Genomic DNA, 55,318 nt, shown 5'->3' on the forward strand with positions numbered 1-55,318 from the left:
AGGGGCGGGTCGCTTCAACATGACCCAGTGAATCAAAAACCCCCGGCCAAAGCCAGGGGTTTGTCAGCGGTCTGAGCGGGCCGACGGGCCCGCTTTCCGATCTCGCCGATGGTTGCAAGCTTCAGCGCTTGGAGAACTGGAAGGAGCGGCGGGCCTTGGCGCGGCCGTACTTCTTGCGCTCCACGACGCGGCTGTCGCGCGTCAGGAAGCCGCCCTTCTTCAACACTGCGCGCAGCTCCGGCTCATAGTGGGTGAGCGCCTTGGAGATGCCGTGGCGCACCGCGCCCGCCTGGCCCGACAGGCCGCCGCCGGTGACCGTGGCGACGATGTCGTACTGGCCGTTGCGGTTGGCCGCCACGATGGGCTGCTGCAGGATCATCTGCAGCACGGGGCGGGCGAAATACTGGTCGAACGCCTTGTCATTCACGGTGATCTTGCCCGTGCCGGGCTTCACCCACACGCGGGCGATGGCGTTCTTGCGCTTGCCGGTGGCGTAGGCGCGGCCATGGGCGTCGAGCTTCTGCACGAGCCGGGGTGCCTCGGCCTCGGGCGCTGCGGCCTGCGTGGCCTCGCCCAGCTCCTGGAGGGAATTGATTTCAGCCATATGCCTTGACCCTTACATTCTTCCTGCTCAGCGCCGCGACGTCGAGCTTCTCGGGATTCTGGGCGGCGTGGGGGTGCTCGGCACCCGTGTAGACGCGCAGATTCTTCATCTGGCGGCGGCCCAGCGGCCCGCGCGGGATCATCCGCTCCACCGCCTTCTCGATCACGCGCTCGGGAAAGCGCCCCTCGATGATCTGGCGCGCCGTGCGCTCCTTGATGCCGCCGGGGTGGCCCGTGTGCCAGTAATATTTCTTGTTGTTGTACTTCCTGCCGGTGAAGACCACCTTGTCGGCATTGATGATGATGACATTGTCGCCATCATCCACATGCGGGGTGAAGGTGGGCTTGTGCTTGCCGCGCAGGCGGTTGGCGACGATGGAGGCGAGGCGGCCGACGACGAGCCCTTCGGCGTCGATCAGGATCCACTTCTTCTCCACCTCCGCAGGCTTCTGCGAGAAGGTTTTCATGGTCGTTCCGTCCGTATCTTGCAGACCCGGCCCGCAGGCAGGGCGTTTCTTGTTGCTTGAACCGATGGCCCAAAGGCCCTCGAAAAATCGGGCGAATGCCGCAACCGGCGGGCTTATAGGAGGGGCGAGACGGCAAGTCAAGCACAATCGGAGGATTAACGCCCAGCAAAATACAGTAAAATCAATGCGTTGAAAAAACGGTATCATATTACCTCAAATTCGGAGGCCTTCGCGCGCCGCCGGAGCAAGCCGGGAGCGGCCATCCGTTTCACGGCTGATCTTCCGGCGGCACTGTGATAGGGGAGGGCAGACGGTGAAGGGAGAGAGACCATGGCCGAAGTCTCGGCAGAAACGCGCAGCCCGGCGAAAACCCTCGTGGAGAGCCATCTTGAAGGCGGCGTCCTGACGCTCACGCTTGCCAATCCGCCCGCCAACGCGCTGTCCATCGCCATGATGGAGGCTCTCAAGGGCGCGCTTGACAGGGCGCGCGAGGACGAGCGCGTGGCGGTGATCGTGCTTGGCGCCGCGGGTAAGGTGTTCTCGGCCGGTCACGACCTGAAGGAGATGACGGCCCACCGCGCCGATGCGGACCGCGGCAGGGCCTTCTTCGCCCGCACCATGGCGCTGTGCTCCTCCCTCATGCAGGCCATCGTGCGCCATCCGCGGCCGGTGATCGCGGCGGTGGACGGCGTGGCCACGGCCGCCGGCTGCCAGCTCGTGGCCTCCTGCGATCTGGCGGTGGCCAGCGAGAGGGCGCGCTTTGCCACGCCCGGCGTCAATATCGGGCTGTTCTGCTCCACGCCCATGGTGGCGCTGTCGCGCAACGTCGCGCGCAAGCACGCCATGGAGATGCTGCTCACCGGCGAGATGATCGACGCGCACACCGCGCTTTCCTTCGGCCTGGTCAACCGGGTGGTGGCGCCGCAGGCGCTGAATCGGACTGTCATGGATTTCGCGCAAACCATTGCGTCGAAATCGCCTTTGACGCTGAAGATCGGCAAGGAAGCCTTCTATGCCCAGGCGGAGATGGGGCTGGCCGAAGCCTATGAATATGCCGCCCGTGTGATGGTGGAGAACATGATGGCGCGCGACGCGGAAGAGGGCATCGGCGCCTTCATCGAGAAGCGCCAGCCGCAGTGGAGAGGTGAATGAACCACGACGCCTACGAAAATTCCTATATCTCCGGCATCCTCAACGCGGTGAAGTCGATCGCCATCGTCGGCGCATCGGCCAACGAGGTAAGGCCCAGCTTCTTTGTCACCAAATATCTGATCGACAAGGGTTACAGGGTCTTCCCCGTCAATCCCGGCCATGCCGGCAAGCCGATCGCGGGCGCCATGACCTATGCCTCGCTGGCCGACCTTCCCGAGCCCGTTGACATGGTGGACATCTTCCGCGCCTCCTCCGCCGTGCCCGCCATCACCGAGGAGATCCTCGCCATGGATCCCCTGCCGAAGGTGGTATGGATGCAGCTCACCGTGCGCGACGACGCCTCCGCCGCCAGGCTGGAGGAGAAGGGCATCAAGGTGGTGATGAACCGTTGCCCGAAGATCGAGTATGGCAGGCTTTCCGGGGAGATCGGCTGGAACGGCGTCAACAGTCGCGTCATCTCCTCGAAGAAGCCGCTCCTGCGCCAGGGCTTCCAGAGCTTCGGCATTCGCGCCAGGTAACGGCGGCGGCCGAAGCGGAGAATATTTCTCCTCAGTCCACCCGAAAACGGACAAATCTTCTTTGCCTCGCCGGCCCGCCTTTGTATGGATGGCGGGAAAGAGAACGGAGGAAACCCCATGACCGAGCGCACGCCCGGCTTCAACACGCTTGCCATCCACGCCGGCGCCCAGCCCGATCCTGCCACCGGCGCCCGCGCCACCCCCATCTATCAGACGACGTCCTATGTCTTCGACGATGTGGACCATGCCGCCTCGCTGTTCGGGCTCAAGGCTTTCGGCAACATCTACAGCCGCATCATGAACCCCACCCAGGCGGTGCTGGAGGAGCGCATCGCGGCGCTGGAGGGCGGCACGGCAGCGCTGGCCGCCGCCTCCGGCCATGGCGCGCAGCTCCTCGTCTTCCACACGCTCATGCAGCCGGGCTGCAACTTCATTGCCGCCAGGAAGCTCTATGGCGGCTCCATCAACCAGTTCGGCCACGCCTTCAGGAATTTCGACTGGCACGTGCGCTGGGCCGACCCGGAGGACATCGACAGCTTCGAAAGCCAGATCGACGAGAAGACCCGCGCCATCTTCGTGGAGAGCCTTGCCAATCCCGGCGGCACCTTTGTCGATCTGGAGGCCATCGCCGCGGTGGCCCGCCGCCACGGCCTGCCCTTCATCGTCGACAACACCATGGCCTCGCCCTATCTCCTGCGCCCCATCGAGCACGGTGCCGACATCGTCGTGCATTCGCTCACCAAGTTCCTGGGCGGGCACGGCAACTCCGTGGGCGGCGTGCTGGTCGACTGCGGCACTTTCGACTGGTCGAAATCCGGCAACTATCCCATGCTGTCCGAGCCGCGGCCCGAATATGGCGGCATGGTGCTGCACGAGACCTTCGGCAACTTCGCCTTCGCTATTGCCGCTCGCGTGCTGGGCCTGCGCGATTTCGGGCCGGCGATCTCGCCGTTCAACGCCTTCCTCATTCTCACCGGCATCGAGACGCTGGCGCTCAGGATGCAGCGTCACTGCGACAACGCGCTGAAGGTCGCCACCTGGCTCAAGGAGCAGCCGCAGGTGGCCTGGGTCTCCTATCCGGGCCTGCCCGACGACCCCAACCACGAGCTGATGCGCAAATACGCGCCGAAGGGGGCGGGTGCCGTCTTCACCTTCGGGCTCAAGGGCGGTTTCGAGGCCGGGGTGAAGGTGGTGGAAAGCGTGGAGCTGTTCTCCCATCTCGCCAATATCGGCGACACGCGCTCGCTCATCATCCATCCGGCGTCCACAACGCACCGCCAGCTCTCCGACGAGCAGAAGGTGGCTGCCGGCGCCGGCCCGGACGTCATCCGCCTGTCCGTCGGGCTGGAGGACGTGGACGACATCATCGCCGACCTGGAGCAGGCGCTCGCCGGCATCTGAGAGGCAAGGGGGCTCACCAGCGGCAGAGGAGCCGCTCGAGCCCGTGGAAGTGATAGGTGTCCCGGTAGCGGGGCGCCTCCGCAAGCCGCAGCGCGGGCAGCCGCGCGAAGAGCACGTCGAGTGCCACCTGCAGCTCCAGCCGGGCAAGCGGCGCGCCGATGCAGAAATGGATGCCGGCGCCGAAGGAGACATTCTTCTGGTCGCCGCGCGCCGGCAGAAAGGCGCGCGGCTGCTCGAAGGCCCGCGGATCGCAATTGGCCGCCCCCAGCATGAGGCCCACCGTCTCGCCGGGTTTCAGGCGCACGCCCTCGGCCACCTCCACCGCCTCATAGGCATGGCGGGTGAACATGTGCAGCGGCGGGTCGAAGCGCAGACACTCCTCCACCGTCGCCGCCGTCGCCTGCGGCGTCGAGAAGAAGCGGCGCGGATCGCCGCCCTGGGCGAGCAGGGTCGCAACGGCGTTGCCGAGCTGATGGACGGTGGCCTCGTGGCCGGCATTGAGCAGCAGGATGGTGGAGGAGACGAGCTCGTCCTCCGTCAGCCTGTCGCCGCTTTCCCGCGCCGCGACGAGCAGCGACAGAAGGTCGTCGCCCGGCCGGGCGCGACGCTCCGCCGCGCAGTCGCGGATGAAGGCGGCGAAGGCGCGCGCCGCCTCGTTGGCCGCCTCTTCCACCGCCCGGGTGCGCCCGTGCATGTACATGGCGACCATGCGGTGCGACCATTCGAGAAGCTGCGGGCCCATCTCCACCGGCACGCCCAGCATCTCGGCAATGATGGTGATGGGCACCGGCGTCGCATAGGCGGGCAGCAGATCGGCCTCGCCATCGGCCTCGAAGCCGTCGATGAGCCGGTGGCACAGCGCTGCGATGCGCGGGCGCAGCCGTTCCACCTGGCGCGAGACGAAGGCGCGGTTCACCAGCGTTCTCAGCCGCGTGTGGGCGGGCGGTTCGAGCTCCAGCATGGAGTTGGCCTCCACCGCTGCGAAGTCCTTCAGATGCGGCGCATCGTAGAGCGTGCCGCCCGCCGGTAGCTGCCGGCCCAGCCGGCGGTCGCGCAGGGCCCGGTTCACCTCCTCGAAGCCGGCAAGACACCACATCCCGTAGTCTTCCCAGTAGACGGCGCGCGCCGCCTCGTGGAGCCGGGCATAGGCGGCATAAGGATCCTGAACGAACGCCTCGGCATGCGGGTCGAGCCGCAGGTGCCGGTCGCGAAGGGAGAAGGAAGGGGTGTCGGCGATGCTCATGCGCCTGTCTTACCGCCGATCGCGCCCGGCGCAAGCGGCCGTTTCCCGGGCGGGAAAAACATGGCCTTGCACAGGCGGGAGCGGGCGTCCTATATCGGCATCAGTGGAAAAGGACGAATCTGTCGCACGCGCCGAGGAGCCGGCGCGCCTCGCAAAGAAGGTATCCCTGCATGTCGAATCCCGTCGAGACCGCGATGAACCTTGTGCCGATGGTCGTCGAACAGACGAACCGCGGCGAACGCGCCTACGACATCTTCTCGCGCCTCCTGAAGGAGCGCATCATCTTCATCACCGGGCCGATCGAGGACGGGATGGCTTCGCTCGTCTGCGCGCAGCTTCTCTTCCTCGAAGCGGAGAACCCGAAGAAGGAGATTGCGCTCTACATCAACTCGCCGGGTGGCATCGTCACCAGCGGCATGGCGATCTACGACACCATGCAGTTCATCCAGCCGCCGGTGTCCACCCTGTGCATCGGCCAGGCGGCCTCTATGGGCTCGCTGCTTCTGACGGCGGGCGCGGAGGGCATGCGTTTTGCCACGCCGAATGCGCGCATCATGGTTCACCAGCCCTCCGGCGGCTTTCAGGGCCAGGCGTCCGACATCGAGCGCCACGCCCAGGATATCATCAAGCTGAAGCGGCGCCTGAACGAGATCTATGTCAAGCACACCGGCCGTGATTACGAGACCATCGAGAAGACGCTCGACCGCGACCACTTCATGAATGCCGAGGAGGCGAAGGAGTTCGGGCTCATCGACAGGGTCATCTCCAGCCGCGAGCTCGTCGAGGGGCCGGGGGCCTCGTGAGGTGTCGGGCGCGGCGCGCCGGCTGCGAGTCGAAAATTAGCGGCATGCTGCGGCATTTCCGTCACATTTTCCTGTTCCCTAAGCGCTGGCAACCGCTTACGTTAAGCCTATGTTGAAGTTCGATCCCCTAGTTTTTGCTGGGGAATCTTGCCGTGCTTTCCGATTCGTGTTTCGCTCGGAAAGTGACAGGGGAGAAGATGCGGGGCAGGCTCGGGCTTTCCTTCCGGCATTGATCCCCTGCGGCAGACGGCCTCGCGAAGCGGCGCCGGTGGTACTGAAAGGACATGTGAGATGAGCAAGATCGGCAACAGCGGCGGCGATTCCAAGAACACGCTGTACTGCTCCTTCTGCGGCAAGAGCCAGCACGAGGTGCGCAAGCTGATCGCCGGACCGACCGTCTTCATCTGCGATGAATGTGTCGAGCTGTGCATGGACATCATCCGCGAGGAAAACAAGTCCTCGATGGTGAAGTCGCGCGAGGGCGTGCCGACCCCGCAGGACATCCTCAAGGTCCTTGACGATTATGTGATCGGCCAGGCCCATGCCAAGCGCGTGCTGTCGGTGGCCGTCCACAACCACTACAAGCGCCTGGCCCATGCCGGCAAGAACCAGGATGTGGAACTGGCCAAGTCGAACATCCTGCTGATCGGCCCGACCGGCTGCGGCAAGACGCTGCTTGCCCAGACGCTGGCGCGCATCATCGACGTGCCCTTCACCATGGCCGATGCGACGACGCTCACCGAGGCCGGCTATGTGGGCGAGGACGTTGAGAACATCATCCTGAAGCTGCTGCAGGCGGCCGACTACAATGTCGAACGCGCCCAGCGCGGCATCGTCTACATCGACGAGATCGACAAGATCTCGCGCAAGTCGGACAACCCCTCGATCACCCGCGACGTCTCGGGCGAGGGCGTGCAGCAGGCGCTTCTGAAGATCATGGAGGGAACGGTCGCCTCCGTGCCGCCGCAGGGCGGCAGGAAGCACCCCCAGCAGGAGTTCCTGCAGGTCGATACCTCCTCGATCCTGTTCATCTGCGGCGGCGCCTTCGCAGGGCTGGAGAGGATCATCTCCGACCGCGGGCGCAAGACCTCCATCGGCTTTTCCGCCAATGTTGCCTCGCCGGAGGATCGCCGTGCCGGCGAGCTTCTGCGCCAGGTGGAACCGGAGGACCTGTTGAAGTTCGGGCTCATTCCCGAGTTCGTGGGACGCCTGCCGGTGCTCGCCACGCTGGAGGACCTGGACGAGGAGGCGCTGGTGCGCATCCTCAGCGAGCCGAAGAACGCGCTCGTCAAGCAGTACAAGCGCCTGTTCGAGATGGAGAATGTGGAGCTCACCTTCCACGAGAACGCGCTGACGGCGATCGCCCGCAAGGCCATCGAGCGCAAGACGGGCGCGCGCGGCCTGCGCTCCATCATGGAGGCGATCCTGCTCGACACCATGTTCGAGCTGCCGGCGCTGGAAGGCGTTCAGGAGGTCGTGATCTCGGACGAGGTGGTGGCCGGCAATGCCCGCCCCCTCTACATCTATGCCGAGCGCGAGAAGGAGAAGGGCAGCGTCAGCGCGTGAGGAGAGGGCGTTTCCATGGGCTGAGAGGGCGCGGCGGAAAGGCCGCCTCCCGGCCCATGCGTGCCGTGCGGAAGACGCGCCGGCGCTCCACCCTTGATCTTCGGCGCGCGCACCTCCACCTATGGAGCGTGTGGCGGGTCCCGTCCCCCGCGTCGGCGTTGCAAGGCAAGCTCATCGTCGAGGGGACGGTGTCCCCGATGGCAAAAACTCCGCGGCAGGCACGTCGAGCGGCCGCGGGTGAAAAAGGCTGAGAAATGACAAACACCCCCAAGACTTCTGGTGAAATGCTGTTCCCGGTGCTGCCCCTGCGCGACATCGTGGTGTTTCCGCACATGATCGTGCCGCTTTTCGTGGGGCGCGAGAAGTCGATCAAGGCGCTGGAGGAGGTGATGGGTGCCGAGAAGCAGGTGCTTCTGGCCACCCAGATGAACGCCGCCGACGACGACCCGGAGCCCAGCGGCATCTACGATGTCGGCACGCTCGCCAATGTGCTGCAGCTTCTCAAGCTGCCCGACGGAACGGTCAAGGTGCTGGTGGAGGGGGCGGCGCGCGCCCGCATCACCGGGTTCACCGGGCGCGAGGACTTCCACGAGGCGCGCGCGGAGATTCTCGAAGCGCCGCAGGAGGACGAGGTTGAGATCGAGGCGCTGGCCCGTTCGGTGCTCGCCGACTTCGAGAACTATGTGAAGCTCAACAAGAAGATCTCGCCCGAGGTGGTGGGCGCGGCCAGCCAGATCGAGGACTATGCCAAGCTCGCCGATACGGTCGCCTCGCACCTGGCCATCAAGATTCCCGAGAAGCAGGAGATGCTGGCCACCCTGTCGGTGCGCGAGCGCCTGGAAAAGGCCATGGGCTTCATGGAGGCCGAGATCTCGGTTCTGCAGGTGGAAAAGCGCATCCGCTCGCGCGTCAAGCGCCAGATGGAGAAGACGCAGCGCGAGTACTACCTCAACGAGCAGATGAAGGCGATCCAGAAGGAGCTCGGCGAGGGCGAGGACGGCCGCAACGAGGTGGCCGAGCTCGAGGAGCGTATCAAGAAGACGCGGCTTTCCAAGGAAGCGCGCGAGAAGGCTCAGGCCGAACTCAAGAAGCTGCAGACCATGTCGCCCATGTCGGCGGAAGCCACGGTCGTGCGCAACTATCTCGACTGGCTGCTCTCCATCCCGTGGAAGAAGAATTCGAAGGTGCGTCACGACCTGGGCTTCGCCGAGGAAGTGCTGGACGCCGACCACTACGGCCTGGAGAAGGTCAAGGAGCGCATCGTCGAGTATCTTGCCGTCCAGTCGCGGCAGAAGAAGCTGAAGGGTCCCATCCTGTGCCTCGTCGGCCCTCCGGGCGTCGGCAAGACCTCGCTCGGCAAGTCGATCGCCCGTGCCACGGGCCGCGAGTTCGTGCGTATGGCGCTGGGTGGCGTGCGCGACGAGGCCGAGATTCGCGGCCATCGGCGCACCTATATCGGCTCCATGCCCGGCAAGGTGATCCAGTCGATGCGGAAGGCCGGCAAGTCGAACCCGCTGTTCCTGCTCGATGAGATCGACAAGATGGGCATGGATTTCCGCGGCGATCCCTCCTCGGCGCTTCTGGAGGTGCTGGACCCCGAGCAGAACGCCACCTTCATGGACCACTATCTGGAGGTGGAATACGACCTGTCGAGCGTCATGTTCGTGACGACGGCCAACACCCTCAACATCCCGCCGGCGCTGATGGACCGCATGGAGATCATCCGCATCGCCGGCTACACCGAGGACGAGAAGATCGAGATCGCCAAGCGGCATCTGTTGCCCAAGGCGGTGCGCGAGCATGCGCTCCAGCCCAAGGAATTCTCGGTCACCGACGGAGCGCTGCAGACCATCATCCGCACCTACACCCGTGAGGCGGGCGTGCGCAATCTGGAGCGCGAGCTGATGAAGCTGGCGCGCAAGGCGGTCACCGAGATCCTGAAGTCGGGCAAGAAGTCGGTGAAGGTGACGGAGAAGAACCTGGCCGACTATCTGGGCGTGCCGCGCTTCCGTTTCGGCCAGGCCGAGGGCGAGGACCAGGTGGGCGTCGTCACCGGCCTTGCCTGGACCGAGGTGGGCGGCGAGCTGCTGACCATCGAGGGTGTCATGATGCCCGGCAAGGGCAAGATGACGGTGACCGGCAACCTGCGCGACGTCATGAAGGAGTCGATCTCCGCAGCCGCCTCCTACGTGCGCAGCCGGGCCGTTGACTTCGGCATCGAACCGCCGATCTTCGACAAGAAGGACATCCACGTGCACGTGCCGGAAGGCGCCACGCCCAAGGATGGCCCCTCGGCCGGCATCGCCATGGTGACGGCGATCGTTTCCGTGATGACCGGCATTCCGGTGCGCAAGGACATCGCCATGACGGGCGAGATCACGCTGCGCGGCCGGGTGCTGCCCATCGGCGGGCTGAAGGAGAAGCTGCTGGCGGCCCTTCGCGGCGGCATCAAGAAGGTGCTCATCCCGGAGGAGAACGCCAAGGACCTGGCCGAGATCCCGGAAAACGTGAAGAGCGGTCTGGAGATCGTGCCGGTCAGCCGTGTCGGCGAGGTGCTGGAGCACGCGCTCACCCGCAAGCCGGAGCCCATCGAATGGGTGGAGCCGGTGGCCGCCGCCCAGAAGGTGGAGGTTCCCGGCGAGACGGGAAGCCAGACCGTCGCCCATTGAGGCGGCGCGCCGAACGGCGCGAACCGGGTTTTCGGCCCCGCTGCCGCGCCGGCAATGCAGCGCCGGCAGCGCGGGCGGAAACGCCACACACATCAGGGGCCGGCCTCTCGGGGCCGGCCCTTTGTCCAGAAAAGCGCGGAAAACCGGGGATTTTTCGCTTCTCCGGCTTATTTCCCGCTTGGTCGGCCCCCCACTTCTTCATAAACTGCCAACCCAGCCGGTTGAGTCGCTCTCCGGCCATAATAGAAAAGGGGTTTGTTGTTTATGAACAAGAACGAACTGGTATCCGCCGTTGCCGAGCAGGCCGGTCTTTCCAAGGGCGACGCCCAGTCGGCCGTCGACGCGGTTTTCTCCGTTATCACGGACGAGCTGAAGAAAGGCGGGGACGTTCGGCTTGTCGGTTTTGGCAATTTCAGCGTTTCGCGGCGCGAGGCCTCCACGGGCCGCAACCCGCAGACCGGCGCTCCGGTGGAGATCCCGGCGCGCAACGTGCCGAAATTCTCGGCAGGCAAGGGCCTGAAGGACGCGATCAACTGATCGACCGCGGTCAACCGCGGCCCCACACCGTCGGACAAAGGCCGGGCCTGCCCCGGCCTTTTCCTTTGGCGCCAACGCGCATCAGCCTCCCCAAACCTCCCAAATGGGAGTTGTGCCCGTACCCCACCCATTGATCAATAGCCCGAACGAAGCGGTCTTCGAAGGGAAGGCCGCGCAGGACAGGGGGAAGGCAACATGCGATCTCACAGGGTGTTTTTGACGGGCAGCGTGGCAATTGCGGCTCTCGGACTGGCCGGATGCGGCGGCAGCGGCTCGACGAGCGCCATCGTCGACGCGCTCTTTGCGGAGGATGTCGGTACGGCAGCCGAAGCGCTCGACGACGGAAAGACGCTGAAAGCCTATGATGGCAAGATGTCCTCGACGCTCCACCACGAGGACGTGCGCAGACACGATTCGGCAAAAGTCTCCATAAAGAAGAACGATGCCGGTGGCATCGACGTCACCGTAAACGGCAAAACGGAAAGCTATTCGTCAACCCACGTCTCGGATGACGGGTATGGGTTCGAAAGCGATGATGGTCACCGCAATATCTACACCTGGAGTGCGCCCAGTGCGCAGGATGCCGTCAACGGCACAGGTGGCTATCCCTATCATCAGATATGGGGATATCACTGGTGGGACCCGGAAAGCGACGATCCCGGCATGTTCGGTTTTGCCGTTGTGGGCACGGAGACAACGTCCGAGGTGGTGGCGGCCCGAACCGATAAGGCCACCTATTCGGGCACTGCCTTTATTCGCAGCTACGGTTCTGACGGGAGCGTCCATGATCGAACGGATATAAAGGGTGATCTGTCGTTGACCGCAGAGTTCGATGAAGGAAAGATTTCTGGCCTGGTGAACAATGTGGAAGGAAGAGAGCGCGTCAATGACGTGAATGGTCCTTGGACTGCGGTGACGGGCGGCGAAATTGCGCTGCAGGAAGCCGATATTTCCGGCCACGGCTACGAAGGCAAGATCGCCCCCAATGACACGTTCAACACGGCATTGGGTGTGACGGAAATCGACGGAACGTACCGGGGCAAGTTCTTCGGTCCTGATGCCGAGGAGACGGCCGGCGTCATCTCGGCCTCCGGTGTCGCGGATGGCGAGGACTTTATTGCGACAGGCTCCTTCAGCGCAGACGAGGACTGAGCGCCTTCGGCGCTGAGCTTTGGTCTTGAAGGGCGGGCGGGGTGTTGCCCCGTCCGCCGCCCTGCACTCTGGCCCTGGAAAACGCATGATTGTCTCCCTGCGCGGCGCGCTGGCGCTTTTCGTTGGTGCTGTCCTGTTCTGTGTCCCTGCACGGACGGAGCCGCAGGCCAGCGAGGCCGGGGGAGCAGTTCTGGTGCGCCTCGTCACGACAGGACACTATGACGAGGCGCGCCGGCTGCTGCGCCGGCAGGTTGCCGGACGCCCGGATGCCGCCCTTCACATCGCCCATCTGGAGGGTGTCATTAAGGTCCACGAGGAAGACCTTGCCGGTGCCATCGCGATTTTCAGGGCCATTCTGGCGGCCGAACCGGACTTCCTGCCCTCCCGCGTCGAGCTCGCGCGCACGCTTTTCCGCGCCGGCGATATGGAGGCCTCCACATATCACTTCGAGGCCATCGCCCGTGGCAGCGGCGACCCCGCGCTTCAGCGCTTCGCCGCCCGCTATCTCGAAAACATCGACAGTGCCCGCACCCATGGCTACTCTTTCTACGTGTCGCTCCTGCCGTCCACCAATGTGAACAAGGGAAGCGGCAAGCACACCTTCAAGGCAGGCGGGTTGGTCTTCACGATCGACGAGGAGTCCCGCGAAGCCAGCGGCATCGGCGCAGCCGTCGGTGCGGACGCCTTCAAGACCTTTCGTCTCGGCCCTTCCACCGCGGTGACGGCGAGCGCCGCCGTCAACGTCAAGAAATACAAGGACACGACGCGCTACGACGAGGCCAGCCTCGGGGGCAATCTCGCCCTGTCGCGCAGGATGGGCCGGGTGACGGCGGCGGTCGGTCCGACATTCGAGTATCGCTGGTCGGGGTGGGAGCCCTATCTGGTGCGTTACGGCCTTACTGCCGGGGCCCGCGTGCTTGTGGGGCAGCGCAACATGGTGGGCATCACGCTCACGGCTCTGCTGCAGGACTATGTGGATCGGGACTATCGGGACGGCAGCAGGGTTGCCGGCAATCTGAGCCTTCGCCGGCTGATGTCGCCGTCCCTGAGCTTCACCGCCGCCATCGGCTTCGACGCGGAGCGGACACACAGGCCCCATCTCGACCACAACGACCTTGTGGCGCGACTGCAGGTGGACAAGGAGTGGCGCGGCGGCCTGATGACTTCCCTTTTCACCTCCTATGAAAACCATCGCTATCTGGCGACGTTCCTCGCCACGGATTTTCGCCGCCGGGACGACAAGTTCTCCGTCGGCGTCAGCCTCGCTCATCGCCGCCTCTCCATTCAGGGCTTTGCACCCCAGATCACTTACGAATATTCGCGGCAGCGCTCCAACGTCGCCTTCTACGACTACCAGAGCCACGATGTCGGTCTCACGCTCACGCGCAAGTTCTGAAGCGGCAAGCGGAGGCGAAGAAAATCTTCAATGTGACTGGGACAAGGAGAGTACGGGAGAAGTCCAGCGCATCGGGTTGCTGACGCAGATCTGTATTCTTTCTGTTTAGACCGAGCATCGCGAAGAAAATCGTTGCACAATTCTCACGGGCTGCCCATACTGCGATTGAAACCGCAGGTAGGGGTGTCGGTGCTGACCGGCGAGGGGCTTTGGAACTCAATGAGAATCGGTTGATCCGCGCGATTGACGATTGCTACGAGGCGATCGTCGAGCCTGAGAAATGGCCCGATGCGCTGCAGTCCCTTGCCGGGGCTGCGGGCGCTGACTGCGCCATGTTCTATCCCAAGGACGTGAATCAGGATGCCTTGCGGGTTCCCTCGTCGCGCTCCTATGCAGAACTTCTCGAACATTATGTCCAGGGTGGCTGGTACCAGAACCACTACCGTGCCGAGCGCGGCTGGCCCCTGATGCGCTCGCGTCGCTTCGTTCTGGAGCAGCATCTGTCAACCGAGGAGGAGCGCAGGACGCTGCGCCACTACAACGAGCTTTATCTTCGCTGGGGCTATCCAGGCTTCATCGCCATTCCCTTCGCCATCGACGGGCATTCCTGGTGCCTGCCGATGCTGCGGGGACAGGACCGCGGCTTCTTCACCGAGGAGGAGGGCGCGCGGCTGGCGGTCTTCGCGCCGCATTTCCGCAGGATGATGCTGCTTACGGCGCGTTTCTCCTGGCAGCGGGCAGGCGGCGGGCTGGAATCTCTTGAAAAGATCGACAAGGCGGCCCTGGTGCTCGACTGGCAGGGGCGCGTTCGCGACCTCAACGCAAAGGCACGGGCGCTTCTGGCCAGGGCGGCCGACGCGTTGTTTCTGAATGGTGGAGGGCATCTGCATGCCGTTCAGCCCGACAGCGAAAACCGACTCCAGGCGCTGTTTGCGCTGCTGCAGAGCCGCGACAGGCGCGACCGCCGCCTGAAGGAGGCCCATCCCGTGCGCATGGAGCGGCCGGGCCACCGCCCGCTTCTCGTGGAGGCGGTGTCGTTGGAGGGGATGGTTCCCTTTCTTTCCGCAGCGCGGTCGCTTCTCCTGATCACCGATCTTGGGGAAAGGCCGGTGCCGGTCGCCCGCCAGCTTCGCGTCCTGCTGCAGCTCACCCCGGCGGAGGCGGAGCTGTGCGTCGAGCTTGCTTCGGGCAGGACATTGGCCGAGGCGGCCGAGCGCCTGCGCATCACCGCGGGCACGGCGCGCCAGCGCCTGAAGGACATCTTCCACAAGACCGGAACGCACAGGCAGTCCGAGCTGGTGGCGCTCCTGTTGCGGCTGCCCTCGGTGGGAGGAGCACCTGACCGTCCTGGCTGGGCCGCATCGGTGGCACGGGGAGGAACAAAGGATGGAACTTGGATGGAGGAATGATCCGGCCGCATTCCCGGCACCGCTGGCATCCGCGCTGGACCAGCTCTATTGCGCCGCTTTCGAGCCGGCACTTTGGCATGACGGCCTTGAGAGATTCTGCAAGGCGCTTGGCGCCTGTGCGGCGGTGACGTTCCCACGGATTGTGCCGGAGCACACCCTGTTTCTGCCCTATACGGAGGAGATGGGGGAATTCCTGCAGGCCTTTGTGAAGGAGGAGTGGCATAAGCGGGACCTGCGGGCTGAGCGGGGCTGGCCGCTGGTCGATGCCGGCTGTCCCGTGCTACTGGAACAGGACATCATCACCCCTGAAGATCATCGGCGGGAAGCGCTGTACCAAGACTTTTCCCTGCGTTACGGCCTGCTGTGGTGGGCCGGCATCACCTTCGAGTCGCTGGAGCGCCAATATGCGCTCGCGCTGTATCGCCGCGATGATGAAGAACCTTTCTGCGAGGACGATCGTCGCCTTTTTCTGCGTCTGCGAAGCAGCCTGTCGCGGGCGCTCACCATGGCCGAACAGGTGGCGACCTTGGCCGGACGCGGCGGCCTCGAAGCGCTGGAGTCCCTCGATCGGGGAGGCATTCTCGTCGATGCACGGGGCCGCGTGATTGCCTTGAACCGGCGGGCGGAGCGGCTGCTGGGCGATGTCATATCCGTTGTCCACGGCCGGCTTGCAGCCCGCAATCCTGAAGACGATCGGGCCTTGCAGATCCTGATCGGGCAGACATTGCTTCACGGACCGCGCGAAGAGGGTGGCGTGATCCTGCGCCGGATGCTGCGTCGCCCGGTCTGCGTGGATGCGCTGCCTGTTCCTGCCGACGCCGGCCCTCCATTTCTCTTCGGCAGGGCGCTTCTTGTGTTCATCGACCTTGAGGGCAGGCCGGTGCCGCGCGATCATGTCCTGATGCACCTTTTCAGGCTTACGCGGAGCGAGACCGCTTTGTGCGTCGAGCTTGCTTCGGGCAGGACATTGGCCAAGGCGGCCGAGCGCCTGCGCATCACCGCGGGCACGGCGCGCCAGCGCCTGAAGGACATCTTCCACAAGACTGGAACGCACAGGCAGTCCGAGCTGGTGGCGCTCCTGTCGCGGCTTCCGGGGTCCGATCGCAACGGGGCGGATTTCTGATGGCGGGCCTTTGAGCCGGACATCGGGAGCATGGCCGACCGGCTGCATCGGCGGGCAGCATCACCGCGCGCTGACTTCTCTATAAACGGCATGAGGCGCACATTGCGGGCAACACGGGAGGTGCCCATGCCTACGGAAAATGCCCTGCAGTTCAACGATCTGGCCGCCATGTACGAGGACATGGCCCAATGGCCTTTCCGCCGTGACATCGAGATTCCAAGCGTCATGGAGGTGTTGGGGGACGTGCGCGGAAAGGCCGTGCTCGACTTCGGTTGCGGTACCGGCATGTATGCCCGCTGGCTCAAGCAGCGCGGCGCCGGCAGGACCGTCGGCTACGACCCGACGGAGGGAATGCTGAACTATGCGCGCCGCCGGGCCGAGAAGGAGGGGTTCGACATCGCCTTCACCGCCCGGCTCGGGCCGGAGCTGGCCGGCCAGTTCGACATCGTGCTGTCCGTCTATGTGCTGCCCTATGCCTCCACATGGGCGGAGCTGCAGGCGATGTGCGGCGAGATGGTGGGCCTGCTGCGTCCCGGCGGGCGTCTGGTGGCGCTGCCCGTCCACCCGCGCTATGAGCCCGCGCCCGGTTACTACAGCCACTATGGATTTCGCCTGATTGCCGAGAATCCACAGGCGCCCTACCGCGATGGCGGGGCGATCAGGCTTGAGCTCGATCATGGAGGGTATCAGGGCGCGGTCACGGCCTGGTACTGGTCGGCGGAGACGCTGGAGAAGGCGCTGCGCGAAGCAGGACTGCGCACCGTCCACTGGCACGACCCCCACAGCCCGGCCCATCCCGACCCGCAGACGGCGCCCAAGGTGCTGCGCGCCTATCTCGAAAAGCCGCATGCAGCCATCGTGGAAGGCGAGCGGGGATAGGACCGATGGCCTTGGCCACGCACGGCGGTGTCGTCTCGCGCCCGCCCCATGCCGGCGGGCCGGAGCGGCTGGCATTCATCGACGAGCACGAGTGGGATGCGCTGGTCAGCGACGAAAACTTCTACAACAGCTACCGCTGGCTCGCCTCTCTCGACCTCGCCTTCGGTCCGGCCGAGGTGCTGACGGTGCGCGGATCCGGCGGGCTGCTGGCCGCCTGTCCCCTGAGCGAGGGGGATTCCTCATCGCCCATGTTTTCCCTGCCGCACCTCATGCAGGGCGTCGCCGGACCTTGGGGGGAGGATTTCCTGTGGCTGGGGGGCCGCCGCAACACGCACAACGAGCTCCCCTGTATCGCCGGCGCGTCGAGAAGGCAGGCGCTCCAGGCTTTGGGCGACAGCATCGTGCAGCACACGCGCCGCCGCGGCCTGGCCGGCTTCGTGATGCCCTATATGCCCTATCGGGCGGCGCTGGAGTTCGCCGAGGCCGTACAGGGCACCGTGGTCTTGCATTCTGCGCAGGCGGTGCGGCTCGTGCCGCCCGGCGGTCTGGCCGGCGCCATGGCGCAGTGGAACAGCCATGACCGGCACCAGTGCGCCAAGGAGATGGAGATGTTCCGGCAGTTCGGAAACCGCGTCGAATGGGTGCCGGCCGAAGCGCTGGACGACCAGCTTGCCGCCGATCTGATCGCCCAGACCCGGGCCCGCCACGGAAGCCGGCAGGGCCGCGCCTGGATGCTGAGGATATTGCATGCGCAGCGACGGGCAGGCGTGATGCGCTGCGGCGTCGCCGCGCTCGCCCGGCGCGCGGAAGGGGTCACGGCCCTCATCATCGTCTATCGTTTCGGCAGAGCGTTGCACATGCGCTATTTCGGGGCCGACTACGCCTATGAGGAGGACGACCGCAGATATTTCGTCCTTTGCTACTATGAGACGCTCGACTATGCGGCGGCTCAGGGACTGAAGGTGTTGCGGCTTTCGACCGATGCCCTGCGCGCCAAGGTCAACCGCGGCGCCAGGCTCGAGCCGCAGGCCCTTGTGGTGCGGTGCGTGGAACGGTCGCGCATCGCGCGGGCAGCCGTCCGCCGGCACAACCGCGCGTTTCTCGAACACTACCGCAAGACGTTCTCGGGGCACCTCGTCCCCGACTGGGACCTTCTGGAATCCGAAACGGCCTGATGGAGAGGAGAGGGAGAGATGCTGCATCTCGTCTATACGTTCCGCCCCACCGCCCACGCCCGCACCAACCTGCAGGCTTTCTGGCGCTGGATCGGCGAGCGGGAAGCCTGGTTCTATGACGGGCTCGACATGGCGCGCGATTCGCGCTGGTATGTGCGCACTATCGGCCAGGATGTACACGCGCTGGAGCACTTCATCGCCTTCGAGGACGAGGCTGCATGGGGTGCCTATCGCCGCGAGGTGGCCCGCCGCTCGCGGGATGCCGCCTGGGAGAGGCGGCGCGTCGAGCAGGATCTGTGGTGGGAGATCACGGAGGCGCGGCTGCTCAACGATGCGCCGGTGAAGCGGCCGACCGCGGGAGGGCACCATGGCTGATCTGCCGTCTTCTGCCCAGCGCGCCACGCTGCTGATGACGAGCGCCCGGTTCATCACCCTGGCCACGGCCGATACCGGCGGCCGCCCTTGGGCCTCCACCGTCAATTATGTGCTTCTCCGCACCGCACCGTTGCGGCTGGTCTGGTACTCGATGCGGCGGGCACAGCACTCGCGCAACATCGAGACAGGCTCCGAGGTCACCGGCTCGATCTTTCGCACCGATCTCGCCGCGGAACAGTCCCCCGTCGGCCTCGACGGACTGCAGCTCGCGGGCAGCGCCCGCGCCATTCCCGAGCCGGAGGCTGCCGGCGTGCACGCGGAATACTACCGGCGAAACTTCCCGGACGAGACGGTTCGCAGGCAATGGATGCTGCCGCTTGCCGAGTTCACGGATACCGGCCCACGCCGCTTCTACGAGCTGACGGTGGAGCGCCTCTGGCTGCTCGACCTCGCCCGCTGGCTGGAGGACAAGGTGGACGCCCGCCTGGAGATCGAAAACCCGCAAGCCCTCCTCACCCCCGCTCCATAACAGCCTCCTCCCGCGCAGCGGGCAGGGGCGGGTGCCCGACCTGAGACATAGGTGACGATTTGTACCGGAGATATGGGCAACACTTTTGGCTTTTGGCCGGAGGTGTTGATGCCGTGGAGAGAGTGCTCGGTGATGGATGAACGTCTACGCTTTGTGTCCCGCCTTCTGGAGGGAGAGGGCATGCTGGAGGGAGAGGGCATGAGATGGTGGGCGATGAGAGACTCGAACTCCCGACATCCTCGGTGTAAACGAGGCGCTCTACCAGCTGAGCTAATCGCCCGTGCCAAGGCCAGCCTTCGGACCCGTCCGTTTAGGCCCTTCGCCGTGCAATCGCAAGAAGAAATCGCCCGGCAGGGCTGCCACGCCCTGCGGACAGATTCCCCCCTCAAAGGTTTCTCAACCCGCTTGACAGGCACACGCGAAGCGCCTAAGTGACCGCCACGACACCGCCGCGGTGTCGTCCCAAGCGCGGGTGTAGCTCAGTTGGTTAGAGTGCCGGCCTGTCACGCCGGAGGTCGCGGGTTCGAGCCCCGTCACTCGCGCCATTTTCAATCCCTGGTTGAAAATGTGGAGATTTGCCGAAGCCGGCCGCGAAATGCGGCAGGGCCGGCAAGCGCCGTTGCGGCGTCTCGGCTGCCGCGTCACGCCGCGCGCGCGGCGGCAAGCTGCGGCGCAAGGCCGCCATTGGGCACCACCTCCACCTCCGCAAGCCCCAGCCAGCCTGCCATCTCGTGAAGTGCGGCCAGAAGCGCCTCCGCCGTATGCGCCGGTGCTGCCGCCTCCGCATGGGCGGCCTGCACGCGCAGGCGGCCGGCCTGCCGATCGGCCTTGAGGTCGACGCGGGTGACGATGCGCTCGCCAAGCAGGAAGGGCAGGACGTAGTAGCCGTGCACCCGTTTCTGCGCCGGTGTATAGATCTCGATCCGGTAGCGGAAGTCGAACAGCCGTTCGGCGCGCCCGCGCTCCCATACGAGCGGGTCGAAGGGGGCGAGCAGCGCCCGTGCGCGCACCCTGCGCGGCAGGCGCGCATCGCGGTGCAGATAGGCCTGCTGCGGCCAGCCCTCCACGCGCACGGGTTCGAGCACGCCTTCCTCCACAAGCTCGGCGATGCGCGGGTGGCAGTCGCCCGGCGGCAGGCGGAAATAGTCGCGCAGGTCGCGCGCCGTGGCAACGCCGAGGGCGCGCGCGGCAATCTCGACCAAGGCGCGCTGGGCATCTTCCGGCCGTGGGGTGGGGGTGGCCAGCACGGCCGGCGGCAGCACCCGTTCGGGCAGGTCGTAGAGCCGCTCGAAGCTGGGCCGGCGCGAATGGGTGGTGATGTGGCCCGCCCAGAACAGCCATTCCAGCGCATGCTTGACCTCGCTCCACGCCCACCAGCCGCTGGTGCCGGTGTGCCCGTCGATGTCGGAGGCGGCAAGCGGGCCGCGCCGTTCCACCTCGCCCAGCACCGTCTCGATGAAGGCGCGGCGCTCCCGCCCGAACGCGGCAAGCCGGCCATAGATGCCTTCGCCCGCCTCCGCGCGCGCCATGCGCCAGCGCAGCAGCGGCTGCGTCTCCACCGGCAGGAGCGATGCCTCGTGCGCCCAATACTCGAACAGGGCGCGCGGGCGGCGCCAGGCGGCCCGTTCCAGAAGGGCGGCGGGGTAGGGGCCGATGCGCGAGAAGAGCGGCATGTAGTGGGCCCGCGTGAGGACATTCACCGAGTCGATCTGGAACAGGCCGGTGCGCGAAAGCACCCGCGCCAGGTGGCGCCTGGTAATGGCGCCGCGCGGCGCGGGGTCTGCGAAGCCCTGCGCGGCAAGGGCAATTCGCCGCACCTGTCGCCGCGTCAGCTTCTCCCCCCGTGTCATCTGCATCCTCTCGGCGTCAACGCTGCCTGCCGGCGCCAAGGCTAGCGGCTCGGCCCGCCGCCTGCCACCCGTTTTGCTGCCGGCGGCCGTCCCTGCTGACAGATCGTTGGCAGAGGGGGTTCAAGCGGCGCTTCCCGGCGCTTAACTGATTGGAGGCCGCCCGGCCCTCCCGCAGTGCCTGGGGCCGGCGTGCCGGATCGGGGTTTGCCCTGTTTTTGCCAATGTTTGACTTGCTTCCCCTGACCGGCTGCGCTAACCCTCGCCGCGTTGCAGCATGGGCTTTGCCGCGCTGCGGGCCACGAGGTGCCGGCGGCCAGGCGACATGCCCCAGTACGGAGCCCCGCGCCGCGCGGGCAACGGAAAGTCGGACCATGAACGATCTCTTGAGTTCATATCTACCCATCGTCATCTTTCTGGCCGTGGCGCTCGGCGTCTGCCTTGCGCTGGTCGTTGCCCCCTTCATCCTGGCCTTCCGCAACCCCGACCCGGAGAAGCTGTCGGCCTATGAGTGCGGCTTCAACGCCTTCGACGATGCGCGCATGAAGTTCGATGTGCGCTTCTACCTGGTGGCCATCCTGTTCATCATCTTCGATCTCGAAGTGGCGTTCCTGTTCCCCTGGGCGGTGTCCTTCGGCGAGATCGGCTGGCTCGGCTTCTGGTCGATGATGGTGTTCCTGGGCGTGTTGACCATCGGCTTCATCTACGAATGGAAGAAGGGAGCGCTGGAATGGGATTGAACGACACCCTCGTCGCCCCCCAGCCCAAGGGGCTGATCGACCCGCGCACGGGCAATCCGGTGGGCCAGGACGACCCGTTCTATGGCGCGGTGAACGAAGAGCTGTCCGACAAGGGCTTCCTCGTCACCTCCTCCGAGGCGCTGATCACCTGGGCGCGCACCGGCTCGCTGATGTGGATGACCTTCGGGCTCGCCTGCTGCGCGGTAGAGATGATGCACGTCTCCATGCCGCGCTATGATGCCGAGCGTTTCGGCATCGCCCCGCGCGCCAGCCCGCGCCAGTCCGACGTCATGATCGTGGCCGGCACGCTCACCAACAAGATGGCGCCGGCGCTCAGGAAGGTCTACGACCAGATGCCCGAGCCGCGCTATGTCATCTCCATGGGCTCCTGCGCCAATGGCGGCGGCTATTACCACTATTCCTATTCGGTGGTGCGCGGGTGCGACCGCATCGTGCCGGTCGACATTTACGTGCCCGGCTGCCCGCCCACGGCCGAGGCCCTGCTTTACGGCATTCTTCTGCTGCAGAAGAAGATTCGCCGCGAAGGCACCATCGAGCGCTAGGAGGCAGGCGTGAGCGAAGCCCTGAAAGACCTTGCCGCCTACATCACCGAGAAGCTGGACGCGCAGATCCAGGACGCCATGGTGGCGCATGGCGAGCTGACGCTGTTCGTGGAGTCCGGCGACATCGTCGATGTGCTCACCTTCCTGCGCGACGACGTGCAGTGCCAGTTCTTCGCCTTCATCGACATTTCGGGCGTCGACTATCCGGCGCGCGAGAAGCGCTTCGATGTGGTCTACCACCTCCTGTCCCCGCGCCAGAACCAGCGCATTCGCGTCAAGGTGGCAACGGACGAGGACACGCCGGTGCCCTCGGTGGTGGAGGTGTTTCCGGCGGCCGAGTGGTACGAGCGCGAGGTCTACGACCTCTACGGCGTGCTGTTCACCGGCCACCCGGACCTGCGCCGCATCCTCACCGATTACGGCTTCGAGGGCCATCCGCTGAGAAAGGATTTTCCCCTCTCCGGCTTTGTCCAGGTGCGCTACGACGACGACGCCAAGCGGGTGATCTACGAGCCGGTGGACCTGCGCCAGGAGTTCCGCAACTTCGATTTCCTGTCGCCCTGGGAAGGAACGGAATACGTGCTGCCGGGCGATGAGAAGGCTGGAAAGAGCGAGTAGGGAATGGCGAATAGCGAATAGGGGCTTCGTGTTTGTCGGTCAGTTCATATCGGGATCTTCGGGTTTGGCAATTGGCCATGGACTTGGCAGTTGATTGCTACGAAATCACGCATTCCTTTCCGAAAGAAGAACTGTACGGCATGACGAGTCAGATAAGGCGGGCAGCCGCATCGGTGGCGGCCAATGTCGCGGAAGGACATGGCAGGGAAAACACGGGGTCTTTTGTTCAGTTTCTGCGCGTGTCGCAGGGGTCGCTCAAGGAGCTTGAGACCTATCTGCTGCTGGCATCGCGGCTTGAGTTGATTGATGAGGCGAGGACGCAGAACCTGCTGGGCGCAACGGAAGAGATCGGGAAGATGATCAGGTCAATGATCAGAAGGCTGCAGGAAAGGATGGCGTGATGCGCTGGTTCGCTATTCGCTATTCGCTATTCGCTATTCGCTTCTGCACCGAAAGGAAGGTGTCGCGTGCCTGAGACATCCGTCCGCAACTTCAACATCAACTTCGGCCCGCAGCATCCCGCGGCGCATGGCGTTTTGCGGCTCGTGCTCGAGCTTGACGGAGAGGTCGTGGAGCGCGTCGATCCGCATATCGGGCTTCTGCATCGCGGCACCGAGAAGCTGATCGAGCACAAGACCTATCTGCAGGCCGTGCCCTATTTCGACCGGCTCGACTATGTCGCGCCGATGAACCAGGAGCATGCCTTCGCGCTTGCCGTCGAGCGGCTTCTGGGCATCGAGGTGCCGATTCGCGGGCAGTTGATCCGCGTGCTTTATTCCGAGATCGGCCGCATCCTGAACCACCTGCTGAACATCACCACCCAGGCGTTGGACGTCGGCGCGCTCACCCCGCCGCTGTGGGGCTTCGAAGAGCGCGAGAAGCTGATGGTCTTCTACGAGCGCGCCTCCGGCTCGCGCATGCACGCGGCCTATTTCCGCCCCGGCGGCGTGCATCAGGACCTGCCGGAGAAGCTGGTGGAGGACATCGGCAAGTGGATCGACCCGTTCCTCAAGACGGTGGCCGATCTCGACGAGCTCCTGACCGAGAACCGCATCTTCAAGCAGCGCAATGTCGACATCGGCGTCGTCAAGCTGGAAGATGCCTGGGCATGGGGCTTTTCCGGCGTGATGGTGCGCGGCTCGGGCGCGGCGTGGGACCTGCGCAAGAGCCAGCCCTACGAGTGCTATCCGCAGCTCGATTTCGACATCCCGGTGGGCAAGAACGGCGACAATTACGACCGCTATCTCATCCGCATGGAGGAGATGCGTCAGTCGGCCAGGATTATGCGCCAGTGCGTGGAGCGCCTGCTGGGCGAGAACCGCAACGGCCCGGTTTCCAACACTTCGGCCAAGATCGTGCCGCCCAAGCGCGGCGAGATGAAGCGCTCCATGGAGGCGCTCATCCACCACTTCAAGCTCTACACCGAGGGCTATCACGTGCCGGCGGGCGAGGTGTATGCCGCTGTGGAGGCGCCCAAGGGCGAGTTCGGCGTCTATCTCGTCTCCGACGGCACCAACAAGCCCTACCGCTGCAAGCTGCGCGCGCCGGGCTTCGCCCATCTCCAGGCGATGGACTTCCTGTGCCGCGGTCACATGCTGGCAGACGTTGCCGCCGTGCTCGGCTCCCTCGACATCGTGTTTGGTGAGGTAGACAGATAATGTCAGTCCGCCGTCTCGCAGACGAAGCCGTCCAGCCCGCCTCCTTCGCCTTCTCGCGCGCCAACGAGGCGGAGGCAAAGCGCTGGATCAAGAAGTATCCCAAGGGGCGGCAGCATTCCGCGGTCATCCCGCTGCTCATGCTCGCGCAGGAGCAGGAGGGCTGGGTCACGCGGGCGGCCATCGAGCATGTGGCCCGCATGCTGGACATGCCGCTCATCCGCGTGCTTGAGGTGGCGACCTTCTACACCCAGTTCCAGCTCGCCCCGGTGGGCACGCGCGCCCATGTGCAGGTGTGCGGAACCACGCCGTGCATGTTGCGGGGGGCTGGCGAGCTCATCGAGGTCTGCAAGCGCAGGATCCATCCCGAGCCTTTCCATACCAATGAGGCGGGCACGCTGTCCTGGGAGGAGGTGGAGTGCCAGGGCGCCTGCGTGAACGCGCCCATGGTCATGATCTTCAAGGACACCTACGAGGATCTGACGCCCCAGCGCCTGGAAGAGATCATCGACGCCTTCGAGGCAGGCAAGGGCGACACCATCGAGCCTGGCCCGCAGATCGACCGCTTCACCTCCGCGCCGGCCTCCGGCCTCACCACGCTGACGGACGAAAGCGCCATCATCCGCTTCCCCGCACGCGGCAGGCAGCAGGCGGGCTCGGGCGCCCGGGCCGCCTCTTCCGGCAAGGCGGCCGCGCCGAAGGCCGCCGCATCGCCCGCCGCCGACGAGAAGAACAGGCCGCAGGGCATCGAGCGCCCGGAAAGGCCGGATGATCTGAAGCTCATTTCCGGCGTCGGCCCCAAGATCGAGGGCATCCTCAACGATCTGGGCATTTATACCTATGCACAGATCGCCAGGTGGAAGAAGGCGGAGCGCGAGTGGGTGGATACCTACCTGCGCTTCAAGGGTCGCATCGAGCGCGAGGACTGGGTGGCCCAGGCCAAGGCGCTCGCCAAGGGCGGCGTTGCCGAATACGAACGCGTCTTCGGCAAGAAGCCGCGCTGAGGAGACCGAACATGGCCGCAGTCACCAACGATCTGATCCATGAGGCGCTCAGGCCCATACGGGGGTGCTGGGGCAACATCGAGCGTGGGCTGGGCGCGGTGAACAACCGGCTGTTCCCGCTTTCGGCGCGCTTGCGCGGCCTTTCCCCGGAGACGGACGCGGCGCATACGGACATCGCCAACATCAACCATTCCTCGGGACGCATGGACGGGCGGATGAGCCGGATCGGGCGCCGCATCGACATTGTGGACGAAACAGCGGAGTAGGGCCGTGCTGTCGGACAAGGACCGCATTTTCACCAATATCTACGGCCATTTCGACCGGTCTCTGAAGGGGGCCATGGCGCGCGGCCATTGGGATGGCACCAAGGCGATCCTCGAGAAGGGCCGCGACTGGATCATCAACGAGATGAAGGCGTCGGGGCTGCGCGGGCGCGGCGGTGCCGGCTTCCCGACGGGGCTGAAGTGGTCCTTCATGCCCAAGGAAAGCGATGGGCGTCCGCATTATCTGGTCGTCAATGCGGACGAGTCGGAGCCTGGCACCTGCAAGGATCGCGACATCATGCGTCACGATCCGCACACGCTGATCGAAGGCTGCCTCGTGGCCGGCTTCGCCATGGGCGCGCACACGGCCTATATCTATGTGCGCGGCGAGTTCATCCGCGAGCGCGAGGCGCTGCAAAGGGCCATCGACGAGTGCTACGAGGCGGGCCTTCTGGGCAAGAACAACAAGCACGGCTGGGATATGGACGTCTTCGTCCATCACGGCGCCGGCGCCTATATCTGCGGCGAGGAGACGGCCCTCCTGGAAAGCCTGGAGGGCAAGAAGGGTCAGCCGCGGCTGAAGCCCCCATTCCCGGCCAATGTGGGTCTCTATGGCTGCCCGACCACGGTCAACAACGTGGAGTCGATCGCCGTGGCTCCCACCATCCTGCGCCGCGGCGCGGCCTGGTTTTCCTCCTTCGGGCGGGAGAACAACAAGGGCACCAAGCTCTTCTGCATCTCCGGCCATGTGGAAAACCCGTGCACGGTGGAAGAGGAGATGTCGATTCCCTTCCGCGAGCTGATCGAGCGCCATTGCGGCGGCATTCGCGGCGGCTGGGACAACCTGCTGGCCGTCATTCCCGGCGGCTCCTCGGTGCCGCTGGTGCCGGCCGAGCAGATCATCGACACGCCGATGGATTTCGACGCGCTGAGGGAGCTGAAATCGGGCCTCGGCACGGCCGCCGTCATCGTCATGGACAAGTCCACCGACATCGTGAAGGCGATTGCCAGGCTCTCCTATTTCTACAAGCACGAAAGCTGCGGCCAGTGCACACCCTGCCGCGAGGGCACGGGCTGGATGTGGCGCGTCATGGAGCGGCTGGTGCGCGGCGAGGCGCGGCGCGAGGAAATCGACATGCTCCTCGACGTCACCAAGCAGGTGGAGGGCCACACCATCTGCGCGCTGGGTGATGCGGCGGCCTGGCCGATCCAGGGTCTCATCCGCCACTTCCGCCCGGAGATCGAGCGGCGCATCGACGAATTTACCCGCAATGCCCACCGCGCGCAGCCCGCGCTCGTGGCAGCGGAGTAGGGAGAAATGGATGCAAGCCAACCGGACATCGTCGTCCGCGTCATCACGCATCATTGAGGGCAGCCATGGCTAGACTGAAAGTCGACGGCATCGAAGTCGAGGTTCCCGACCACTACACGCTGCTGCAGGCGGCGGAGGAGGCGGGGGCCGAGATTCCGCGTTTCTGCTTCCATGAGCGGCTGTCCGTTGCCGGCAATTGCCGCATGTGCCTCGTGGAGGTGAAGGGCGGACCGCCGAAGCCCGCCGCTTCCTGTGCCATGGGCGTGCGCGACCTGCGCCCCGGGCCCAATGGCGAGCTGCCGGAAATCTTCACCAAGACGCCGATGGTCAAGAAGGCGCGCGAGGGGGTGATGGAGTTCCTGCTCATCAACCACCCGCTCGACTGCCCCATCTGCGATCAGGGCGGCGAGTGCGACCTGCAGGACCAGGCGATGGCCTATGGCGTCGACTCCTCGCGCTTCCACGAGAACAAGCGCGCCGTGGAGGACAAGTACATCGGCCCGCTGGTCAAGACCATCATGACGCGCTGCATCCACTGCACGCGCTGTGTGCGTTTCACCACGGAGGTTGCGGGCATTTCCGAGCTCGGCGCTACGGGCCGCGGCGAGGACATGGAGATCACCACCTATCTGGAGCAGGCCATGACGTCCGAGCTCCAGGGCAACGTCATCGACCTGTGTCCCGTCGGCGCGCTCACCTCCAAGCCCTATGCCTTCCAGGCGCGGCCGTGGGAGCTATCCAAGACCCAGTCCATCGACGTGATGGACGCCGTGGGCTCGGCCATCCGGGTGGATGCGCGCGGCCGCGAGGTGATGCGCATTCTGCCGCGCGTCAACGAGGCCGTGAACGAGGAGTGGATCTCCGACAAGACGCGCTTCATCTGGGACGGCCTGCGCACCCAGCGTCTCGACCGGCCGTATGTACGCCGGGACGGGCGCCTCCAGCCTGCCACCTGGAGCGAGGCGTTCGAGGCGGTTGCCGCCGCCGTTGCCGGCGCGCAGCCGGACAGGATCGGCGCCATCGCCGGCGATCTGGCCGGCGTCGAGGAGATGTATGCGCTCAAGGCGCTGATGCGCTCGCTGGGCTCGCCCAACATCGACTGCCGGCAGGATGGCGCTGCGCTCGATCCCGCGCTCGGCCGGGCAAGCTACCTCTTCAACCCCACCATCGAGGGCATTGAGGAGGCAGACGCGCTTCTCATCGTTGGCGCCAATCCGCGCTTGGAGGCCGCCGTGCTCAACGCGCGCATCCGCAAGCGCTGGCGCATGGGCACCTTCCCCATCGGCGTGATCGGCGAGCAGGCGGATCTGCGCTACGACTACCAGCATCTGGGCACAGGCCCCGAGACGCTGGCCGAGCTTGCCGGGGGCAAGGGCAGCTTCTTCTCCGTTCTGAAGAAGGCCAGGCGCCCGATGGTTCTCCTCGGCCAGGGTGCGCTGGCGCGCCCGGACGGGCGTGCGGTGCTGGCCCATGCGGCCCGCCTGGCGGAGGCCGTCGGGGCTGTCGACGCTCAGTGGAACGGCTTTGCCGTGCTGCACACCGCCGCCGCCCGTGTGGGCGGTCTCGACATCGGCTTCGTGCCGCAGGAGGGCGGAAAGGATGTCGCCGGCATGATGGGCGCGATGGATGTTCTTTTCCTGCTTGGCGCCGACGAGATCGACATGAGCGCCATCGGGGATGCCTTCACCGTCTATATCGGCACCCATGGCGATGCCGGCGCCCATCGCGCCGATGTCATCCTGCCGGGGGCGGCCTACACGGAGAAGTCGGCAACCTATGTCAACACGGAAGGCCGCGTGCAGATGACCTTCCGCGCCGGCTTCGCGCCGGGCGACGCCCGCGAGGACTGGGCCATCCTGCGCGCGCTCTCCGACGTTCTGGGCCACAGGCTTCCCTTCGACTCGCTTGCCGCGCTCAGGGCGAAGCTCTATGAGGAGCATCCGCATCTGGCCGCCGTCGATGCCATCGCGCCCGGCGATCCGAAGGATGTCGTGGCCCTGGCCGGGCTCGGCGGGCGGCTTCGCAAGGCACCCTTCGCCTCGCCGGTGAAGGACTTCTATCTCACCAATCCCATCGCCCGCGCCTCGGCGGTGATGGCCGAGTGCTCGGCTCTGGCGCGCGGCGAATTGAAACAGGCGGCCGAGTAGGGACGGGACCATGGAAACGTTCTTCACAGCCTACGTGCTTCCGGGCCTCACCATTCTGCTGCAGTCGGTCGTGCTGATCGTCGCGCTGCTCATTTTCGTGGCCTATCTGCTCTATGCGGATCGCAAGGTCTGGGCGGCCGTGCAGCTTCGCCGCGGGCCCAATGTGGTGGGCCCCTGGGGGCTGCTGCAGGCTTTTGCCGACCTCTTCAAGTTCGTCTTCAAGGAGCCGGTCATCCCCTCGGGTGCCAACAAGGGCGTGTTCCTTCTGGCGCCGCTGGTGGCCGCCACGCTGGCCATCGCCTCCTGGGCGGTAATCCCGGTGAACGAGGGTTGGGCGATCGCCGACATCAATGTCGGCATCCTCTATGTCTTCGCCATTGCCTCGCTGGAGGTCTATGGCGTCATCATGGGTGGCTGGGCGTCGAACTCGAAATATCCCTTCCTCGGCGCTCTGCGGTCGGCGGCGCAGATGGTCTCCTACGAGGTTTCCATCGGCTTCGTCATTGTCACCGTGCTGCTTGCCGTCGGTTCGCTCAATCTCACCGACATCGTGCTGTCGCAGCGCGATGGCCTCGGCACCATGCTCGGCCTGCCCAATTCCTTCCTGGATTGGCACTGGCTGGCCCTGTTCCCGATGTTCATCATCTTCTTCATCTCGGCGCTCGCCGAGACCAACCGCCCGCCTTTCGACCTGGTGGAAGCGGAGTCGGAGCTCGTGGCCGGTCACATGATCGAGTATTCCTCGACGCCGTTCCTGCTCTTCTTCCTGGGCGAGTACGTGGCCATCGTGCTCATGTGCGCCCTCACCACCATCCTGTTCCTGGGAGGCTGGCTGCCGCCTTTCGACTTTGCGCCCTTCACCTGGCTGCCGGGGGTTTTCTGGTTCGTGCTCAAGGTGGTGCTGGTCTTCTTCATGTTCGCCCTGGTCAAGGCGTTCCTGCCGCGCTACCGCTACGACCAGCTCATGCGGCTTGGCTGGAAGGTGTTCCTGCCCATCTCGCTGTTCATGGTGGCGGCCACTGCGGCGTTCCTGAAGTTCACGGGCCTGGCATGAGGAACCTCGTGCCCAGCCCCTCCACCCCTGCCGGAGAATGACGATGTCAGCTCTCGCTCAAGCCGCAAAAAGCCTTCTTCTCAAGGAGTTCGTGGGCGCCGTCCTCCTGTCGATGCGCCAGTTCTTCGCGCCGAAATACACGATCAACTACCCACATGAGAAGGGGCCGATCAGTCCGCGCTTCCGCGGCGAGCACGCGCTCAGGCGCTACCCCAATGGCGAGGAGCGCTGCATCGCCTGCAAGCTGTGCGAGGCGATCTGCCCCGCCCAGGCGATCACCATCGAGGCGGGTCCGCGCCGCAACGACGGCACGCGCCGCACCGTGCGCTACGACATCGACATGGTGAAGTGCATCTATTGCGGCTTCTGCCAGGAGGCGTGCCCGGTGGATGCCATCGTGGAGGGGCCGAACTTCGAGTTCGCGACGGAAACGCGCGAGGAGCTCTACTACGACAAGCAGAAGCTTCTGGCCAACGGCGACCGGTGGGAGCGCGAGCTTGCCCGCAACATCGCTTTGGATGCGCCCTATCGGTAGGCGCTGAGGGAGTGGACGAGGAGAGGGCGCTCGTCTAAGAGCAAACCGCCCGCCGATGGCGGGCAAAATCGGGCCGGAGCGGCCGTTCCGGCCAGGCAAACTGTCGAGGGAATCGATGCTGACAGGACTCGGGGCGATCTTCTTCTATATCTTCGCCTTCATTGCGGTTGCGGCGGCCTTCATGGTCATCTCCGCGCGCAACCCCGTTCATTCGGTTCTCTACCTGATCGTCACCTTCTTCAACGCTGCCGCGCTCTTCCTGCTCACCGGCGCGGAGTTTCTGTCGATGATCATGCTCATCGTCTATGTCGGCGCGGTGGCGGTGCTCTTCCTCTTCGTGGTCATGATGCTCGACGTCGATTTCGCCGAGCTCAAGCAGGGCGCGCTGCAATACGCGCCCATCGGCGCCACGGTGGGCATCATCCTGGCCGTCGAGCTGGTGGTGGTGCTGGGCGGCTATGCCTTCTCGCCGGAGATCGCAAGCCAGGTGGCGCGGCCGGCGCCGCCCGTGGCCGAGCGCCACAACACCGCCGCCCTGGGCGACATTCTCTACACGGATTACATCTTCTTCTTCCAGATTGCGGGCCTCGTGCTTCTGGTGGCCATGATCGGCGCCATCGTGCTGACCCTGCGCCACAAGGCCAACGTCAAGCGCCAGAACATTGCTGCCCAGGTGGCGCGCACGCCGGCGACGGCCATCGAGATCCGCAAGGTGGAAACGGGCGAGGGGATCTGACCATGGAAGTCGGCATCGCGCACTATCTCACGGTTTCGGCGATCCTGTTCACGCTCGGCGTGTTCGGCATTTTCCTGAACCGCAAGAACGTCATCATCATCCTGATGTCGGTCGAGCTGATCCTGCTCGCCGTCAACCTCAATTTCATCGCCTTCTCTGCGGTGCTCGGGGATCTGGTGGGCCAGGTCTTCGCGCTGTTCGTTCTCACCGTTGCCGCGGCCGAGGCCGCCATCGGCCTTGCCATCCTGGTGGTCTTCTTCCGCAACCGCGGGTCCATCGCGGTCGAAGACATCAACATGATGAAAGGCTGAAGAGGGGACCTTCATGTATCAAGCGATCGTTTTCCTCCCCCTTGTGGGCTTCCTGATTGCTGGGCTCTTCGGCCGCAACATCGGCGCCAGGGGGTGCGAGTACATCACCTCCGGGCTGGTGGTGGTCGCCGGCATCCTGTCGTGGATCGCCTTCTTCTCCGTGGCGCTGGGCGATGGCGAGGCCTTCACCGTGCCGGTGCTGCGCTTCATCGCCTCCGGCGGCCTCGATGTCGACTGGGCGCTCAGGATCGACACGCTCACCGTGGTGATGCTGGTGGTCGTCAACACGGTCTCCGCGCTGGTGCACATCTATTCGATCGGCTACATGCACCACGATCCGCACCGGCCGCGCTTCTTCGCCTATCTGTCGCTCTTCACCTTCGCCATGCTGATGCTGGTGACGGCGGACAATCTGGTGCAGATGTTCTTCGGCTGGGAGGGCGTGGGCCTCGCTTCCTACCTGCTCATCGGCTTCTGGTACAAGAAGCCCTCCGCCAATGCCGCCGCCATGAAGGCGTTCATCGTCAACCGCGTCGGCGATTTCGGCTTCGCGCTCGGCATTTTCGGCGTCTTCGCGCTGTTCGGCTCGGTCGGCTTCGACACCATCTTCGCCAACGCGGCCTCCTTCCTGCCGGCCGAAGGCGAGGCGGTGGAGCCTGTGCTCACCTTCCTGGGCTATGCGCTCAGCCCCCAGTCGGCGCTCACGGTGGTCTGCCTGCTCCTGTTCATGGGCGCCATGGGCAAGTCGGCGCAGGTGCCGCTGCACACCTGGCTTCCCGACGCCATGGAGGGCCCCACGCCCGTCTCCGCCCTCATCCACGCCGCGACCATGGTCACGGCGGGTGTCTTCATGGTGGCGCGGCTTTCGCCGCTGTTCGAGCTGTCGGCCACCGCGCTTGCCGTGGTCACGGCGGTGGGCGCGTTCACCGCCTTCTTCGCCGCCACCGTCGGCCTGGTGCAGAACGACATCAAGCGCGTCATCGCCTATTCCACCTGTTCGCAGCTCGGCTACATGTTCGTGGCGCTGGGCACCGGCTTCTACAGTGCCGCCATCTTCCATCTTTTCACCCACGCCTTCTTCAAGGCGCTGCTCTTCCTCGGGGCGGGTTCCGTCATCCACGCCGTCTCGGACGAGCAGGACATGCGCAAGATGGGCGGCCTGCGTCGGCACATCCCGCAGACCTACTGGATGATGATCATCGGCACGCTGGCGCTGACGGGCGTCGGCATTCCCGGCACCATCCTCGGCACGGCCGGCTTCTTCTCCAAGGATGCCATCATCGAGGGCGCCTTCGTCGCCCACAATGCGGTGGCTCCGATCGCCTTCACGCTGCTGGTGGTGGCGGCTGCCTTCACCAGCTTCTATTCCTGGCGGCTCATCTTCATGACGTTCCATGGCAAGCCGCGTGCCTCTGCCGATGTCATGCACCACGTGCACGAGTCGCCCTATGTCATGCTCGTGCCGCTGTTCCTGCTTGCGCTGGGCGCCGTCCTTGCCGGCGTCGTCTTCCACGAGTTCTTCGTCGGCCACGACTATGAGCACTTCTGGAAGGGCGCGCTGTTCACGCTGCCGGACAACCGGATCCTCGAGGAGTTTCACCACGTGCCGCTGTGGGTGAAGCTGTCGCCTTTCGTGGCCATGCTGCTCGGTCTTCTCGTCGCCTGGCAGTTCTACATCCGCTCGCCGGAGAGCCCGAAGGTGCTCGCCAGCAGGCAGCGCTTGCTCTATGCCTTCCTGCTCAACAAGTGGTATTTCGACGAGATCTACGACTTCCTTTTCGTCCGACCCGCCAAGCGCCTGGGCCGCTTCCTCTGGAAGAAGGGTGACGGCTGGCTGATCGACGGCTTTGGTCCCGACGGCATCTCGGCGCGGGTGATCGACGTTACCAACCGCGTGATCAAGATGCAGACGGGCTATCTCTACCACTATGCCTTCGCGATGCTGATCGGCGTCGCAGCCCTCGTGACCTGGATGATGCTGGGGAGCAGTTTCTGATGACCGACTGGCCGATTCTTTCCACGGTCACCTTCCTGCCGCTGGTCGGCGCCTTTCTCATCCTGATGATCCGGGATGAGGGGGCCGCCGCGCGCCGCAACATTCGCAACGTGGCGCTGCTGACGACCGTTTTCACCTTCATCCTGTCGCTGTTCGTGTGGATCGGCTTCGATCCCTCCGTGCCTGGCTTCCAGATGGTGGAGAAGCACGAGTGGCTGGACTCCGGCATCTCCTATCACATGGGGGTGGACGGCATTTCGGTGCTGTTCGTCATCCTCACCACCTTCCTGATGCCTTTCTGCATCCTGGCGAGCTGGGAGGCCATCCAGGATCGCGTCAAGGCGTACATGATCGCCTTCCTGATCCTGGAGACGCTGATGATCGGCGTCTTCTGCGCGCTCGATCTGGTGCTCTTCTACGTCTTCTTCGAGGGCGGCCTCATCCCGATGTTCATCATCATCGGTGTGTGGGGGGGCAAGCGGCGCGTCTATGCCAGCTTCAAGTTCTTTCTCTACACGCTGGCCGGCTCCGTGCTCATGCTTCTGGCCATGATGGCCATGTTCTGGCAGGCCGGCACGACCGACATTCCCACCCTGCTCACCCATGTCTTCCCGTCGGGCATGCAATACTGGCTGTGGCTTGCCTTCTTCGCTTCCTTCGCGGTGAAGATGCCCATGTGGCCGGTGCACACCTGGCTGCCGGATGCCCACGTGGAGGCGCCGACGGCGGGTTCCGTCATCCTGGCCGGCATCCTGTTGAAGATGGGCGGCTATGGCTTCCTGCGCTTCTCCCTGCCCATGTTCCCCGTCGCCTCCATGGACCTGGCGCCCCTCGTCTTCACGCTTTCCGTGGTGGCCATCATCTACACCTCGCTGGTGGCGATGATGCAGGAGGACATGAAGAAGCTGATCGCCTATTCCTCCGTCGCCCACATGGGATTTGTCACCATGGGCATCTTCGCGCTCAATCAGCAGGGCATCCAGGGCGCTATCTTCCAGATGATCTCGCACGGTCTCGTCTCCGGCGCGCTGTTCCTGTGCGTCGGCGTCGTCTATGACCGTATGCACACGCGCGAGATCGCCGCCTATGGCGGGCTCGTCAACAACATGCCCAAATATGCCGTCGCCTTCATGGTCTTCACCATGGCCAATGTGGGCCTTCCCGGTACCAGCGGCTTCGTGGGCGAGTTTTTGACGCTTCTTGCCGTCTTCCAGGTCAACACCTGGGTGGCCTTCTTCGCCACCACGGGTGTCATCCTCTCGGCGGCCTATGCGCTGTGGCTCTACAGGCGTGTCATCTTCGGCGCGCTCACCAAGGAGAGCCTCAAGGCGCTCTCGGACCTTTCGATGCGCGAGAAGGCCATTCTCTATCCGCTCGTTGCCCTGGTCATCTTCTTCGGTGTCTATCCGGCGCCGCTGCTCGATGCCACGGCCGCCTCGGTGCAGGCGCTCGTCGACCAGGTGAGCATGTCGCTCGAAATGGCCCAGGCCGCTGCGGCCGCCAACTGAACGGGAACACCAGCGATGCCATTCGATCTGACCTCGAGCCTGATCCTCGCCCTTCCCGAGCTGGCCCTGGCCATCGGCGCCATGGCGCTGCTGATGATCGGCGTCTTCTCCGGCGAGCGGGCCAACGCCACCGTCACCGGCCTGGCCGTCGCTCTTTTCCTGGCGGCCATCGCCTGGATCGTTCTCTTCCCCTCCTATGGCGAGGCGTTCGACGGCGCCTTCGTCAGCGATCCTTTCGCCAGGCTCATGAAGCTTCTCACCCTTGTCGGCGCCGCCGTCACGCTGGTCATGTCGGTGGGCTTTGCCCGGCAGGAAAAGTTCGACAAGTTCGAATACCCCATCCTCATCATGCTCTCCACCCTGGGCATGATGCTGATGATCTCGGCAGGCGACATGCTCTCGCTCTATCTGGGGCTGGAGCTGCAGTCGCTGGCGCTCTACGTGGTCGCCGCCATCAATCGCGACAGCGTGCGCGCCACCGAGGCGGGGCTGAAATATTTCGTCCTCGGCGCGCTGTCCTCCGGCATGCTGCTTTACGGCATCACGCTGGTCTACGGCTTCACCGGCAGCACAGGCTTCGAGGCCATCGCGGCCTCGCTTTCCGGCGGCGAGCGTCCGCTCGGCCTGGTCTTCGGCCTCGTTTTCATCCTGGCCGGCCTCGCCTTCAAGATCTCCGCCGTGCCCTTCCACATGTGGACGCCCGACGTCTATGAAGGCGCGCCGACGCCGGTCACCGCCTTCTTCGCCGCGGCCCCCAAGATGGCCGCCATGGCGCTGCTGGTGCGCGTCGTCATGGGTGCTTTCGAGCCGGTGGCCTTCGACTGGCAGCAGATCGTGGTCTTCATCGCCATCGCCTCCATGGCGCTCGGCGCCTTCGCCGCCATCGGTCAGCGCAACATCAAGCGGCTGATGGCCTACTCCTCCATCGGCCATATGGGCTATGCGCTGGTCGGACTGTCGGCCAACTCGCCCGAGGGCGTGCGCGGCGTGGTCATCTACATGCTCATCTATCTGGCCATGACGCTGGGCACCTTTGCGGTTATCCTGGCCATGCGCCGCAACGACACCAATGTCGAGCAGATCGACGATCTGGCGGGCCTGGTCACCAGCAATCCGATGATGGCCACCATCATGACGCTGCTCATGTTCTCGCTGGCCGGCATTCCGCCGCTCGCCGGCTTCTTCGCCAAGTGGTACGTCTTCCTGGCCGCCATCAATGCGGAGCTGTACTGGCTTGCCGTGATCGGCGTTCTGACCTCGGTGGTGGGGGCGTTCTACTATCTGCGCATCGTCAAGGTGATGTGGTTTGACGAGCCGGTCGGCGCCTTCCAGCCCATGGCGGGCGAACTGCGCTTCGTCATGATGCTTTCCGGTGCCTTCGTGCTCTTCTATGTCCTCTTCGGCGGCCCCGTCGGGCGTCTGGCGGAAGCCGCGGCGATGACGTTCTTCTGATCGCCATGTTCGCGCTTGCGCCTTCGGCCCTTGCCGCCGGCTACCGGCTGGAGGCCCTGACGAGTGTCGGCTCCACCAATGCGCTGGCCCTGGAGCGGGCGCGCCAGGGTGCAGCGGGAAATCTGTGGGTGGTCGCCGGCGAGCAGACCGGCGGGCGCGGCCGGCGCGGGCGCCCCTGGTCCACCCCGCCGGGCAACCTGGCTGCCACGCTTCTCGTCACCGAGGTGTCGGATGCCGCCATCGCTGCCACGCTGGGCTTTGTCGCGGGCCTCGCGCTCGGCGATGCCCTGGCGGCCGTGGTGCCTGCGGCCGGCGTGTCGGTGGGGCTCGATGGCGGCGCGGCCGGCCGCGACCGCTTCACGCTCAAATGGCCGAACGATGTTCTGGCGGACGGGGCCAAGCTCGCCGGAATCCTTCTCGAATCGGGTACGCTGGAGGGCGGCCGCCTGGCGCTTGCCGTCGGCATCGGCGTCAACGTCGTCTCGCACCCGCAGGACGTTCCCTATCCCGCCACTTCCCTGGCGGCGCTTGGGGCAAGGGTGGATGCGGGCGAGCTTTTCCTGGCGCTTTCCGATGCCTGGGTGGACAATGTGCGCCGCTGGAATGGGGGGCGCGGGCTTGCCGCCATCCGGCAGCGCTGGCTCGAGCGCGCCGCCGGGCTTGGCGCCGAGGTGTCGGTGCGCATCGACGGCCGGGTGGCACGGGGTATCTTCGAGACGATCGACGAATCGTGCCGATTCGTCATCCGCGAGGATGACGGCACGCGGCTTAAGATCGCCGCCGGCGACGTTCATTTCGGCGCTGTCGCAACGGCGCGTCCATAACGAGGAAACGGGAAAGAGACGTGGCATCGCAGGAAGCGGAACTGGTGTTTTGCCCGCTTGGCGGGGTAGGCGAGATCGGCATGAACCTGGCGCTCTATGGCTATGGCCCGCCCGGTGCGCGCACGTGGATCATTGTCGATTGCGGCGTCACCTTTCCGGGCCCCGCGCTGCCGGGGGTGGATCTCGTCCTGCCCGACATCCGCTTCATCGAGGAACGGGCCGACCGGCTGGCGGGCATCGTCATCACCCACGCCCATGAGGACCATTACGGCGCACTGCTCGACCTGTGGCCACGGCTCAAATGCGACGTATGGATGACGCCGTTTACCGCCGGCCTGCTGGAGGCCAAGCGTGCCGGCGAGGCCTGGGCGCCCGACATCCCGGTCTCCATCTTCAAGGCGGGCGAGCGCTTCACGCTCGGCCCTTTCGCCATCGAGGCGGTGGGTGTCGCCCACTCCATTCCCGAGCCCGTCTCGCTTGCCATCACGACACCGGCCGGCACCGTCATCCACACCGGCGACTGGAAGATCGACCCGGCCCCCACGCTTGGCGAGAAGACGGACGAGGCCCGCTTCCGCGCGCTGGGCGAGAAGGGCGTGCTGGCGCTCGTCTGCGATTCCACCAACGCCATGCGCGAAGGCGTCTCGCCCTCGGAGGAAGATGTGGGCGAGGGGCTGCGCGAGGTCATCGAACAGGCCGGTGGGCGGGTGGCCGTCACCACCTTCTCCTCCAATGTCGGGCGCATCCGAGCGGTCGCGGAGGCAGCGCGCGATGCCGGCCGGCAGGTGCTGGTGCTCGGCAGTTCGCTGCGCCGCGTCATCGAGGTGGCCGAGGAACTCGGCTATCTGGAGGGACTGCCGCCATTCCTGGCGGAGGAGGATTTCAACCATATCCCGCGCGAGAACGCGGTCATCCTCTGCACGGGAAGCCAGGGCGAGGCGCGCGCTGCCCTCGCCAAGCTGGCGCGCGACGAGATGCGCAACGTGGCGCTGTCGCCGGGCGACACCGTGGTCTTTTCCTCTCGCACCATCCCCGGCAACGAGAAGGCCATCATCACCATCAAGAACCAGCTCATCGAGCAGGGCATCAGGATCATCGAGGATACGGACGCGCTCGTCCACGTCTCCGGCCATCCCCGGCGCAACGAGCTGGAACGCATGTATGAATGGGTGAAGCCGCGCATCCTCGTGCCCGTCCATGGCGAGGCCGCCCATCTCGTCGCCCATGGCGCGCTGGCCGCCAGAGCCGGGATCCCGGAGGTGGCGCAGGTCCGCAACGGCGACATGCTGCGCCTGGCGCCCGGCCCGGCGGAGATCGTGGACCAGGTGCCCTTCGGCCGCATCTACAAGGATGGCAAGGTGCTGGGCGACGAGGAGCAGGTGGGCGTGCGCGAAAGGCGCAAGCTGTCCTTTGCCGGCCATGTGGCCGTCAATGTCGTCCTTGACGACCGCTACGATCTCGCCGGCGATCCCGATCTGGTTGCCATCGGCGTGGCCGAGACCGATCCGCGCGGCGAGCCGATGGAGGAGATCATGCTGGAGGCGGCGGCGGGCGCGGTGCTGAGCATTCCCCGCCAGCGGCGCAAGGATCTCGACCTGGTGGCCGAATCCGTCCGCCGCGCCGTGCGCGCGGCCGCCAACGACGCCTGGGGCAAGAAGCCGGTGGTGACGGTGTTCGTCACGCAGTAACGGGAGGCAGCGATGCTGGGCAGGCTCAATCATGTCGCCATCGCCGTGCCGGATCTCGGCGCGGCCGCCGCGGTCTACCGCGACACTCTTGCCGCCGGCGTCTCGCCGCCGCAGCCATTGCCCGCCCATGGCGTCACCGTGGTCTTCGTCGATCTCGGCAACGCCAAGGTGGAGCTCCTGGAGCCGCTGGGGGAAGACTCTCCCATCGCCGCCTTTCTGGCCAGGAACCCGGCCGGCGGCATGCACCACATCTGTTATGAGGTGGACGACATCCTTGCCGCGCGCGACCGCCTTCTGGCGCAGGGCGCGCGCGTTCTGGGCGATGGCGAGCCGAAGATTGGCGCCCACGGCAAGCCGGTGCTCTTCCTCCACCCGAAGGATTTCTGCGGCACGCTCATCGAGCTCGAGCAGGTGTGACGGCACGCCGCGGCGCCGGCATTTCAAAAACGCCGCTTTGCGCACTATTCTGGCGGGCAAGGCCGGCCGAAAAGTCGCCGGCGCGCAACGGAGCACCGCATGAGCTGGCTATCGCTCTCCGCCATCTTCTTCATCGTCTGGTGGGTGATGCTGTTCGTCTCGCTGCCCATCGGCCTGCGCACCCAGGAGGAGGAGGGCGACGTGGTGCTCGGCACCACGCCCAGCGCCCCGCGCGGGCCGCACATGCTGCGCGCCGTGTTGCGCGCCACGCTTTTCACGGCCATTGCCGTCGGCATCTATGCGCTGCTGACGCAGGGGCTCGGCTTTTCCCTCGAGGATGTTCCCCGCATCGTGCCGCAGTTCTGACGCGCCTGCCGGCGCCTGGCGCGCACGGTTTCGCGGAGGGGGGCAGGGACCAAAAAAAAAGCAAGGCGCCAAGCCTTGCAATTAGAGACACGCGTCCGATCCGTTTCCGTTTCGCTAAACGGCGGCTGCGAGTGACCGCGCCAGGATCGTATCCTCCCAAGACTTTGACCGCGTAGGTGAGGATCGGATTGAGCCTCCGCCCTCTTATGTTATGGCAGATACATTAGACCAGGTTTCACCGAAATGTCACGAAAAATTTTGCCTCACCACAGCCATGTTATCGCCTTGCCGTCGCCGCAATCGCAGGCCGGCTCGGGGCCGGGTTTTCAATCCGCCATGAAATGGCTAAGAAGCTTGGCAATCTCTCTTTCGGGCATGATTCCGCCCCACGATCACGGACCGGCTGATGCGACTGTCGCGCTACTTTTTGCCCATTCTCAAGGAGAATCCCCGCGAGGCGGAGATCGTCTCGCACCGTCTGATGCTGCGTGCCGGCATGATCCGCCAGCAGGCGGCCGGCAGTTTTTCTTGGCTGCCGCTCGGCAAGCGCGTGCTCGACAAGGTCTGCCGGATCATCCGCGAGGAGCAGAACCGCGCCGGCGGGCAGGAGATCCTCATGCCCACCATCCAGTCGGCCGATCTGTGGATCGAGAGCGGGCGCTACAATGATTACGGCAAGGAGATGCTGCGCATCCGCGACCGGCAGGACCGCGCGATGCTCTACGGCCCCACCAATGAGGAGATGGTCACCGACATCTTCCGTGCCTATGTGAAGTCCTATAAGGATCTGCCGCTCAACCTCTACCACATCCAGTGGAAGTTCCGCGATGAGGTGCGTCCGCGTTTCGGCGTCATGCGCTCGCGCGAGTTCCTGATGAAGGACGCCTACAGCTTCGACCTGGATTTCGAAGGCGCCAGAGCGGCTTACAACCGAATGTTCGTCGCCTATCTGAGGACCTTCGAGCGCATGGGGCTGAAGGCCATCCCGATGCGCGCGGAGACGGGTCCCATCGGCGGCGACCTGTCCCACGAGTTCATCATCCTGGCATCGACGGGCGAGAGCGAGGTGTTCTGCCACAGCGATTTCCTCGACCTGCCGGTGCCCGGGCCCGATGTGAATTTCGAGGACGATGCCGAGATCGCCGGCATCGTGGAGCGGTGGACCGCGCCCTATGCGGCGACCGACGAGATGCACGACGAGGCGGCCTGGGCAGACGTGCCGGAGGGCAAGCGCCTTTCTGCACGCGGCATCGAGGTCGGCCATATTTTCCATTTCGGCACGAAATATTCCAAGCCCATGAAGGCAACCGTAACCGGCCCCGACGGGCAGGAGCATTTTGTCTCCATGGGGTCGTACGGCATCGGTCCGAGCCGCCTTGCCGCCGCCATCATCGAGGCGAGCCACGACGAGGCGGGCATCATCTGGCCGCAGAGCGTGGCCCCCTTCGACATCGCGCTCATCAACATGAAGGCGGGCGACAGCGAATGCGATCGCATCTGCGAGGAGCTGTATGCCGGGCTCACGGCGGCCGGCTGCGAGGTGCTGTATGACGACACGGAGGGCCGCGCCGGCGCCAAGTTCGCCACCGCGGACCTCATCGGCCTGCCCTGGCAGGTCATCGTCGGGCCGCGCGGCGTGGCCGCGGGCGAGGTGGAGGTGAAGAACCGCGCCACCGGCGCGCGCGAGACCATGCCGGTGGGAGCGGTGGTGGGCAGATTCGGCGCGCGCCCATGAGCGAGTCGCGCGCAGCCGGTGCCGGAGCGGGTCCCTTTTCCCGTTTCGAGCGCATGGTGGCCTGGCGCTATCTGCGTTCCCGGCGCAAGGAGGCTGTCGTCTCGGTCATCGCCTCCATCTCCTTCATCGGCATCATGCTGGGCGTGGCCACGCTGATCGTCGTCATGGCGGTCATGAACGGTTTCCGCAGCGAGCTTCTGACGCGCCTTCTGGGCGTCAACGGCCATCTGACCGTACAGCCGGTCGACATGCCGCTTGAGGACTATGCCGCCGTCGCCCGGCGCATTGCAGGGGTCGAGGGCGTGCGCCTCGCCATGCCCATGGTGCAGGGCCAGGTGCTGGCCTCCGGGCGCAGCGGTGCCGGCACCGGCGCGCTTATCCGCGGCGTGCGCGCCGAGGATCTGACGGAGCTCGACCTCGTATCGCAGAACATCCGCCACGGCTCGCTCATCGACTTCGCCGCCGGCCAGGGGGTGGCCATCGGTTCGCGGCTGGCCAATGCGCTGGGCATCGCACTCGGCGATCCGATCACGCTCACCTCGCCGGAAGGCGATGTCACCCCCTTCGGCACCACGCCGCGCGTGAAGGCCTATCCCGTCACCGCCATCTTCGAGATCGGCATGTCGGAGTTCGATGCCTCCATCATCTACATGCCGCTGGAGGAGGCACAGCTTTATCTCAATGTCGAGGGCCTTGCCCAGCTCATCGAGGTCTTCATCGCCGATCCCGACGCTGTGGACGCGCTGCGCCCGCTCGTGGAGGCTGCAGCGCAGCGCCCGGTCGCCGTCAGCGACTGGCGCCAGCGCAACCGCACCTTCTTCTCCGCCCTGCAGGTGGAGCGCAACGTCATGTTCATGATTCTGACCATGATCGTTCTGGTGGCCGCGCTCAACATCATCTCCGGCATGATCATGCTGGTGAAGGACAAGGGCCGCGATATCGCCATCCTGCGCACCATGGGCGCGACCAGCGGCGCCGTCATGCGCATCTTCATGATGACGGGGGCGGCCATCGGGGTCACCGGCACCTTCGCCGGGCTGATTCTGGGCACGGTGCTGTGCCTCAATGTCGAGTCGATCCGCCAGTTCTTCTCCTGGCTCTCGGGCACCACCATCTTCGACCCGGAAGTCTATTTCCTGAGCCAGCTTCCTGCCGAGATGGAGACGGGCGAGACCCTCTCGGTGGTGCTGATGGCGCTTGTCCTGTCCTTCCTCGCCACCCTTCTTCCCGCCTGGCGCGCCTCGCGCCTCGATCCCGTCGAAGCCTTGAGATACGAATAGATGGCCGACAGCGTTCTGGAACTGAAAGCGGTCGACCGCCGCTATGTGCAGGGGCCGAAGGAGCTCGTCATCCTGAACGGCGCCGATTTCGCGTTGCGTTCCGGCGAGATGGTGGCGCTGGTCGCCCCCTCCGGCGCCGGCAAGTCGACCCTCCTGCACATTGCCGGCCTGCTCGAATATCCCGATGGTGGCGATGTGGTGGTCAACGGCACCTCCTGCGCCGGCCTGCCCGACGAGCAGCGCACGGCCATCCGCCGCAGCGAGATCGGCTTCGTCTATCAGTTCCACCACCTGCTGCCGGAGTTCTCCGCGCTCGAGAACGTGATGATGCCGCAGCTCATCGCCGGCCTGCCGCCGGCCGAGGCGAAGGAGCGCGCCGCCCAGCTTCTCGCCTATATGAAGATCGGCCAGCGCGCCGCCCATCGTCCGGCGGAGCTTTCGGGCGGCGAGCAGCAGCGCGTGGCGATCGCCCGCGCCGTGGCCAACGCACCGCTCGTGCTTCTTGCCGACGAGCCGACGGGCAATCTCGACCCCAAAACGGCCGGCTACGTGTTCGAGGCGCTGGAGGCGCTGGTGCGCCAGTCGGGGCTTGCCGCCCTGATCGCCACCCACAACGAGGAGCTGGCCGCGCGCATGGACCGCCGTGTCACCCTGGCAGAGGGCAAGGTGGTGCCGCTGCCCGAATAGGGCTGTCGGGCGAGAGGCCCCTCGCGCCGCCTCCGGGCCTGAGAAGAACCGCGCCAGGCGACGGACGGCCCGGCCCGCCCATTTCCGCAATGCCCGAAATCCTGCGCCCGCCCGCATCACCCGGCCTTTCAGCAATGGGCCAGGATGTTGACGAGCTTGCCGAAGGGATCGCGCACGAAGAAGCGCCGCACGCCCCAAGGCTCCTCCGCCGGCCCGTATTCGAGCACGTATCCGGCGGCGCGCACGCGCGCCAGCGCAGTGTCCAGATCGTCCACCTCGACGGAAAGATCAGGCACCGGCGTGCCCGAGCCGCCCTCGACGGCGAAGCTGATCTGCGCGACTGCCTCTCCGCGCACGCCCCAGGTGGCGATCCAGCCATGGTCCATCAGCGGCTCCAGTCCCAGCACCTCTCCATAGAAGTGCAGCGCGGCCGTCGCGTCCTCGGTGGCCACATTGGGCACGATTCGCTTCACCCTCATGCCCGTTTCCTCCTCTTCATCCTCTGTTAACGCTGCGGATGCCCGCGGTCCGGCGCGCGCTTGACGGAAACAAAAATAGAACATAAAATGATCATATCAAGATCAATTGGCAGTTATCCACAGGAGGATGCCATGGCCGAGCTGCTTCAGGATGTCGTTTCTCTGGTTGCCGTCAGCTCTTTCATCGTCGTCGCCGCCACGTGGATCGGCGCGCTTTGACGAAAAAGGGCAGGGGCCGGCGTGGCCCCTGCCGCCTGTCGGTCGTTGCATGTGGCGCCCGGTGGCTCAGTCGCCCACGGCCACACCTTCGCGCCGCGGATCGGCGCCGCCTTCCAGCCCGCGGGGCGTGAAGGCGACGCCGTGCAGGCCGGAGGTCAGGTCGGTGACGCGCACCGTGTAGCCCATGGCCTCCAGTTCGTCGGCCAGCTCCTCGGCCGGTGTGCCGGCCTCCAGGTCGTAGGTGCCGAAGCGGTTGGTCAGATGGGCGAGCGAGATCGCCTGCTGCATGTCCATCCGCCAGTCGATCAGCGCGATGATGGTGTTGGCCACATAGGGAATGATGTTCGAGCCGCCGGGCGAGCCGAGCGCGAAGGCGGGCCTTCCTTCTTCCAGAATGATGGTCGGCGCCATGGAGGAGCGCGGCCGCTTGCCCGCCTCCACCCGGTTGGCCACCGCCTGGCCGTCGCTTTCGGGCAGGAAGGAGAAGTCGGTGAGCTGGTTGTTGAGCAGGAAGCCCGCCGCCATCTGCCGGGAGCCGAAGCCGTTCTCGATGCTGGCGGTCATGGAGGCGATGTTGCCCTCCGCGTCGACAATCACGAAATGCGAGGTCGAGCGCCGTTCCGGCTCCAGGCCGGGAAGCCGCAGCTCCGCCTTGTCCCAGGGCGGCGTGCCGGCCGTCACCGCCTTCTGCTCAAGCGCGTCCGGCCGCCGCAAGAGCCGCGCCCGATCCGCCAGATAGGCCTGGTCGAGCAGCCCCTGGGGCATCGAGACGAAGTCGCTGTCGGCCATGTAGAGCCCGCGGTCGGCAAAGGCCAGCCGCGTGGCATCGCCGATGATGCGCCAGCTTTCGGGGTCGTCCGGCCCCAGCGTCGCCAGGTCGAAATGCGAGACCATGCCGAGGATCTGGCCCACCGTCAGCCCGCCGGAGGAGGGCGGCCCCATGCCGCAGACCTCATACCCGCGATAGGGCGCGCAGACGGCCGGCCGCTCCTTCACCTCGTAGGCGGCCAGGTCCTCGAGGCTCAACAGCCCCGGATTGGTGGGGTGGTCGCGCACCGCCGCGACGATCTTTCCGGCGATCTCCCCGGTATAGAAGGCGTCGGCCCCGCCCTCGGCGATGGCCCGCAGCGTCGCGGCATAGTCCGGGTTGGCCAGCCGCGCCCCTTCGGCCAGCGGCTCGCCCGCCGCATCGTAGAAATAGGCGCGGGCCGCCGGCTGGGTGTCGAGCTTGCCACGGTCGTTGGCGATCAGCCGGTGCAGCCTCGGCGAGACGGCAAAGCCCTCCTCGGCGCGCGCGATGGCCGGTTGGAAGAGCTCGGCCCAGTCGAGCCGGCCATAGCGCGCATGCACCGTCTCCATCAGCCGCACGACCCCCGGTGTGCCCACCGAGCGGCCGCCGATCACCGCGTCGAAGAAGGCCAGCGGTTCGCCCTTTTCGTCCAGAAAGAGCGCCGGTGTCGCTGCCGCCGGTGCGGTCTCGCGCCCGTCGAAGGTGGTGATCTCGCCGCTTTCGGCATCATACCAGACGAGGAAGCCGCCGCCGCCCAGGCCCGAGGATTGCGGCTCGACCAGCCCGAGCACGGTCTGCACGGCCACCAGCGCGTCGGCCGCGCTGCCGCCGCGGCGCAGCACGTCGAGCCCGGCCTCGGCGGCCAGCGGGTTGGCTGCCGCCACCATCTGGCGGCTGGCCCGTGTTACCGTGCGTTCGCTGCTGCCGGTGGCCATCTCCGGGGCCACCGCATCCGCTGCCTGCTGGGCGGCGGCGGGCGCGGCGAGCGCCAGGGGCAGGCCGAGCGCCAGCGCCCATCTCCATCCTGTCATGCGCATGTCATGCACTCCTTGCCAAGGCCCCGTCCCGCCCGGCCTCAGCCGGCCCGAAGATTTCCTCGAAGGCCAGCTTCAGCGCCACGTCGTAGTCGGCCATCGTCACCGGCAGGCCGAGATCCACCAGGCTCGTCACGCCATAGCCGGCAATGCCGCAGGGCACGATGCCGCCATAGTGCGAAAGCTCCGGTTCCACATTCACGGCGATGCCGTGAAAGCTCACCCAGCGGCGCAGACGCACGCCGATGGCAGCGATCTTGTCTTCCATCGGGCTGCCGTCGGGCAGCGGCGGCTTGTCGGGGCGCACCACCCACACGCCGACGCGGCCTTGCCGCCGCTCGCCCCTGACGTTGAAGCGGGCGAGGCTGGCAATCACCCATTCCTCGAGCGCGGAGACGAAGGCGCGCACATCCTCGCGCCGCCGCTTGAGGTCCAGCATCACATAGGCGACGCGCTGTCCCGGCCCGTGATAGGTGTATTCGCCGCCGCGCCCGGTCTTGAAGACGGGAAACCGCCCGGCGTCCAGAAGGTCTTCCGCCCTGGCGCTCGTGCCGGCGGTGTAAAGCGGCGGATGCTCGACGAGCCACACCATCTCTCCCGCCGCGCCGTTGCGGATGGCCGCCGCCCGCGCCTCCATGAAGGCCACCGCCCGCTCATAGGGTACAAGCCCCGGTTCGACGCGCCATTCCACCGGCGCCCCTGTCTGGCGCGGCAGAAAGGTGGGGGCCGTCCGTGCCGTTTCGCTCATTGTCGCAACTCCATGCCGGCATATGACCCCGAAACGGTGCCGAGGTCCAGAACCGCGCTGCCTGCCACGGGCGCCGTTGGGCGGGAGAGGCGGATCCGCCTTCCGCCGGGGCGCGCCGCGCCGTCGGCGGGCACGGCAAGGCTCGCCGATGCGCCATGATCGGCCGCCTGGCATCCGGTTCTTGAAGGGAAGGGGAGGAGGGATGGTGCGGTCGAGAAGACTCGAACTTCCACGGGTTGCCCCACAGCGACCTCAACGCTGCGCGTCTACCAATTCCGCCACGACCGCACGCAACGAAAGGCCGGTAGCGACCGGCCACGGCGCATGTAGCAAATCACTTTTGGCGAAACAAGTATGCCATGCGCCAAATCGGCGGAAAAAACACATCGCGCGCTGCCCGCTCCGGCCGCCGTTCCTCGGGTGCGGATCGGGGTGGCGGCCTGTGAATGTCCGGCGGCGGGGCTTGTATTCCCGCCAGCCCGCGCTACAGGTGGCACGTCACGGGGCGTTGCCGGTTGAAACCGAGGGAGAAGCGCCGTTGAGCGAGCCTGAGACGGAACGGACCGAGGCCACCCCCGCCGACGAGGCGGCCGGCCATGACATCTATGGCGAGGACGGCGCCGTCTCCGCACCTTTCCTGGCGCATGTGGGCGCGGCGATTGCCGACCGCGATACGCTGGCGCTGAAGCGCGACGTCGGCAGCCTCCACCAGTCGGAGATCGGCGACCTTCTCCAGGCTCTTTCACCCGAGCAGCGCCGTGCGCTGGTGCGGCTGATGGGCGAGGAGTTCGACTTCACCGCCCTTACCGAGGTGGACGACGCCGTCCGTCTCGATATCGTCGGCAGCCTGCCCAACGCGCAGATTGCAAGGGCGCTGCAGCACCTCGATTCCGACGATGCGGTCTACATCCTCGAAGACCTCGACCAGGCCGACCAGGACGAGATTCTCGCCCAGCTTCCCTTCACCGAGCGGGTGCGCCTGCGCCGCTCCCTGGGCTACCCGGAGGAGACCGCCGGCCGGCGCATGCAGACGGAGTTCGTCGCCGTGCCGCCCTTCTGGACGGTCGGCCAGACCATCGACTACATGCGCGAGGAGCAGAACCTGCCCGATTCCTTCTCGCAGATCTTCGTCGTCGATCCGACCTTCCGTCTGGTCGGTGCAGTCGATCTCGACCGCATCCTGCGCACCCAGCGCGCCGTCAGGATCGAGGAGGTGATGCGCGAGACGCCGCACGCCATCCCCGCCACCATGGACCAGGAGGAGGCGGCACAGATCTTCGAGCAGTACGACCTCCTGTCGGCCGCCGTGGTGGACGAGAACGGCCGTCTGGTGGGCGTCCTGACCATTGACGACGTGGTCGACGTCATCACCCAGGAGGCGGAAGAAGACCTCATGCGCATGAGCGGCGTGGGCGACGAGGAGCTGTCGGACTCCGTGCTCGCCGCCAGCCGCTCGCGCGTTCCCTGGCTGATGGTCAATCTCGTCACCGCCTTCCTGGCCGCCTCCGTCATCGGCCTGTTCGACGCCACCATCCAGCAGGTGGTGGCGCTGGCCGTCCTCATGCCCATCGTCGCCGGCATGGGCGGCAATGCGGGCTCGCAGACCATGACGGTGACGGTGCGCGCGCTCGCCACCCGCGAGCTCGACATCTACAATGCCGGGCGCATCATCCGGCGCGAGATGGGCGTGGGCCTGCTCAACGGCATCATCTTCGCCACGCTGATCGGCCTCGTGGCCGGCCTGTGGTTCGAGAACATGCACATCGGCGGCCTCATCGCTGCCGCCATGGTCATCAACATGTTTGTGGCGGCCCTGGCCGGCATCCTCATTCCGCTGCTCCTCGACCGGCTGGGCATCGATCCGGCGGTGGCCTCCTCCGTCTTCCTCACCACGGTGACGGATGTCGTCGGCTTCTTCGCCTTTCTGGGGCTTGCCACCTGGTGGTTCGGCTTCCTCTGACGCGGCATGCCGGAAACGCAGGCCCGGTTCCGGCATGAACACGCCGCCGGGCGGAAAAGAAAATATTCCGCGATGAATTGACTTTTACGTAAATCAGGTGGCAACCTCGCCCATTCTGGGAAACGAGTCTGGCAGGCGCATGCGGGAATATTACACGATTACCGAGCTGACCCGCGAATTCGGCATCTCGACGCGCACCTTGCGCTTCTACGAGGATGAGGGACTCATCAATCCCGTGCGCCGCGGGCGCACACGCCTCTACCGCCCCTCCGACAGGCACCTGGTGCGCCAGATCCTGCGCGGCCGCCGGCTGGGCTTCTCCATCAGCGAGATTCGCGAGATCATCCAGGTCTACAAGGCGCCGCCCGGCGAGGTGGGCCAGCTTCACCTGATGATCCAGAAGATCGAGGAGAAGCGGCAGCACCTGCGCCAGAAGCGCCGCGATCTGGAAGACACGCTGCAGGAGCTCGACCAGGCCGAGGAAGCCTGCGTCGAGCGGCTGGCCGAGCTGGGGGTGAAGACCTGACGGGCAGGGCACATGCCGCGCGTTCCGGGCAGCGACTTCAGAACCAGCGCCGCACCTTCTTCTGGTAATCGCGATAGCGCTTGCCGAAGCGCAGCGCCAGGTGCCGCTCCTCCGGCTCGACGGCGAGCTTCTGCGTGGCGAATGCCAGGGCAAGCCCCGTCAGGAAGAACCACGCCATCCCGCTGATCATGCCGATGGCGAACAGCAGTGCAACATTGCCCAGATAGATGGGATTGCGGCTGAAGGTGTAGGGGCCGCCGGTGACCAGATGCGCCGCGCCACGGTTGGCCATGAAGGTGGTTCCGGCCCGTTGCAGGGCACGCACCGCCGAAATCTCCATCAGCACCGCCGCCAGCGCGACCAGCCAGCCGAGCGCGAAGAGCAGATCGGCAAGCGGCGAGCCGAACCAGGGCAGCGGCACCGCATAGCCCAACAGCACCCCGGCAGCGATGGCGCAGGCAAGCAGGATGGGCGGCCAGGGAATGCGGCTCGGCGCATCGTCCGTCCGTTCGCTCATGGGTGCGATACCTCCTTGCAGGTTCGGGCAGCGGTTCCGCCAGTCCCGTCAGCCATTGTTTTCGACGCTGCAGCGAAAGGCAACATCCTCCAGCCACTGTTGCGCGGCGGCGTCGCGCTGCGGGTCGTAAAGGATGGCGAGACGATCCTCCACCCGCGCTGTCTCCAGCAGGCAGGCGCAATAGGCGCGGCAGAAGGGCTCCGCCCGCGCGCTCGCGCATTGCGCGGTGCAGGCGCCGAGAAAGCTTTCGGAAAGATCGGGCTGGGCCGGCGGCAAGACCTGGGCGAACAGCCACACGCCCGAAAAGAGCACTGGCTGGTGCAGCAGATAGAAGGCGAGGCTGTGTCGCCCCGCCGCTCCCAGAAGCCGCGCCCCGCCCGCCGGGGCGGACGCCGCCATCCGCGCCGTCAGGCCGCTGTGCGTTGCCGCCTTGGCCGCCGCTATTCCCGCCAGCACGGCCGCGAACCAGGGAAAGATGGGGATATAGTCGTTGGAGCCCGGCACGTTGCGCGAAAGCCCGCTCCACCAGAAGGCCGGCTGGTCGAGAACCGGCGCGTGGATCGCCTGCGGCGCCACCGCCACCGCCGCGGCCAACGCAATCAGCGTCGGTGTCGGCAGCCGCAGCACGGCAATCCCCAGCAGGCTCGACAGCGCGATGTTGTGCAGGATGCCGAAGAAGATGAAGGCGTCCGGCGTCACGACATATGTCACGGCGGTGATGGCCGCCGCCGCCGCCAAGATCATTGCCAGCCGCCGCGCAAAGGCCCGCCAGCGTACCCCCCGCCCATGCGCGAGATAGAGGCTCACCCCCACCAGGAACAGAAAGGAGGTGGCGATCACGCGCGCGAAGATGCGCCAGCCGCCGCTCACCGAGGTGCCGGGCTCAATATAGCCGAAGAAATCGAGATCCCAGGTGAAATGGTACACCGCCATCGCCACCAGCGCGACACCGCGCGCGATGTCGATGATCTCGATGCGTTGGTGTATGGTCTGCGTCGACTGCGGTTCCATGCGTCTCCCGGGCCGGCCCGTCGCGGCAGGCGGTGAATCGTGCAATTGCGTGCGCCGAGGAACGCATATTCGGGCCGATCGTTCAATGGCGGGTGCCCTGCATGCGCCGTCCCGCAGCCGCAAGCAGGAGGGGAGAATGAAACACCTGTCGGCGAACGGCGCCCGGATTCCGGCGCTCGGACTGGGCACCTGGACGCTGGAGGGGCGCGCCTGCACCGATCTGGTCGCCCACGCGCTTTCCCTCGGATACCGGCATGTGGACACCGCCGCCATCTATGGCAACGAGCGCGCGGTGGGCGAGGCGATCCGGGCGTCGGGCCTGCCGCGCCGGGAAATCTTCCTCACCACCAAGGTGTGGTGGACGGGTCTGGCCGCCGATGCGCTGCGGCGCTCGGCCATGGAAAGCCTTAAGCGGCTGGGGCTCGATCATGTCGACCTGCTGCTCGTCCATTGGCCCAGTCCCGCCATTCCCCTGGCCGAAACCATGGCGGCGCTGGCCGCAGTGCGCGAGGAGGGGCTCGCGCGCCACATCGGGGTCTCCAACTTCCCCTCGCGGCTGCTGGAGGAGGCGGTGTGCCTGTCGCCCGCGCCGCTGGTCGCCAATCAGGTGGAGTATCACCCCTATCTGGACCAGACACGGGTGCACGCGGCATGCCGCGCCCATGGCATGGCGATGGTCGCCTATTGCCCGCTTTATCGCGGCGGCGCGCTGCTGGCCGAGCCGCCGGTGGTCGAAGCCGCCGCCCGCCACGGCAGGACGCCGGCCCAGGTGGTGCTGCGCTGGCACGTCCAGCAGGAGGATGTGGCCGTCATCCCGCGCACCCGCCGCATGGAAAGGCTCGCCGAGAATGCCGGCATCTTCGATTTCTCGCTGGACGAGGCGGAGATGGCGGCCATCGGCCGGTTGCGCAGCAACGGGCGGCGCCTGTGCGACTACGGCTTTTCCCCGCAGTGGGACACGCCATAGACGGCCCGCGTCCGGTGCTGGTTAACTTCGCGTTAGATCAACTACGCTAAGTTGAAACAAATGCCGGCCGGGGGTAGGGTGCGCATGTCGTCTCGTCCGCCGGTTGCAGCCTCGCACCTCGTGCGCGAGAGGCGAACGACACTCCGGGGGAAGGTCGAATTGGGGACATGTTGCAGAAGGCGAATCTCTCCGAGGGCAAGGACGACATTGCCACCGCCGTCACGCAATCCATGCGCCGCATGGGCGTGGCCGGGCTGCCGCGCAATTACGAGATTTTCTATGAGGTGCTGACGGGTTCCAACCGCGAGCTCTGCGAAGCCTTCGCCGCGCTTGGCGAGCGGCCCACCCAGGCGGCCCTCGACGGCCTGTCGCGGAAATATTTCGCCCAGAGCAGCCGTCAGGAGTTTGTCGAGAACGCCCATGATCAGATCTCCGCCCGCGCGGGCGAGATCGTGGCGCTCATCGGGCGCGAGCGCTCCTCGCTCGAAAAGTTCGGCCTCATCCTCGACCAGACGACGGACGGGCTGGGCAGCCGCCAGGAAATCTCGCGCGAGCTGCTGCAGAAGATCGTCGGCATCATGGCTGCCGCCACCCAGACGACCCTCGACCAGGCACGCCAGATCAGCCGCGCGATGGCGGAAAAGAGCGCCGAGCTCGAAAAGGTGAAGGCCAAGCTGGCGCAGTACAAGCGGCTGGCCGAGACCGATCCGCTGACCGGCATATGGAACCGCCGCGCCTTCGACCGCAAGCTGGCGGAGGTCTATTCGGACCGCCGCTCCGTCATGTTTCATGCCCTGGTGCTTGCCGACATCGACGGCTTCAAGGCGTTCAACGACCGGCACGGCCATCCGGTGGGTGATCGCATCCTGCAGATGGTCGCGCAGATGATCGATTCCACCAGCGGCGCGGCGGCCTTCGTGGCGCGCACCGGCGGCGAGGAGTTCGCCATCGTGCTCGACGGGCTGTCGCAGGATGCCGCCGCCCGCGTGGCCGAGGATGTGCGCAATGCCATCGCGGCCGCCGACTTCGCCATCGGCCCCTCGTCGTGCACCTATGGTCCCATCACCGTCTCGCTCGGCCTGTGCATGGCCTCCGAGGCGGCCGATGCCGACGATCTCTACGCCAAGGCCGACCGCGCGCTCTATGCCTCCAAGGTGGGCGGGCGCAACCGCCTGACCCGCTTCTCCGCGCTGTCCGGCGGCAAACTGTCCAAGAAGTGGCTCCTCTACCGGGAGGAATAGCGCCCTTGCCGCTTTTTGCCTTATTTATGTTAAAAGGCAGGAGAAGGGACGGCACAGCGGATTCGCCGTGCCGCACGGGCCGGCGGCCGGCCATTGTCAGGAGAGGATAGGTTTCATGTTCAAGAAAGCGATTGCAGTCGCCGTCGTCGCGGGCTTCGCGGCGGGGTGCAGCACCGATCCCTACACGGGGGAGCGCAAGATTTCCAACACGGCCGGCGGTGCGGCGCTGGGCGCGCTGGCCGGTGCCGGCGCGGGCCTGCTGGCCGGCGGCGATGACCGGCGCAACGCGCTCATCGGCGCCGGCATCGGGGCGCTGGCCGGCGGCGCCATCGGCTCCTACATGGACCAGCAGGAAGCGCAGCTTCGCGGCCAGCTTCAGGGCACGGGCGTCAGCGTCACCCGTCAGGGCAACTACATCGTTCTCAACATGCCCTCCAACATCACCTTCGCCACCGATTCCTCCTCCATCCAGCCGGCCTTCTATCCGACGCTGAACTCGGTGGCGCTGGTGCTGAAGCGCTACAACCAGACGCTGGTGGATGTCTACGGTCACACCGATTCGACCGGCAGCTACCAGTACAACATGGATCTCTCGCGCCGCCGCGCCCAGGCCGTGGCCGACTATCTGGTCGCCCAGGGCACCAACCCGCAGCGTTATGCGGTCATCGGGCTGGGGCCGAGCCAGCCCATCGCCTCCAACGACACGCCGGAGGGCCGGCAGCAGAACCGCCGCGTCGAGATCCGCCTGTCGCCGCTCACCGCGGGCTGAGGCGGCTCAGTCCTTCCGCGCTGCAAGCGCACTGGCAATGCGCGCCGCAAGGCGCGCATTGTTTTTGACCAGCGCGATGTTGGTGGCCAGGCTGCGCCCCTCGGTAAGCTCCAGGATGCGCGAAAGCAGGCCGGGCGTGACCGCCTTGCCGGTGATTCCCGCCGCCTCGGCGTCGGCCTGCGCGCGCGCAATGAAGCCCGCCATCTCGTCGGCCGGGATCTCGTCGGCCTCCGGCACCGGATTGGCCACCAGCACGCCACCGCCGATCCCGAGGGCGGCGCGCATCCGCTGAAAGCGGGCGATGGCCTCGGGCGTGTCGAGCCGCAGGGGGGCGGCAAGGCCGCTCTCGCGCGACCAGAAGGCGGGCATGGCGTCCGTCCCGTAGCCCACCACCGGCACGCCGCGCGTCTCCAGCACCTCCAGCGTCTTGGCGATGTCGAGAATGGCCTTCGGCCCGGCCGACACCACGATCACCGGCGTGCGCGCCAGCTCGTCGAGATCGGCCGAGATGTCGAAGCTCGTCTCCGCGCCCCGGTGCACGCCGCCGATGCCGCCGGTTGCGAAGACGGCGATGCCCGCCAGATGCGCCGCCAGCATGGTGGCCGCCACGGTGGTGCCGCCGCTCCTGCCTTCGGCCAGCGCGAAGGCGAGGTCGGCGCGCGACAGCTTCATGGCGCCGTCCCGCTGGGCCAGCGCCTGCCGCTCGGCCGGCGAGAGGCCGATCTTCAGCCGCCCGTCGATCACTGCGATGGTGGCCGGCGTCGCCCCTTCCTCGACGATGATGGCCTCCACCGCCGCCGCCATATCCTCGTTCTGCGGCCACGGCATGCCGTGGGTGATGATGGTGCTTTCGAGAGCCACCACGGGGCGGCCGGTCGACAGCGCGTCGGCAACCGGGGGGTGGATGTCAAGGGGCACGGCAAGGGGCATGGTCTCTCCTGCTTCAGGCGCGTTGCGGCTGCGGCACCCGGGCGAGCGCGGCGCGGAAGGCCTCCGCTCCCATGGCGGGCGCCGCCCTTTCGCTTTCCACGGCAAGCTTGGCTGCCGCCATCCCTTCGCGCACGGCTTGCGGGAATGCAAGCCCGCGCATCAGCGCCGCCGTGGTCGCGCCGGCTAGCGCGTCTCCCGCGCCCGTCACATCGGCGATCCGCGCCACGGGTGGCGGCGCCAAGGTGAAGAAGGCATCCTGCCGGAAGGCGAGGGCAGGGCCGCCGCCGGCCGTAATCACCCCGGCGTGAAGCCCCTTGCGGGCCAGGCAGCGGGCGGCGTCCAGGGGCGTGCGCGCCGTCTCGCCGGCCAGGTGCAGCGCCTCGCGCCGGTTC

The 55,318-nt window shown here is 66.0% G+C and carries 55 protein-coding genes and 3 tRNA genes (1 of these 58 cut by a window edge); 45 read left to right on the plus strand and 13 right to left on the minus strand.

Annotation, left to right across the window (positions count from 1 at the left end):
- Positions 1 to 121 precede the first annotated feature (121 nt).
- Positions 122 to 604 (minus strand): 30S ribosomal protein S9, encoded by a 483-nt coding sequence (rpsI, locus tag NYR58_RS07970; protein ID WP_261519973.1) that lies wholly within the window; start codon positions 602 to 604, stop codon positions 122 to 124.
- Positions 597 to 1,070, minus strand: a complete 474-nt coding sequence (gene rplM, locus NYR58_RS07975) for a 50S ribosomal protein L13 (protein ID WP_261519974.1) — start codon at positions 1,068 to 1,070, stop codon at positions 597 to 599. The genes rpsI and rplM overlap by 8 nt, the downstream gene beginning before the upstream one ends.
- Before the next feature lie 330 nt (positions 1,071 to 1,400).
- Between rplM and NYR58_RS07980 the strand changes: the two genes are divergently transcribed.
- The 3 genes from NYR58_RS07980 to NYR58_RS07990 all read left to right on the plus strand — a co-directional run bounded on the left by NYR58_RS07980 (position 1,401) and on the right by NYR58_RS07990 (position 4,141).
- A complete protein-coding gene (locus tag NYR58_RS07980) occupies positions 1,401 to 2,222 on the plus strand; it encodes an enoyl-CoA hydratase (protein ID WP_261519975.1) in 822 nt (273 codons plus the stop codon).
- On the plus strand, positions 2,219 to 2,740 hold the full coding sequence (locus tag NYR58_RS07985) for a CoA-binding protein (protein WP_261519976.1): 522 nt from the start codon (positions 2,219 to 2,221) through the stop codon (positions 2,738 to 2,740). The genes NYR58_RS07980 and NYR58_RS07985 overlap by 4 nt, the downstream gene beginning before the upstream one ends.
- 117 nt (positions 2,741 to 2,857) lie before the next feature.
- Positions 2,858 to 4,141 (plus strand): O-acetylhomoserine aminocarboxypropyltransferase, encoded by a 1,284-nt coding sequence (locus NYR58_RS07990; protein WP_261519977.1) that lies wholly within the window; start codon positions 2,858 to 2,860, stop codon positions 4,139 to 4,141.
- A 13-nt stretch (positions 4,142 to 4,154) separates the two neighbouring features.
- Here the strand turns inward: NYR58_RS07990 and NYR58_RS07995 are convergent, their stop codons facing one another.
- Positions 4,155 to 5,384, minus strand: a complete 1,230-nt coding sequence (locus NYR58_RS07995) for a cytochrome P450 (protein ID WP_261519978.1) — start codon at positions 5,382 to 5,384, stop codon at positions 4,155 to 4,157.
- A gap of 170 nt (positions 5,385 to 5,554) precedes the next feature.
- On the opposite strand from NYR58_RS07995, the gene clpP reads away from it, so the two are divergent.
- From clpP to NYR58_RS08055, 12 genes are all read left to right on the plus strand, one after another.
- The gene (gene clpP, locus NYR58_RS08000; RefSeq protein WP_261519979.1) at positions 5,555 to 6,187 is read left to right on the plus strand and encodes an ATP-dependent Clp endopeptidase proteolytic subunit ClpP; all 633 of its coding nucleotides are present in this window, start codon (positions 5,555 to 5,557) and stop codon (positions 6,185 to 6,187) included.
- Positions 6,188 to 6,478: 291 nt separating this feature from the next.
- Positions 6,479 to 7,753 carry an ATP-dependent Clp protease ATP-binding subunit ClpX gene (gene clpX, locus NYR58_RS08005; RefSeq protein WP_261519980.1) on the plus strand — a complete coding sequence of 425 codons (1,275 nt, stop codon included), beginning with the start codon at positions 6,479 to 6,481 and terminating at the stop codon, positions 7,751 to 7,753.
- 254 nt (positions 7,754 to 8,007) lie between these two features.
- Positions 8,008 to 10,422 (plus strand): endopeptidase La, encoded by a 2,415-nt coding sequence (lon, locus tag NYR58_RS08010; protein ID WP_261519981.1) that lies wholly within the window; start codon positions 8,008 to 8,010, stop codon positions 10,420 to 10,422.
- A gap of 264 nt (positions 10,423 to 10,686) precedes the next feature.
- Positions 10,687 to 10,959 (plus strand): DNA-binding protein HupB, encoded by a 273-nt coding sequence (hupB, locus tag NYR58_RS08015; RefSeq protein WP_261519982.1) that lies wholly within the window; start codon positions 10,687 to 10,689, stop codon positions 10,957 to 10,959.
- A gap of 195 nt (positions 10,960 to 11,154) precedes the next feature.
- On the plus strand, positions 11,155 to 12,111 hold the full coding sequence (locus NYR58_RS08020) for a transferrin-binding protein-like solute binding protein (RefSeq protein WP_261519983.1): 957 nt from the start codon (positions 11,155 to 11,157) through the stop codon (positions 12,109 to 12,111).
- 85 nt (positions 12,112 to 12,196) lie between these two features.
- On the plus strand, positions 12,197 to 13,507 hold the full coding sequence (locus NYR58_RS08025) for a surface lipoprotein assembly modifier (RefSeq protein ID WP_261519984.1): 1,311 nt from the start codon (positions 12,197 to 12,199) through the stop codon (positions 13,505 to 13,507).
- A gap of 230 nt (positions 13,508 to 13,737) precedes the next feature.
- Positions 13,738 to 14,916, plus strand: a complete 1,179-nt coding sequence (locus NYR58_RS08030; RefSeq protein WP_261519985.1) for a helix-turn-helix transcriptional regulator — start codon at positions 13,738 to 13,740, stop codon at positions 14,914 to 14,916.
- Positions 14,894 to 16,039 (plus strand): helix-turn-helix transcriptional regulator, encoded by a 1,146-nt coding sequence (locus NYR58_RS08035; RefSeq protein ID WP_261519986.1) that lies wholly within the window; start codon positions 14,894 to 14,896, stop codon positions 16,037 to 16,039. Before NYR58_RS08030 ends, NYR58_RS08035 begins: the two co-directional genes overlap by 23 nt.
- Before the next feature lie 126 nt (positions 16,040 to 16,165).
- The gene (locus NYR58_RS08040) at positions 16,166 to 16,918 is read left to right on the plus strand and encodes a class I SAM-dependent methyltransferase (protein ID WP_261519988.1); all 753 of its coding nucleotides are present in this window, start codon (positions 16,166 to 16,168) and stop codon (positions 16,916 to 16,918) included.
- Positions 16,919 to 16,923: 5 nt separating this feature from the next.
- Entirely contained in the window at positions 16,924 to 18,093 is a 1,170-nt protein-coding gene (locus tag NYR58_RS08045) for a peptidogalycan biosysnthesis protein (protein WP_261519989.1), read from the plus strand.
- 18 nt (positions 18,094 to 18,111) lie between these two features.
- Complete coding sequence (locus NYR58_RS08050; RefSeq protein ID WP_261519990.1) at positions 18,112 to 18,468, plus strand: hypothetical protein; 357 nt, start codon at positions 18,112 to 18,114, stop codon at positions 18,466 to 18,468.
- Positions 18,461 to 18,997: a pyridoxamine 5'-phosphate oxidase family protein gene (locus NYR58_RS08055; RefSeq protein ID WP_261519991.1), complete on the plus strand. Its 537-nt coding sequence runs from the start codon at positions 18,461 to 18,463 to the stop codon at positions 18,995 to 18,997. The genes NYR58_RS08050 and NYR58_RS08055 overlap by 8 nt, the downstream gene beginning before the upstream one ends.
- Positions 18,998 to 19,201: 204 nt before the next feature.
- Here NYR58_RS08055 and NYR58_RS08060 read toward each other — a convergent pair.
- Positions 19,202 to 19,277, minus strand: a tRNA-Val gene (locus NYR58_RS08060).
- 188 nt (positions 19,278 to 19,465) lie between these two features.
- Between NYR58_RS08060 and NYR58_RS08065 the strand changes: the two genes are divergently transcribed.
- Positions 19,466 to 19,542 (plus strand) — tRNA-Asp (locus NYR58_RS08065).
- Between the two features lie 96 nt (positions 19,543 to 19,638).
- On the opposite strand, the gene NYR58_RS08070 is transcribed toward NYR58_RS08065, so the two are convergent.
- Complete coding sequence (locus NYR58_RS08070; protein WP_261519992.1) at positions 19,639 to 20,847, minus strand: winged helix-turn-helix domain-containing protein; 1,209 nt, start codon at positions 20,845 to 20,847, stop codon at positions 19,639 to 19,641.
- 371 nt (positions 20,848 to 21,218) lie between these two features.
- Here NYR58_RS08070 and NYR58_RS08075 point away from each other — a divergent pair, with 371 nt between their 5' ends.
- The 23 genes from NYR58_RS08075 to NYR58_RS08185 all read left to right on the plus strand — a co-directional run bounded on the left by NYR58_RS08075 (position 21,219) and on the right by NYR58_RS08185 (position 43,735).
- Positions 21,219 to 21,584 (plus strand): NADH-quinone oxidoreductase subunit A, encoded by a 366-nt coding sequence (locus tag NYR58_RS08075; RefSeq protein ID WP_261519993.1) that lies wholly within the window; start codon positions 21,219 to 21,221, stop codon positions 21,582 to 21,584.
- Positions 21,575 to 22,147 carry a NuoB/complex I 20 kDa subunit family protein gene (locus NYR58_RS08080; protein ID WP_261519994.1) on the plus strand — a complete coding sequence of 191 codons (573 nt, stop codon included), beginning with the start codon at positions 21,575 to 21,577 and terminating at the stop codon, positions 22,145 to 22,147. The genes NYR58_RS08075 and NYR58_RS08080 overlap by 10 nt, the downstream gene beginning before the upstream one ends.
- A 9-nt stretch (positions 22,148 to 22,156) precedes the next feature.
- Positions 22,157 to 22,765 carry an NADH-quinone oxidoreductase subunit C gene (locus tag NYR58_RS08085; RefSeq protein WP_261519995.1) on the plus strand — a complete coding sequence of 203 codons (609 nt, stop codon included), beginning with the start codon at positions 22,157 to 22,159 and terminating at the stop codon, positions 22,763 to 22,765.
- A 32-nt stretch (positions 22,766 to 22,797) separates the two neighbouring features.
- Positions 22,798 to 23,166 (plus strand): four helix bundle protein, encoded by a 369-nt coding sequence (locus tag NYR58_RS08090; RefSeq protein ID WP_261519996.1) that lies wholly within the window; start codon positions 22,798 to 22,800, stop codon positions 23,164 to 23,166.
- A 66-nt stretch (positions 23,167 to 23,232) separates the two neighbouring features.
- Positions 23,233 to 24,423: an NADH-quinone oxidoreductase subunit D gene (locus NYR58_RS08095; protein WP_261519997.1), complete on the plus strand. Its 1,191-nt coding sequence runs from the start codon at positions 23,233 to 23,235 to the stop codon at positions 24,421 to 24,423.
- Entirely contained in the window at positions 24,423 to 25,424 is a 1,002-nt protein-coding gene (nuoE, locus tag NYR58_RS08100; protein WP_261519998.1) for an NADH-quinone oxidoreductase subunit NuoE, read from the plus strand. Before NYR58_RS08095 ends, nuoE begins: the two co-directional genes overlap by 1 nt.
- Before the next feature lie 11 nt (positions 25,425 to 25,435).
- A complete protein-coding gene (locus tag NYR58_RS08105; RefSeq protein ID WP_261519999.1) occupies positions 25,436 to 25,690 on the plus strand; it encodes a hypothetical protein in 255 nt (84 codons plus the stop codon).
- Positions 25,691 to 25,694: 4 nt separating this feature from the next.
- Positions 25,695 to 26,999: an NADH-quinone oxidoreductase subunit NuoF gene (gene nuoF / locus NYR58_RS08110; RefSeq protein WP_261520000.1), complete on the plus strand. Its 1,305-nt coding sequence runs from the start codon at positions 25,695 to 25,697 to the stop codon at positions 26,997 to 26,999.
- Positions 27,000 to 27,064: 65 nt separating this feature from the next.
- Positions 27,065 to 29,146 (plus strand): NADH-quinone oxidoreductase subunit NuoG, encoded by a 2,082-nt coding sequence (nuoG, locus tag NYR58_RS08115; protein ID WP_261520001.1) that lies wholly within the window; start codon positions 27,065 to 27,067, stop codon positions 29,144 to 29,146.
- A gap of 10 nt (positions 29,147 to 29,156) precedes the next feature.
- A complete protein-coding gene (nuoH, locus tag NYR58_RS08120) occupies positions 29,157 to 30,200 on the plus strand; it encodes an NADH-quinone oxidoreductase subunit NuoH (RefSeq protein WP_261520002.1) in 1,044 nt (347 codons plus the stop codon).
- 43 nt (positions 30,201 to 30,243) lie between these two features.
- Complete coding sequence (nuoI, locus tag NYR58_RS08125) at positions 30,244 to 30,735, plus strand: NADH-quinone oxidoreductase subunit NuoI (protein ID WP_261520003.1); 492 nt, start codon at positions 30,244 to 30,246, stop codon at positions 30,733 to 30,735.
- Between the two features lie 115 nt (positions 30,736 to 30,850).
- Positions 30,851 to 31,471 carry an NADH-quinone oxidoreductase subunit J gene (locus NYR58_RS08130; protein WP_261520004.1) on the plus strand — a complete coding sequence of 207 codons (621 nt, stop codon included), beginning with the start codon at positions 30,851 to 30,853 and terminating at the stop codon, positions 31,469 to 31,471.
- A 2-nt stretch (positions 31,472 to 31,473) separates the two neighbouring features.
- On the plus strand, positions 31,474 to 31,782 hold the full coding sequence (nuoK, locus tag NYR58_RS08135) for an NADH-quinone oxidoreductase subunit NuoK (RefSeq protein ID WP_159586338.1): 309 nt from the start codon (positions 31,474 to 31,476) through the stop codon (positions 31,780 to 31,782).
- Positions 31,783 to 31,795: 13 nt separating this feature from the next.
- Positions 31,796 to 33,778 (plus strand): NADH-quinone oxidoreductase subunit L, encoded by a 1,983-nt coding sequence (gene nuoL, locus NYR58_RS08140; RefSeq protein WP_261520007.1) that lies wholly within the window; start codon positions 31,796 to 31,798, stop codon positions 33,776 to 33,778.
- Positions 33,778 to 35,286 carry an NADH-quinone oxidoreductase subunit M gene (locus NYR58_RS08145; RefSeq protein WP_261520008.1) on the plus strand — a complete coding sequence of 503 codons (1,509 nt, stop codon included), beginning with the start codon at positions 33,778 to 33,780 and terminating at the stop codon, positions 35,284 to 35,286. Before nuoL ends, NYR58_RS08145 begins: the two co-directional genes overlap by 1 nt.
- Before the next feature lie 15 nt (positions 35,287 to 35,301).
- On the plus strand, positions 35,302 to 36,738 hold the full coding sequence (nuoN, locus tag NYR58_RS08150) for an NADH-quinone oxidoreductase subunit NuoN (protein WP_261520010.1): 1,437 nt from the start codon (positions 35,302 to 35,304) through the stop codon (positions 36,736 to 36,738).
- A 5-nt stretch (positions 36,739 to 36,743) separates the two neighbouring features.
- The gene (locus tag NYR58_RS08155) at positions 36,744 to 37,562 is read left to right on the plus strand and encodes a biotin--[acetyl-CoA-carboxylase] ligase (protein WP_261520011.1); all 819 of its coding nucleotides are present in this window, start codon (positions 36,744 to 36,746) and stop codon (positions 37,560 to 37,562) included.
- Positions 37,563 to 37,642: 80 nt separating this feature from the next.
- Positions 37,643 to 39,250, plus strand: a complete 1,608-nt coding sequence (locus NYR58_RS08160; protein ID WP_261520156.1) for a ribonuclease J — start codon at positions 37,643 to 37,645, stop codon at positions 39,248 to 39,250.
- A gap of 12 nt (positions 39,251 to 39,262) precedes the next feature.
- Positions 39,263 to 39,667 carry a methylmalonyl-CoA epimerase gene (gene mce / locus NYR58_RS08165; protein ID WP_261520013.1) on the plus strand — a complete coding sequence of 135 codons (405 nt, stop codon included), beginning with the start codon at positions 39,263 to 39,265 and terminating at the stop codon, positions 39,665 to 39,667.
- A gap of 99 nt (positions 39,668 to 39,766) precedes the next feature.
- Entirely contained in the window at positions 39,767 to 40,033 is a 267-nt protein-coding gene (locus tag NYR58_RS08170; RefSeq protein ID WP_261520015.1) for a DUF1467 family protein, read from the plus strand.
- 406 nt (positions 40,034 to 40,439) lie between these two features.
- Positions 40,440 to 41,768, plus strand: coding sequence for a proline--tRNA ligase (proS, locus tag NYR58_RS08175; RefSeq protein WP_261520017.1), 1,329 nt, complete (start codon positions 40,440 to 40,442; stop codon positions 41,766 to 41,768).
- Complete coding sequence (locus NYR58_RS08180; RefSeq protein ID WP_261520020.1) at positions 41,765 to 43,048, plus strand: lipoprotein-releasing ABC transporter permease subunit; 1,284 nt, start codon at positions 41,765 to 41,767, stop codon at positions 43,046 to 43,048. Before proS ends, NYR58_RS08180 begins: the two co-directional genes overlap by 4 nt.
- Positions 43,049 to 43,735, plus strand: a complete 687-nt coding sequence (locus tag NYR58_RS08185; RefSeq protein ID WP_261520022.1) for an ABC transporter ATP-binding protein — start codon at positions 43,049 to 43,051, stop codon at positions 43,733 to 43,735.
- A gap of 128 nt (positions 43,736 to 43,863) precedes the next feature.
- Here the strand turns inward: NYR58_RS08185 and NYR58_RS08190 are convergent, their stop codons facing one another.
- Positions 43,864 to 44,214 (minus strand): VOC family protein, encoded by a 351-nt coding sequence (locus NYR58_RS08190; protein ID WP_261520024.1) that lies wholly within the window; start codon positions 44,212 to 44,214, stop codon positions 43,864 to 43,866.
- An 87-nt stretch (positions 44,215 to 44,301) separates the two neighbouring features.
- Between NYR58_RS08190 and NYR58_RS08195 the strand changes: the two genes are divergently transcribed.
- Positions 44,302 to 44,433, plus strand: coding sequence for a hypothetical protein (locus NYR58_RS08195; RefSeq protein WP_261520025.1), 132 nt, complete (start codon positions 44,302 to 44,304; stop codon positions 44,431 to 44,433).
- A 66-nt stretch (positions 44,434 to 44,499) separates the two neighbouring features.
- On the opposite strand, the gene ggt is transcribed toward NYR58_RS08195, so the two are convergent.
- The 3 genes from ggt to NYR58_RS08210 all read right to left on the minus strand — a co-directional run bounded on the left by ggt (position 44,500) and on the right by NYR58_RS08210 (position 47,293).
- Complete coding sequence (gene ggt, locus NYR58_RS08200; RefSeq protein WP_378074548.1) at positions 44,500 to 46,254, minus strand: gamma-glutamyltransferase; 1,755 nt, start codon at positions 46,252 to 46,254, stop codon at positions 44,500 to 44,502.
- A gap of 7 nt (positions 46,255 to 46,261) precedes the next feature.
- Entirely contained in the window at positions 46,262 to 47,005 is a 744-nt protein-coding gene (gene lipB, locus NYR58_RS08205; RefSeq protein WP_261520027.1) for a lipoyl(octanoyl) transferase LipB, read from the minus strand.
- A 203-nt stretch (positions 47,006 to 47,208) separates the two neighbouring features.
- Positions 47,209 to 47,293: transfer RNA gene (locus tag NYR58_RS08210), tRNA-Leu, on the minus strand.
- Between the two features lie 250 nt (positions 47,294 to 47,543).
- Here NYR58_RS08210 and mgtE point away from each other — a divergent pair.
- Positions 47,544 to 48,965, plus strand: coding sequence for a magnesium transporter (mgtE, locus tag NYR58_RS08215; RefSeq protein ID WP_261520028.1), 1,422 nt, complete (start codon positions 47,544 to 47,546; stop codon positions 48,963 to 48,965).
- A gap of 139 nt (positions 48,966 to 49,104) precedes the next feature.
- Positions 49,105 to 49,491 carry a MerR family transcriptional regulator gene (locus NYR58_RS08220; RefSeq protein ID WP_261520029.1) on the plus strand — a complete coding sequence of 129 codons (387 nt, stop codon included), beginning with the start codon at positions 49,105 to 49,107 and terminating at the stop codon, positions 49,489 to 49,491.
- A 37-nt stretch (positions 49,492 to 49,528) separates the two neighbouring features.
- On the opposite strand, the gene NYR58_RS08225 is transcribed toward NYR58_RS08220, so the two are convergent.
- Both NYR58_RS08225 and NYR58_RS08230 read right to left on the minus strand, forming a co-directional pair.
- Complete coding sequence (locus NYR58_RS08225; RefSeq protein ID WP_261520030.1) at positions 49,529 to 50,008, minus strand: methyltransferase family protein; 480 nt, start codon at positions 50,006 to 50,008, stop codon at positions 49,529 to 49,531.
- A 48-nt stretch (positions 50,009 to 50,056) separates the two neighbouring features.
- Positions 50,057 to 51,019: a heparan-alpha-glucosaminide N-acetyltransferase gene (locus NYR58_RS08230; RefSeq protein ID WP_261520031.1), complete on the minus strand. Its 963-nt coding sequence runs from the start codon at positions 51,017 to 51,019 to the stop codon at positions 50,057 to 50,059.
- Positions 51,020 to 51,155: 136 nt separating this feature from the next.
- Here NYR58_RS08230 and NYR58_RS08235 point away from each other — a divergent pair, with 136 nt between their 5' ends.
- The 3 genes from NYR58_RS08235 (at position 51,156) to NYR58_RS08245 (ending at position 53,996) form a co-directional block, all read left to right on the plus strand.
- Positions 51,156 to 51,986 (plus strand): aldo/keto reductase, encoded by an 831-nt coding sequence (locus tag NYR58_RS08235; protein WP_261520032.1) that lies wholly within the window; start codon positions 51,156 to 51,158, stop codon positions 51,984 to 51,986.
- 167 nt (positions 51,987 to 52,153) lie between these two features.
- Positions 52,154 to 53,227 (plus strand): GGDEF domain-containing protein, encoded by a 1,074-nt coding sequence (locus tag NYR58_RS08240; RefSeq protein ID WP_261520034.1) that lies wholly within the window; start codon positions 52,154 to 52,156, stop codon positions 53,225 to 53,227.
- A 115-nt stretch (positions 53,228 to 53,342) separates the two neighbouring features.
- Positions 53,343 to 53,996, plus strand: coding sequence for an OmpA family protein (locus tag NYR58_RS08245; protein ID WP_261520035.1), 654 nt, complete (start codon positions 53,343 to 53,345; stop codon positions 53,994 to 53,996).
- Between the two features lie 6 nt (positions 53,997 to 54,002).
- On the opposite strand, the gene NYR58_RS08250 is transcribed toward NYR58_RS08245, so the two are convergent.
- Together NYR58_RS08250 and NYR58_RS08255 are read right to left on the minus strand one after the other, a co-directional pair.
- On the minus strand, positions 54,003 to 54,926 hold the full coding sequence (locus NYR58_RS08250; RefSeq protein WP_261520036.1) for a pseudouridine-5'-phosphate glycosidase: 924 nt from the start codon (positions 54,924 to 54,926) through the stop codon (positions 54,003 to 54,005).
- Positions 54,927 to 54,939: 13 nt separating this feature from the next.
- Positions 54,940 to 55,318: the 3' end of a carbohydrate kinase family protein gene (locus tag NYR58_RS08255; protein ID WP_261520038.1), read on the minus strand. The gene runs 557 nt beyond the window's last position; only the last 379 of its 936 coding nucleotides appear in the window; its start codon lies off the right edge, out of view; its stop codon occupies positions 54,940 to 54,942.

Source organism: Chelativorans intermedius, assembly GCF_025398255.1.
In the GTDB taxonomy this organism is placed as follows: domain Bacteria; phylum Pseudomonadota; class Alphaproteobacteria; order Rhizobiales; family Rhizobiaceae; genus Chelativorans; species Chelativorans intermedius.

Bases quoted from the DNA above. Each gene is read 5' to 3' on its own strand.
- NYR58_RS08050 (WP_261519990.1), top strand. From the start codon at position 18,112: ATGCTGCATCTCGTCTATACGTTCCGCCCCACCGCCCACGCCCGCACC.
- lipB (WP_261520027.1), bottom strand. From the start codon at position 47,005: ATGAGCGAAACGGCACGGACGGCCCCCACCTTTCTGCCGCGCCAGACA.
- NYR58_RS08020 (WP_261519983.1), top strand. From the start codon at position 11,155: ATGCGATCTCACAGGGTGTTTTTGACGGGCAGCGTGGCAATTGCGGCT.
- NYR58_RS08040 (WP_261519988.1), top strand. From the start codon at position 16,166: ATGCCTACGGAAAATGCCCTGCAGTTCAACGATCTGGCCGCCATGTAC.
- hupB (WP_261519982.1), top strand. From the start codon at position 10,687: ATGAACAAGAACGAACTGGTATCCGCCGTTGCCGAGCAGGCCGGTCTT.
- NYR58_RS08220 (WP_261520029.1), top strand. From the start codon at position 49,105: ATGCGGGAATATTACACGATTACCGAGCTGACCCGCGAATTCGGCATC.
- nuoK (WP_159586338.1), top strand. From the start codon at position 31,474: ATGGAAGTCGGCATCGCGCACTATCTCACGGTTTCGGCGATCCTGTTC.
- clpP (WP_261519979.1), top strand. From the start codon at position 5,555: ATGTCGAATCCCGTCGAGACCGCGATGAACCTTGTGCCGATGGTCGTC.
- NYR58_RS08230 (WP_261520031.1), bottom strand. From the start codon at position 51,019: ATGGAACCGCAGTCGACGCAGACCATACACCAACGCATCGAGATCATC.
- rpsI (WP_261519973.1), bottom strand. From the start codon at position 604: ATGGCTGAAATCAATTCCCTCCAGGAGCTGGGCGAGGCCACGCAGGCC.
- NYR58_RS07990 (WP_261519977.1), top strand. From the start codon at position 2,858: ATGACCGAGCGCACGCCCGGCTTCAACACGCTTGCCATCCACGCCGGC.
- NYR58_RS08055 (WP_261519991.1), top strand. From the start codon at position 18,461: ATGGCTGATCTGCCGTCTTCTGCCCAGCGCGCCACGCTGCTGATGACG.
- clpX (WP_261519980.1), top strand. From the start codon at position 6,479: ATGAGCAAGATCGGCAACAGCGGCGGCGATTCCAAGAACACGCTGTAC.
- rplM (WP_261519974.1), bottom strand. From the start codon at position 1,070: ATGAAAACCTTCTCGCAGAAGCCTGCGGAGGTGGAGAAGAAGTGGATC.
- NYR58_RS08245 (WP_261520035.1), top strand. From the start codon at position 53,343: ATGTTCAAGAAAGCGATTGCAGTCGCCGTCGTCGCGGGCTTCGCGGCG.
- NYR58_RS08195 (WP_261520025.1), top strand. From the start codon at position 44,302: ATGATCATATCAAGATCAATTGGCAGTTATCCACAGGAGGATGCCATG.
- NYR58_RS08240 (WP_261520034.1), top strand. From the start codon at position 52,154: ATGTTGCAGAAGGCGAATCTCTCCGAGGGCAAGGACGACATTGCCACC.
- NYR58_RS08170 (WP_261520015.1), top strand. From the start codon at position 39,767: ATGAGCTGGCTATCGCTCTCCGCCATCTTCTTCATCGTCTGGTGGGTG.
- NYR58_RS08075 (WP_261519993.1), top strand. From the start codon at position 21,219: ATGAACGATCTCTTGAGTTCATATCTACCCATCGTCATCTTTCTGGCC.
- NYR58_RS08225 (WP_261520030.1), bottom strand. From the start codon at position 50,008: ATGAGCGAACGGACGGACGATGCGCCGAGCCGCATTCCCTGGCCGCCC.
- NYR58_RS08185 (WP_261520022.1), top strand. From the start codon at position 43,049: ATGGCCGACAGCGTTCTGGAACTGAAAGCGGTCGACCGCCGCTATGTG.
- NYR58_RS08160 (WP_261520156.1), top strand. From the start codon at position 37,643: ATGAACCTGGCGCTCTATGGCTATGGCCCGCCCGGTGCGCGCACGTGG.
- nuoG (WP_261520001.1), top strand. From the start codon at position 27,065: ATGGCTAGACTGAAAGTCGACGGCATCGAAGTCGAGGTTCCCGACCAC.
- NYR58_RS08035 (WP_261519986.1), top strand. From the start codon at position 14,894: ATGGAACTTGGATGGAGGAATGATCCGGCCGCATTCCCGGCACCGCTG.
- NYR58_RS07985 (WP_261519976.1), top strand. From the start codon at position 2,219: ATGAACCACGACGCCTACGAAAATTCCTATATCTCCGGCATCCTCAAC.
- NYR58_RS08025 (WP_261519984.1), top strand. From the start codon at position 12,197: ATGATTGTCTCCCTGCGCGGCGCGCTGGCGCTTTTCGTTGGTGCTGTC.
- NYR58_RS08105 (WP_261519999.1), top strand. From the start codon at position 25,436: ATGGCCGCAGTCACCAACGATCTGATCCATGAGGCGCTCAGGCCCATA.
- NYR58_RS08080 (WP_261519994.1), top strand. From the start codon at position 21,575: ATGGGATTGAACGACACCCTCGTCGCCCCCCAGCCCAAGGGGCTGATC.
- nuoE (WP_261519998.1), top strand. From the start codon at position 24,423: ATGTCAGTCCGCCGTCTCGCAGACGAAGCCGTCCAGCCCGCCTCCTTC.
- NYR58_RS07980 (WP_261519975.1), top strand. From the start codon at position 1,401: ATGGCCGAAGTCTCGGCAGAAACGCGCAGCCCGGCGAAAACCCTCGTG.
- nuoH (WP_261520002.1), top strand. From the start codon at position 29,157: ATGGAAACGTTCTTCACAGCCTACGTGCTTCCGGGCCTCACCATTCTG.
- NYR58_RS08190 (WP_261520024.1), bottom strand. From the start codon at position 44,214: ATGAGGGTGAAGCGAATCGTGCCCAATGTGGCCACCGAGGACGCGACG.
- NYR58_RS07995 (WP_261519978.1), bottom strand. From the start codon at position 5,384: ATGAGCATCGCCGACACCCCTTCCTTCTCCCTTCGCGACCGGCACCTG.
- nuoI (WP_261520003.1), top strand. From the start codon at position 30,244: ATGTCAGCTCTCGCTCAAGCCGCAAAAAGCCTTCTTCTCAAGGAGTTC.
- nuoN (WP_261520010.1), top strand. From the start codon at position 35,302: ATGCCATTCGATCTGACCTCGAGCCTGATCCTCGCCCTTCCCGAGCTG.
- NYR58_RS08180 (WP_261520020.1), top strand. From the start codon at position 41,765: ATGAGCGAGTCGCGCGCAGCCGGTGCCGGAGCGGGTCCCTTTTCCCGT.
- NYR58_RS08145 (WP_261520008.1), top strand. From the start codon at position 33,778: ATGACCGACTGGCCGATTCTTTCCACGGTCACCTTCCTGCCGCTGGTC.
- NYR58_RS08045 (WP_261519989.1), top strand. From the start codon at position 16,924: ATGGCCTTGGCCACGCACGGCGGTGTCGTCTCGCGCCCGCCCCATGCC.
- NYR58_RS08155 (WP_261520011.1), top strand. From the start codon at position 36,744: ATGTTCGCGCTTGCGCCTTCGGCCCTTGCCGCCGGCTACCGGCTGGAG.
- NYR58_RS08070 (WP_261519992.1), bottom strand. From the start codon at position 20,847: ATGACACGGGGGGAGAAGCTGACGCGGCGACAGGTGCGGCGAATTGCC.
- NYR58_RS08250 (WP_261520036.1), bottom strand. From the start codon at position 54,926: ATGCCCCTTGCCGTGCCCCTTGACATCCACCCCCCGGTTGCCGACGCG.
- nuoL (WP_261520007.1), top strand. From the start codon at position 31,796: ATGTATCAAGCGATCGTTTTCCTCCCCCTTGTGGGCTTCCTGATTGCT.
- NYR58_RS08235 (WP_261520032.1), top strand. From the start codon at position 51,156: ATGAAACACCTGTCGGCGAACGGCGCCCGGATTCCGGCGCTCGGACTG.
- proS (WP_261520017.1), top strand. From the start codon at position 40,440: ATGCGACTGTCGCGCTACTTTTTGCCCATTCTCAAGGAGAATCCCCGC.
- ggt (WP_378074548.1), bottom strand. From the start codon at position 46,254: ATGACAGGATGGAGATGGGCGCTGGCGCTCGGCCTGCCCCTGGCGCTC.
- lon (WP_261519981.1), top strand. From the start codon at position 8,008: ATGACAAACACCCCCAAGACTTCTGGTGAAATGCTGTTCCCGGTGCTG.
- NYR58_RS08130 (WP_261520004.1), top strand. From the start codon at position 30,851: ATGCTGACAGGACTCGGGGCGATCTTCTTCTATATCTTCGCCTTCATT.
- mce (WP_261520013.1), top strand. From the start codon at position 39,263: ATGCTGGGCAGGCTCAATCATGTCGCCATCGCCGTGCCGGATCTCGGC.